The 57671-nt window shown below is 62.7% G+C and carries 50 protein-coding genes and 2 pseudogenes (1 of these 52 running past the window's edge); 33 read left to right on the top strand and 19 right to left on the bottom strand.

Annotated features, from left to right (window positions below):
* The 4 genes in view from NR187_RS07925 to NR187_RS07910 are tightly spaced (at most 23 nt apart) and all read right to left on the bottom strand, a layout consistent with a single transcriptional unit that may run on beyond the window.
* On the bottom strand, positions 1-536 hold the 5' portion of the coding sequence (locus NR187_RS07925) for an ABC transporter permease (protein WP_211383242.1). 280 nt of this gene lie to the left of the window's left edge; only the first 536 of its 816 coding nucleotides appear in the window; it begins with the start codon at positions 534-536; its stop codon lies off the left edge, out of view.
* Positions 533-1549 (bottom strand): ABC transporter substrate-binding protein, encoded by a 1017-nt coding sequence (locus NR187_RS07920; protein WP_211383243.1) that lies wholly within the window; start codon positions 1547-1549, stop codon positions 533-535. The genes NR187_RS07925 and NR187_RS07920 overlap by 4 nt, the downstream gene beginning before the upstream one ends.
* 23 nt (positions 1550-1572) lie before the next feature.
* On the bottom strand, positions 1573-2358 hold the full coding sequence (locus tag NR187_RS07915; protein ID WP_211383244.1) for a class II aldolase/adducin family protein: 786 nt from the start codon (positions 2356-2358) through the stop codon (positions 1573-1575).
* Positions 2355-3212: an ABC transporter ATP-binding protein gene (locus NR187_RS07910; RefSeq protein WP_211383245.1), complete on the bottom strand. Its 858-nt coding sequence runs from the start codon at positions 3210-3212 to the stop codon at positions 2355-2357. Before NR187_RS07910 ends, NR187_RS07915 begins: the two co-directional genes overlap by 4 nt.
* Positions 3213-3439: 227 nt before the next feature.
* On the opposite strand from NR187_RS07910, the gene NR187_RS07905 reads away from it, so the two are divergent.
* The 5 genes from NR187_RS07905 (at position 3440) to NR187_RS07885 (ending at position 8328) form a co-directional block, all read left to right on the top strand.
* The gene (locus NR187_RS07905; RefSeq protein ID WP_256806225.1) at positions 3440-4153 is read left to right on the top strand and encodes a GntR family transcriptional regulator; all 714 of its coding nucleotides are present in this window, start codon (positions 3440-3442) and stop codon (positions 4151-4153) included.
* 67 nt (positions 4154-4220) lie between these two features.
* A complete protein-coding gene (locus NR187_RS07900) occupies positions 4221-5000 on the top strand; it encodes an SDR family oxidoreductase (RefSeq protein ID WP_063708464.1) in 780 nt (259 codons plus the stop codon).
* Positions 5001-5007: 7 nt separating this feature from the next.
* Positions 5008-6153, top strand: a complete 1146-nt coding sequence (locus NR187_RS07895; RefSeq protein ID WP_211383247.1) for a pyridoxal phosphate-dependent aminotransferase — start codon at positions 5008-5010, stop codon at positions 6151-6153.
* Between the two features lie 11 nt (positions 6154-6164).
* Entirely contained in the window at positions 6165-7046 is an 882-nt protein-coding gene (locus NR187_RS07890) for an alpha/beta fold hydrolase (protein WP_211383248.1), read from the top strand.
* 7 nt (positions 7047-7053) lie between these two features.
* Positions 7054-8328 (top strand): Zn-dependent hydrolase, encoded by a 1275-nt coding sequence (locus NR187_RS07885; RefSeq protein WP_211383249.1) that lies wholly within the window; start codon positions 7054-7056, stop codon positions 8326-8328.
* 413 nt (positions 8329-8741) lie between these two features.
* Here the strand turns inward: NR187_RS07885 and NR187_RS07880 are convergent, their stop codons facing one another.
* Positions 8742-9557, bottom strand: a complete 816-nt coding sequence (locus NR187_RS07880; RefSeq protein ID WP_249128959.1) for an HAD-IIA family hydrolase — start codon at positions 9555-9557, stop codon at positions 8742-8744.
* A gap of 323 nt (positions 9558-9880) precedes the next feature.
* Here NR187_RS07880 and NR187_RS07875 point away from each other — a divergent pair, with 323 nt between their 5' ends.
* From NR187_RS07875 to NR187_RS07860, 4 genes are all read left to right on the top strand, one after another.
* Positions 9881-11443 carry an ABC transporter substrate-binding protein gene (locus tag NR187_RS07875; protein WP_211383250.1) on the top strand — a complete coding sequence of 521 codons (1563 nt, stop codon included), beginning with the start codon at positions 9881-9883 and terminating at the stop codon, positions 11441-11443.
* A 156-nt stretch (positions 11444-11599) separates the two neighbouring features.
* On the top strand, positions 11600-12580 hold the full coding sequence (locus tag NR187_RS07870) for an ABC transporter permease (protein ID WP_211383251.1): 981 nt from the start codon (positions 11600-11602) through the stop codon (positions 12578-12580).
* A gap of 2 nt (positions 12581-12582) precedes the next feature.
* Positions 12583-13500, top strand: a complete 918-nt coding sequence (locus NR187_RS07865; protein WP_211383252.1) for an ABC transporter permease — start codon at positions 12583-12585, stop codon at positions 13498-13500.
* A gap of 1 nt (position 13501) precedes the next feature.
* Positions 13502-15322, top strand: coding sequence for an ABC transporter ATP-binding protein (locus tag NR187_RS07860; protein WP_211383253.1), 1821 nt, complete (start codon positions 13502-13504; stop codon positions 15320-15322).
* Positions 15323-15481: 159 nt separating this feature from the next.
* On the opposite strand, the gene NR187_RS07855 is transcribed toward NR187_RS07860, so the two are convergent.
* Both NR187_RS07855 and NR187_RS07850 read right to left on the bottom strand, forming a co-directional pair.
* Positions 15482-16918 carry a DUF1254 domain-containing protein gene (locus tag NR187_RS07855; protein WP_211383549.1) on the bottom strand — a complete coding sequence of 479 codons (1437 nt, stop codon included), beginning with the start codon at positions 16916-16918 and terminating at the stop codon, positions 15482-15484.
* Positions 16919-17322: 404 nt separating this feature from the next.
* A complete protein-coding gene (locus NR187_RS07850; protein ID WP_211383254.1) occupies positions 17323-18888 on the bottom strand; it encodes a winged helix-turn-helix domain-containing protein in 1566 nt (521 codons plus the stop codon).
* A gap of 176 nt (positions 18889-19064) precedes the next feature.
* Here NR187_RS07850 and NR187_RS07845 point away from each other — a divergent pair, with 176 nt between their 5' ends.
* Positions 19065-19454: a DUF1330 domain-containing protein gene (locus NR187_RS07845; protein WP_211383255.1), complete on the top strand. Its 390-nt coding sequence runs from the start codon at positions 19065-19067 to the stop codon at positions 19452-19454.
* A gap of 20 nt (positions 19455-19474) precedes the next feature.
* Here NR187_RS07845 and NR187_RS07840 read toward each other — a convergent pair whose 3' ends face one another.
* Complete coding sequence (locus NR187_RS07840; protein WP_249128960.1) at positions 19475-20869, bottom strand: MFS transporter; 1395 nt, start codon at positions 20867-20869, stop codon at positions 19475-19477.
* A 333-nt stretch (positions 20870-21202) separates the two neighbouring features.
* On the opposite strand from NR187_RS07840, the pseudogene NR187_RS34970 reads away from it, so the two are divergent.
* Positions 21203-21331: pseudogene (locus NR187_RS34970) on the top strand (transposase); the annotation flags it as partial.
* A gap of 181 nt (positions 21332-21512) precedes the next feature.
* Here NR187_RS34970 and NR187_RS07835 read toward each other — a convergent pair.
* Positions 21513-22919: an amidase gene (locus NR187_RS07835; protein WP_211383257.1), complete on the bottom strand. Its 1407-nt coding sequence runs from the start codon at positions 22917-22919 to the stop codon at positions 21513-21515.
* Between the two features lie 141 nt (positions 22920-23060).
* On the opposite strand from NR187_RS07835, the gene NR187_RS07830 reads away from it, so the two are divergent.
* Complete coding sequence (locus NR187_RS07830) at positions 23061-24095, top strand: aminoglycoside phosphotransferase family protein (RefSeq protein WP_249128961.1); 1035 nt, start codon at positions 23061-23063, stop codon at positions 24093-24095.
* Entirely contained in the window at positions 24092-25048 is a 957-nt protein-coding gene (locus NR187_RS07825) for a choline/ethanolamine kinase family protein (protein WP_211383258.1), read from the top strand. Before NR187_RS07830 ends, NR187_RS07825 begins: the two co-directional genes overlap by 4 nt.
* 18 nt (positions 25049-25066) lie before the next feature.
* Here the strand turns inward: NR187_RS07825 and hisN are convergent, their stop codons facing one another.
* The 3 genes from hisN to NR187_RS07810 form a co-directional block, all read right to left on the bottom strand.
* On the bottom strand, positions 25067-25858 hold the full coding sequence (hisN, locus tag NR187_RS07820; protein WP_211383259.1) for a histidinol-phosphatase: 792 nt from the start codon (positions 25856-25858) through the stop codon (positions 25067-25069).
* 65 nt (positions 25859-25923) lie between these two features.
* Positions 25924-26955 carry a helix-turn-helix domain-containing protein gene (locus NR187_RS07815; protein WP_211383260.1) on the bottom strand — a complete coding sequence of 344 codons (1032 nt, stop codon included), beginning with the start codon at positions 26953-26955 and terminating at the stop codon, positions 25924-25926.
* Positions 26956-26968: 13 nt separating this feature from the next.
* Positions 26969-27805 (bottom strand): DeoR/GlpR family DNA-binding transcription regulator, encoded by an 837-nt coding sequence (locus NR187_RS07810; protein ID WP_211383261.1) that lies wholly within the window; start codon positions 27803-27805, stop codon positions 26969-26971.
* 399 nt (positions 27806-28204) lie between these two features.
* Between NR187_RS07810 and NR187_RS07805 the strand changes: the two genes are divergently transcribed.
* Genes NR187_RS07805 through NR187_RS07785 form a run of 5 tightly spaced genes read left to right on the top strand, consistent with a single transcriptional unit; the run spans position 28205 to position 34700 of the window.
* Positions 28205-29488: an aspartate aminotransferase family protein gene (locus tag NR187_RS07805; protein WP_249129048.1), complete on the top strand. Its 1284-nt coding sequence runs from the start codon at positions 28205-28207 to the stop codon at positions 29486-29488.
* Positions 29489-29506: 18 nt separating this feature from the next.
* A complete protein-coding gene (locus NR187_RS07800) occupies positions 29507-30874 on the top strand; it encodes a glutamine synthetase family protein (RefSeq protein WP_211383262.1) in 1368 nt (455 codons plus the stop codon).
* A 35-nt stretch (positions 30875-30909) separates the two neighbouring features.
* Entirely contained in the window at positions 30910-32295 is a 1386-nt protein-coding gene (locus NR187_RS07795; protein WP_211383263.1) for an aldehyde dehydrogenase family protein, read from the top strand.
* Between the two features lie 9 nt (positions 32296-32304).
* A complete protein-coding gene (locus tag NR187_RS07790) occupies positions 32305-33477 on the top strand; it encodes an iron-containing alcohol dehydrogenase (protein WP_211383264.1) in 1173 nt (390 codons plus the stop codon).
* Positions 33474-34700: an allantoate amidohydrolase gene (locus tag NR187_RS07785; protein ID WP_211383265.1), complete on the top strand. Its 1227-nt coding sequence runs from the start codon at positions 33474-33476 to the stop codon at positions 34698-34700. Before NR187_RS07790 ends, NR187_RS07785 begins: the two co-directional genes overlap by 4 nt.
* A 50-nt stretch (positions 34701-34750) precedes the next feature.
* Here the strand turns inward: NR187_RS07785 and NR187_RS07780 are convergent, their stop codons facing one another.
* Positions 34751-35206, bottom strand: a complete 456-nt coding sequence (locus NR187_RS07780; RefSeq protein WP_211383266.1) for a MarR family winged helix-turn-helix transcriptional regulator — start codon at positions 35204-35206, stop codon at positions 34751-34753.
* A 247-nt stretch (positions 35207-35453) separates the two neighbouring features.
* Here NR187_RS07780 and NR187_RS07775 point away from each other — a divergent pair, with 247 nt between their 5' ends.
* The 9 genes from NR187_RS07775 (at position 35454) to dusA (ending at position 44764) form a co-directional block, all read left to right on the top strand.
* Positions 35454-36500 carry a substrate-binding domain-containing protein gene (locus tag NR187_RS07775; protein WP_256806224.1) on the top strand — a complete coding sequence of 349 codons (1047 nt, stop codon included), beginning with the start codon at positions 35454-35456 and terminating at the stop codon, positions 36498-36500.
* Between the two features lie 66 nt (positions 36501-36566).
* Positions 36567-37805 (top strand): ABC transporter substrate-binding protein, encoded by a 1239-nt coding sequence (locus NR187_RS07770; RefSeq protein ID WP_211383268.1) that lies wholly within the window; start codon positions 36567-36569, stop codon positions 37803-37805.
* A 63-nt stretch (positions 37806-37868) separates the two neighbouring features.
* Positions 37869-38735 carry a branched-chain amino acid ABC transporter permease gene (locus tag NR187_RS07765; protein WP_211383269.1) on the top strand — a complete coding sequence of 289 codons (867 nt, stop codon included), beginning with the start codon at positions 37869-37871 and terminating at the stop codon, positions 38733-38735.
* Positions 38735-39799: a branched-chain amino acid ABC transporter permease gene (locus tag NR187_RS07760; RefSeq protein WP_211383270.1), complete on the top strand. Its 1065-nt coding sequence runs from the start codon at positions 38735-38737 to the stop codon at positions 39797-39799. The genes NR187_RS07765 and NR187_RS07760 overlap by 1 nt, the downstream gene beginning before the upstream one ends.
* A 2-nt stretch (positions 39800-39801) precedes the next feature.
* Entirely contained in the window at positions 39802-40530 is a 729-nt protein-coding gene (locus tag NR187_RS07755; RefSeq protein WP_211383271.1) for an ATP-binding cassette domain-containing protein, read from the top strand.
* Positions 40527-41228: an ABC transporter ATP-binding protein gene (locus NR187_RS07750; protein WP_211383272.1), complete on the top strand. Its 702-nt coding sequence runs from the start codon at positions 40527-40529 to the stop codon at positions 41226-41228. The genes NR187_RS07755 and NR187_RS07750 overlap by 4 nt, the downstream gene beginning before the upstream one ends.
* Positions 41229-41314: 86 nt before the next feature.
* Positions 41315-42829, top strand: coding sequence for an amidase (locus tag NR187_RS07745; RefSeq protein WP_211383273.1), 1515 nt, complete (start codon positions 41315-41317; stop codon positions 42827-42829).
* On the top strand, positions 42829-43131 hold the full coding sequence (locus tag NR187_RS07740; RefSeq protein ID WP_211383274.1) for a putative quinol monooxygenase: 303 nt from the start codon (positions 42829-42831) through the stop codon (positions 43129-43131). Before NR187_RS07745 ends, NR187_RS07740 begins: the two co-directional genes overlap by 1 nt.
* Positions 43132-43768: 637 nt before the next feature.
* Positions 43769-44764, top strand: a complete 996-nt coding sequence (dusA, locus tag NR187_RS07735; RefSeq protein ID WP_211383275.1) for a tRNA dihydrouridine(20/20a) synthase DusA — start codon at positions 43769-43771, stop codon at positions 44762-44764.
* 50 nt (positions 44765-44814) lie between these two features.
* Here dusA and NR187_RS07730 read toward each other — a convergent pair whose 3' ends face one another.
* The 6 genes from NR187_RS07730 to NR187_RS07705 form a co-directional block, all read right to left on the bottom strand.
* Positions 44815-45483 carry an outer membrane protein gene (locus NR187_RS07730; protein WP_211383276.1) on the bottom strand — a complete coding sequence of 223 codons (669 nt, stop codon included), beginning with the start codon at positions 45481-45483 and terminating at the stop codon, positions 44815-44817.
* Positions 45484-45662: 179 nt separating this feature from the next.
* Positions 45663-46217 carry a TIGR02281 family clan AA aspartic protease gene (locus tag NR187_RS07725; RefSeq protein ID WP_211383277.1) on the bottom strand — a complete coding sequence of 185 codons (555 nt, stop codon included), beginning with the start codon at positions 46215-46217 and terminating at the stop codon, positions 45663-45665.
* Between the two features lie 28 nt (positions 46218-46245).
* On the bottom strand, positions 46246-46449 hold the full coding sequence (locus tag NR187_RS07720; RefSeq protein ID WP_211383278.1) for a DUF1289 domain-containing protein: 204 nt from the start codon (positions 46447-46449) through the stop codon (positions 46246-46248).
* A gap of 44 nt (positions 46450-46493) precedes the next feature.
* Positions 46494-48089, bottom strand: coding sequence for a HAMP domain-containing sensor histidine kinase (locus tag NR187_RS07715; protein ID WP_211383279.1), 1596 nt, complete (start codon positions 48087-48089; stop codon positions 46494-46496).
* A gap of 137 nt (positions 48090-48226) precedes the next feature.
* Complete coding sequence (nhaD, locus tag NR187_RS07710) at positions 48227-49504, bottom strand: sodium:proton antiporter NhaD (RefSeq protein ID WP_211383280.1); 1278 nt, start codon at positions 49502-49504, stop codon at positions 48227-48229.
* A gap of 22 nt (positions 49505-49526) precedes the next feature.
* Positions 49527-50399, bottom strand: coding sequence for an NAD(P)-dependent oxidoreductase (locus tag NR187_RS07705; protein ID WP_211383281.1), 873 nt, complete (start codon positions 50397-50399; stop codon positions 49527-49529).
* Between the two features lie 195 nt (positions 50400-50594).
* Here NR187_RS07705 and NR187_RS07700 point away from each other — a divergent pair, with 195 nt between their 5' ends.
* The 6 genes and pseudogenes from NR187_RS07700 to NR187_RS07675 all read left to right on the top strand — a co-directional run.
* Entirely contained in the window at positions 50595-51044 is a 450-nt protein-coding gene (locus NR187_RS07700; protein ID WP_249128962.1) for a VOC family protein, read from the top strand.
* Positions 51045-51152: 108 nt separating this feature from the next.
* A complete protein-coding gene (locus tag NR187_RS07695; protein WP_211383282.1) occupies positions 51153-52289 on the top strand; it encodes an Mrp/NBP35 family ATP-binding protein in 1137 nt (378 codons plus the stop codon).
* Between the two features lie 204 nt (positions 52290-52493).
* Positions 52494-53585: a TRAP transporter substrate-binding protein gene (locus NR187_RS07690; protein ID WP_256806223.1), complete on the top strand. Its 1092-nt coding sequence runs from the start codon at positions 52494-52496 to the stop codon at positions 53583-53585.
* Between the two features lie 167 nt (positions 53586-53752).
* Positions 53753-54841 carry a TRAP transporter substrate-binding protein gene (locus NR187_RS07685; protein WP_211383284.1) on the top strand — a complete coding sequence of 363 codons (1089 nt, stop codon included), beginning with the start codon at positions 53753-53755 and terminating at the stop codon, positions 54839-54841.
* 604 nt (positions 54842-55445) lie between these two features.
* The gene (locus NR187_RS07680; protein ID WP_211383285.1) at positions 55446-56120 is read left to right on the top strand and encodes a response regulator transcription factor; all 675 of its coding nucleotides are present in this window, start codon (positions 55446-55448) and stop codon (positions 56118-56120) included.
* 37 nt (positions 56121-56157) lie between these two features.
* Positions 56158-57498, top strand: a pseudogene (locus NR187_RS07675) (sensor histidine kinase); the annotation flags it as partial.
* Positions 57499-57671: the final 173 nt, after the last annotated feature.

Raw genomic sequence — 57671 nt, 5'->3', positions numbered from 1 at the left:
GAGGCGCCGAAGCTGCGCATCAGGTCGACCTGCTTGGGATCGACCGTCTCGAGGCCCAGAAGCGTGTTCACCGTCACCGGAAAGAAGGTCAGGTAGAATGCGATGATCGCCTTGGCGAGCAGCGTATTGCCGAACCACAGCACCACCAGCGCGCCGAAGGCGATGACCGGGATGGTCTGCGACACCACGAAGATCGGAAACACCATCTCGCGCAGCGCACGGAGGCGGAAAAACGCGACACCCATGAGCACGCCGAACGCGCCGCCGGAAGCAAATCCGATCAGCGTCTCGGCCAGGGTGCGCAGGAAGCCGTCGACATAGGCGCGGGGCGTCGCCGCCATCGCCAGCAGAATCGTGCTGAGGCGCGGCAGGTAATAGGGCCGGATACCGAACAGCAGCACCGCGCCTTCCCAGACCACCGCGGCAATGGCGAGGCCGAGCAGGAGCCGGATCAGCTTGCGCAGCGAAACCGGCATTGCCATCGACCGCGCAGCCGCGCGGCCGGAACCAAGCGATGTCGCCGCAGTGCTGCTCACGGCAGCCGGTCCGCCGCCGGGATGCTCTGGATGAAGCTGGCGTCATAGGCGGCAGCGAGATCAACCGGCTTGGAGATCACGCCATATTTCAGGAAGAAGTCGTGCGCGGTCTTGACCGCGTCGGCGTCGATCCAGAACAGGCCGTTCTTGCCGGCCGCGCCGGCCGTCATCAGGCGCTTCACCTCGGTGAGCATGAATTCCTGCTGCGCACGATCGAGCGTCGGGGCTACAGCCATCACAGTGTCGACGGCGCCCTTGGGATCGGAGAAGGCGTCTTTCCAACCCTTGAGCGAAGCCCGCAGGAACGCCTTGACGAGCTCCGGCTTTTCCTTGGCGGTCGCCTCGGCCACGATGAGCGTGTCGCGCGGGAAGGTGATGCCGTAGTCCTCGGCGACGAAGGTCTTCAAGCTGTCCTTCGGCATGCGCGACTGGATAGTGTAGAACTCGTTGTAATAGGTCGCCGTGACCACATCGACGCTGCCGTCGACGAAGGGCGTCACCGAAACCTGCTGCGGCTGGATCTTCAGCTCATCCGGCTTGATGCCTTCCTTGGCCAGCATGCCGGTCAGCACGTGATTGGCGCCGGTGAACCAGGTGGTGACGGTCTTGCCCTTGAAATCCTGGATCGTCTTCACCGGCCCGTCTTTGCGGGCGACGAAGATGAAGGGCGTGATCTGGTGGGACACGCCGATGCAGACGATCGGCAGCCCCTTGTCGCGGGCTGCGAACACGCTGTCGGTGCCGCCGGAGAGGCCGAACGTGTCGGCACCGGTCGCGACCAGGTTTTCGGTCAGCAGGTTGGGCCCGCCGGGATTGATGGTGAGGTCGATGCCCTCGGCCTTGTAGTAGCCCTTGGCGGCTGCGACGTAGAAACCGGCGAACTGCGCCTGTGGCAGCCATTTCAGGCGCAGGCTCGCCTTCTGCAACTCGGCGGCGGGCGCAGCCGTGACGAGCGAGCCCGTTGCCAGTGCGATGGCGGAAAGGACGGAGAAGGCGTGGCGTCGGCTCAACATGGTGATGCTCCCGGCGGTGAAAATCAATTGCGGTAGGACGGATCGGTGCGGTCGAGCTGACGCATCAGCGCCGGCCATTCGCGTTCGCCGGGCACGAGGATGTCGCCCTGCAATTCCCAGAACTGGCGCGCGGCCTTCTCGCAGACCTCGGGCGGCGGCGTCACCAGCGTGGCGCCGGCCGCGGCGGCGGCCTGCATCTGGAGCTGGATCCGCGCGGCGCGCTCGAAATAGTAGAGCAGCATGAAAGCCTCGCCCGGGGTCCGGCCGACGGTGAGGATGCCGTGGTTGCGCATCAGCATCACCTTGTGCGGGCCGAGATCGCGCACCAGGCGAACCTGCTCGTCCAGGTCGATGGCGACGCCTTCATAGTCGTGGAAGGCCTGCCTGTCGTAGAACCGCATCGCGAACTGGCTGAGCGGCAACAGGCCTTTCTCCTGGCCGGAGACCGCAACGCTCGCGTCGGAATGGGTGTGCAGCACGCAGGCCGCGTCGTGGTTCGAGGTGTGGATCGCGGCATGGATCACGAAGGCCGCGACGTTGACGGCCTGTGGCGTGTCGTCGAGCTTGTTACCCTTGGTGTCGATCTTCACCAGGCTCGATGCCGTGATCTCGTCGAACAGCAGGCCGTAGGGATTGATCAGGAACTGGTCGTCGTGGCCGGGCACGCGCAGGGAGATGTGATTGTAGATCAGGTCGTCCATTCCGAGCCTGGCGACCATGCGATAGCAGGCTGCAAGCTTGATGCGCGCGTCCCATTCCGCCGGTTCGATCCCGCGCGGCGCGGGCTCTCTCGCTGACATCGCGTTCATTGCGGCTTCTCCTGCGCGATGGAGGATTGGAACGATTTCATGCTTTCCTCCTCGATTGCGTCGAGCAGCGTGCGCTTGAGGCGCACGAATTCGGGGGAGGTGACGATCTCGGGCCGGCGCGGGCGAGGAAGATCGACGACCTGTTCGAGCTTCACGGAGCCGGGGCGCGCCGTCATGACCAGCACGCGGTCGCCGAGGAAGATCGCCTCGTCGACGTCATGGGTGATGAAGAGAATGGTGCGGCGGTATTTCTGCCAGACATCGAGCAGCCAGCGCTGCATCATGGCCCGCGTCAGCGCATCGAGCGCGCCGAACGGCTCGTCCAGCAGCATCAGGTCGCGCTCGAACAGGAAGGTCCGCATCAAGGCGACGCGCTGGCGCATGCCGCCGGACAATTGATTGGGATATTGCTTCTCGAAGCCGGCCAGCCCGAACTCGGGCAGCATCTTCAGGGCTTTGGCGCGCGCCTGGTCGCGCGGCATGCCCTCGACCTCGAGCGCGAGGATGGCGTTATCCACGACGTTGCGCCAGGGAAACAGCAGGTCGCGCTGCGGCATGAAGGAGACGCGGCCGAGCAGATCGGCGGCATGACAGCTCTTGCCTTCGAAGCGCAGGATGCCGCCGGCGTCCGGCTCCTCGAGCCCTGCGACGATATTGAAAAGAGTGCTCTTGCCGCAGCCGCTGGGACCGACGACGGTGACGAACTCTCCGGGGCCCACGCTCGCCTGAAGTCCCGACAGGGCCGCGACGGGACCGAAGGTTTTGTTGAGCGCGCCAAGATAAAGCAGCGGCTCCGGCCGAGCCTGTGGGGCTTCGGTGGTCGGTCCGGGATTGGGGAGGCGGGCAGCCTGCACCGGGATGTCCTTGTATAATGGCGGCGGCCATTCGCATACGAAAGCGGGCCGCGTCGAAATCTCGTAGCAACTCGTGTGCCAGTGCGATTTTCAGGCAAATCAGGCATAAGACTTGCGAGATCGACAGCGAATAGGTGGGCGCCGCGCGCATCCCTTAGGGAAAACGGGGCGTTTCGCTGGAGAGTGAGTGTCAATATGTATACTTGTATTGGCATTGGAGAAACATGATGGCGGATATTGGTGCACAAGGCGGCGCCAGGCGCGTGAAAAATGGGCAGGAGACCCTCACGGCAGGCTCCGGCATGACGCTCGCCGAGAGTCTGCGCCAGAAGCTCGAAGGCGCGATCGCGGCGGGTCATCTCGAGCCGGGCAGCCGGCTCGACGAGCAGGAGATCGCGCAGCGCTTTGGGGTCTCGCGCACACCGGTGCGGGAGGCGTTCCGCCTGATGGCTGCCAACCATCTGGTCGAGCTGCGCGGGCGGCAGGGGGCAACGGTTCGCAGCATCAAGGCGCAGGCGCTGATTGAGATGTTCCAGGTCATGGCCGAGCTCGAAGGGCTTTGCGCAAGGCTTGCCGCGCGGCGTGTCTCACAGGCCTGGAGGGCCGAAATTGGCGAAATTCACCAGCGGCTTGTAGCGGCGGGCGAAACCGGCGACATCGACGTCTTCTACGACATCAACCAGGAATTCCACGAGGCGATCTACGAGGCCTCGCGCAATACCTTCCTGGCCGACCAGACCCGCAAGTTGCGCAACCAGGTGGCGGCGTATCGCCGCCGGGTGACGCGCATGCCGAACCGGATCGCCGACACCATTCGCGAGCATGAGGCGATCATGCAGGCGATCCTAGCCCACGATCCGGAGCGGGCGCACAGTGCCATGCGCGATCACGTCAACCTGCTCGGCGACAACCTGCTGGACTTCCTCGCCGCCTTCGAATGACCTTGGGGTCGCTTGGTATGCAAATTGCTAGACATTGTATATCTAGCTTGCATCCTGGAGACCCGGAGTGGACCTGAAGCTGACGAACAAGACCGCCCTGATCACCGGCGCGTCGAAAGGAATTGGACTTGCGGTGGCCGAGCTCTTCGCCGCGGAAGGATGTCATTTGCATCTCGCCGCCCGCAACGGCGAGGCGATGCTCGAGGCCAAGAAACAGCTCGAAGCCCGCCATGGCGTGAAGATCACCATCCACGCGCTCGACCTGTCGAGCACGGCTGCGATGGAGAAGCTCGCGGCCGAGGTCGGCGACATCGACATTCTCATCAACAATGCCGGCGACATCCCGGCCGGTTCACTGGAAATTCTCGATGACGCGGCCTGGCGGCGCGGCTTCGATCTCAAGGTGTTCGGCTACATCACGCTGTCGCGTCTCTATTATCCGCGCATGAAGGGCAAGGACGGCGTCATCATCAACATCATCGGCAATTCCGGCGAGAACTGGGACGCGAGCTACATCGCGGGCTCGACCGGCAACGCGGCGCTGATGTCCTTCACCAAGGCGCTCGGTGGCCGCAGCCTCGATCACGGCGTGCGCGTCGTCGCGGTCAATCCGGGACCGGTTGCCACCGACCGCATGCTCAAGATCATGAAGCGCAAGGCGATCGACATGCTCGGCGACGAAAGCCGCTGGGAGGAACTGTTCGACAAATATCCGGGCAAGCGGCCGGCAACGTCGGAGGAGGTCGCCGATCTTGTCGCCTTCCTGTCCTCGCCGCGGTCCGGCTACATCACCGGCACCGTGGTGACGATCGACGGCGGCATCGCCGCACGCGGCTCGGTGATCTGAGGCGTCGATGTCAGGGACTCAATCCGCGGCGCTGGTCCGCAACCGCTATTTCGACGAGCTCTCGGCGACGCCGGGACTCTATTGGCTCGGCCAGAATACCAACCACGTCGAGAGCCATCCCGCCGTGCGCGAGGCGATGCTGCGCTCGATCGAGGCCGGCGAGTTCAATGCCTATGCTCCCCCGCTCGGCTTCGAGGCGCTGCGCGCCGCGATCGTTGCGGATCTCGGCGCACCCGGTGCGGAGGCGCTGGTGACCGAGGGCGGCGTCAACGCGCTGGCCATGATATGCCGTGCGCGCTGCAAGCCCGGCACCACGCTGGTGACGACCGATCCGACCTGGAAATGGCCGTGCCTGTTCGCGCGCCAGCAGGGCGCCGAGGTGATCGAGATTCCGATCTACGATCCGGCCTGCAACTACCGCCTGACGCCCGAGGCGTTGAAGGCGAATGTCGACGAGCGCACGGCGATCATTTATCTGGTCGATCCCAACAATCCGCTCGGCATCCGCTACACCCGCGAGGAGATCGAGAGCTTTGCGGCGATCGCGCGCGATTGCGGCGCGCTGCTGGTGCATGATTGCACCTATCGTGATTTCGCCGACGGCCACACCCCGGCGCTTCACGTGGCTCCGCAAGGCTCGGTCGTCTCGACCAGCTTTTCGAAATGGCTGGGCCTTGCCGGATTGCGGATCGGCGCTCTCGTTGCCGCGCCTGATCTGTTCGAGGAGTTCGCGCAGACGTCCACGAGCGTGCTCGGCGCGAGCGTCATCGCCCAGCGCGCGGCGCAGGCGGGGCTTTCCGTCAAGGCAGAATGGATGAAGAAGGTCCGCAGCACCGACCGGGCCAACAAGGCGATGATCCAGCAGGCGGCGGCCGCGATCGAAGGGCTGGCGCTGCCGATCATGCCTTCGCACGGAAACTTCCTGGTGCTGGAGACCGTTGCGGCGGGCATCCGCCCCGAGGCGCTGGTCGAATGCTATCGCCGCCAGGGCATCATGATCCGCCAGGGCACCTATCACACCCAGCGTTTCGGCGACCGCTTCGTCAAGATCAGCACCTCCGTGCCGCAAGCGTGGGTCGAAAAGCTCTGCACGCTGCTGCCGGAGATGGTCGCGCAGGCGCGCACGCTCAACGACCTGCCGCCGCAATTCTAGGAACGATGCCGATGACGATGATTACAGCGAAGGACGGCGTGAAGCTTCATGTGGAGGAGGCCGGCGAGGGCACGCCGATCCTCTTCATCCATGAATTCGGCGGCAATCACGCTAGCTGGGAGCCGCAGCTCCGCTATTTCAGCAGGCGCCACCGCTGCATCACTTACGCCGCCCGTGGCTATCCGCCGTCGGATGTGCCTGATAGCGTGGAGGCCTATTCCCAGGCGATCGCCGCGGACGATGCGGTCGCCGTGCTCGATGCGCTCCGAATCGAGAAGGCGCACATCGTCGGCCTCTCGATGGGCGGCTTCTGCACGGTGCATTTCGGCCTGCGCACGCCGGAGCGTGCCTTGTCGCTCACGGTGGCCGGCGCCGGCTATGGCTGCGAGAAGGAGTTCGAAGAGTATTTTCGCGGCGTCTCGCTGGAAGTCGCAGACAATTTCGAGACGCAGGGCGCGAAGGAGTTCTCCAAAGTCTATGCGCTCGGCGCGAGCCGCGTGCAGTTCCAGAACAAGGACCCGCGCGGCTGGCAGGAATTTGCCGATCGCCTCGCCACCCATTCGGATCGCGGCGCCGCCAACACCATGCGCGGCGTTCAGGCGCGGCGGCCGTCGTTCTACGACCTCGAGGACGGACTGAAGTCGATGATTGTGCCAACGCTGGTGGTCGTGGGCGATGAGGATGATCACTGCCTCCAGCCCGGCATCTTCCTGAAGAAGACGATTCCGGCCTGCGGGCTCTCGGTCGTCCCCAAGACCGGTCACACCCTCAATCTGGAAGAACCGGCGGCGTTCAACGCGCTGCTTGCAGAGTTCATCGCCCAGGTCGAGGCCGGCCGCTGGCTGCCACGTGATCCGCGCGCGCTGCCGGGCCAGATCATGCGCACGAAGTAGTGGATCGATGACCAGCCAGCCCCTGATCAACGCCGATCGGCTCTGGACCCGCTTGATGGCACTCGCCGAGATCGGCGCGACGCCCGCCGGCGGGGTCAACCGTCAGGCGCTGAGCGACGGCGAGATCGCCGCATGGCGCCGCGTCATCGGCTGGGCGCGCGAGGCGGGCTTGACGCCGTCGACGGATGCGGCGGGAAACCTGTTTCTGACACTCGCCGGGCGCGATGGTGCCGCACCGCCGTTCCTGCTCGGCAGTCATCTCGATAGTCAGCCGACCGGCGGCAAATTCGACGGCGCCGCTGGCGTGATGGCGGCACTCGAGGCGGCGATCTCGCTGGCTGAGCGAGGCGACCGGCCGGTGCGCGACGTCATCGTCGTCGCCTGGATGAACGAGGAGGGCTCGCGCTTCGCGCCGGGCATGATGGGGTCGGAGGCCTTTACGGGCGAGCGTGACATGGCGGCGATCCGCACCGCGCGTGATGCTGACGGCGTCAGCGTCGGCGAAGCGCTAGACCGCCTCCATCAGGCTTTCCCTGATGTGCCGCACAGAATGCTCGGCTTTGCCGTCGGATCCTATCTCGAATTGCATATCGAGCAGGGACCGCTGCTGGAGGCGGCCGCCTGCACGATCGGCGTCGTCACCGGCATCCAGGGCAAGAAGACCTTTCAGGTGGCGATCGAGGGAGAGGAAGGACACGCAGGTACGCTCGCGCAGCAGGAGAGGCGGGATGCGCTCGCGGCCTTTGCGCGCATGGCAGCGGCGCTTCACGCCGAGATCGGCGGAATCGATGCCGACATCAAGTTCACGATCGGCCGGGTTGCTGCCGTGCCGAACGCGCCGTCAGTGGTGCCGTCGCGCGTCGTCTTCAGCATCGATCTGCGCCATCCCGACAATGCGGTACTCGATGCGGCCGGCGCTCGGATTTCGGTCCTTTGCCGCGAATACGCCCCACCTTGCGCCGTTACGTTAACGCCGCTCGTCGATGCGCCGTCGAACGCCTTCGATCCGCGCCTGCGGGCGAGCATCGCGGAAGCGTCGCGTCAGCAGGGGCATACCAGCATGGCCATCCTCTCGGCCGCCGGCCACGACGCCCGCCATCTCGCCAAGATTTGTCCAGCGGCAATGATCTTCATTCCTTGCCGGGATGGTGCAAGCCATGTCGAACATGAGTGGGCCGAGCCTGATCATGTTGCCGCCGGCGCGTCCGTCCTGGCTACGGTGCTGCGAGAGGCCGCATTCGAGACGCAGTCCTTTGCTGCAGGCGGTCATGAGAAGGGATGACGGAGATTTTTCGGGAGGCCTATCGCAACGCGACGGCAGGTCCCGACGCCGCGGTCGGCATCGTCAAGCCTTCGAAGGTCAGGACCGGACCGTCGGAGAGACTGGAACGAAATGAAGACAAGCGACTCTGTCTCGCCACGGGCGACCATCAAAGCGCTTGCAGAAATCGTTCCCCCATCGCGGCGGTTCCATCGGTGCGATCCAGGCGAGCTCGGACCTGATCTCGACGGACGCATGGTAGCCGGTCCGCTGCACGCGCAGCACCAGCCTCCGTCCAGACGCCGGGTCCCGCGCCAGAAACGTCGTGTTCTCGGAATGGCTGAGGAAGGAGACCGTCGATCGTGACGACAGACCCCAGAGCGGCAAGGCCGCGCCGAGCTCGGTCTGCATGCTCTCGATCGAGCTCGGAGTCATCATGAGAGCGGGCCGGCCCTCTCGGAAGTGGCGTCGAGGAGATCGAGAAGGCTCGACACGACACGATCGGGGACGACCCCCGTGGCCGCATTGAACGGGACGTCGCTGGCGAGCAGGACGGAGCGCAGGCCGGCGGCGTTGCCGGCCGCGATATCGGTCGCGAGCTGGTCGCCGATCATGATCGTTTCGTGCTTTGCGGTGCCGAGATGCTCGAGCGCCCGTTCGATCAGGAAGGGCTGCGGCTTGCCGACGACGACCGGCTTCGCACTCGGTACCGCGGCGACCACCGCCGCAGTCATCACGCCGACGCAAGGGTCATATCCATCGTGCCCCGGCGTGAGGACATCGGGATTGGTCGCAACGATCGCCGCTCCCGCGAGGGCGGCTCGTATCGCCGTCCGCAGCTTGGCGTAGTCGAGTGTCGAATCGAATCCGAGCACCACGACCTCCGGGTCCTCGGAGGTCAGATCGTATCCGGCTGCCTCAATGGCTGTGCGCAGCGGCTGCTCGCCGATCGCAAAGACCGGCGTGCCTTGCGGCCAGCGTCTTGCGAGCAGGGACGTCGTCGCCGAGATGGTGTTGAAGACCTGCCGTGCTTCCGCCGGAATGCCGATGCTGGTCAGCTTCGCCGCAAATTGCGCGGCAGATTTCGTCGAGTTATTGGTGACGAACGCATACGGCAGGCCCTGCTCATGCCAGGCGCGAAACGCTCTTACCGAACTCGGGATCGCTGAATCTCCTCGATAGGCCACGCCGTCGAGGTCCGAGATGATGCCGCGAATGATGTGACTGGTCGGAGGCTCCTGTATCTTCAAGGCCGCGATTCCGCTCGTTTCGAAACACGGGAAATATAGGCCCATCGTCTCCGAAACGTTGTTCCGAGCGTCCATCATTCCTGTCCTGCACAGCGGAGAGGCGCGGCTGCCTCGGAGTTGGGCGGCATGCTCTGGCGGTCTGGAGTCGAGCGCGCAATCGGCGCATCCGGGAGTGTCAGCAACGGAATCGTGGAGCAGCAGGAATCGGGCAAGCGTGGCCTTTGGTCTACGCTTTGCAAGTTACGCGAGACGATCGAAACGGCTGAGTGCCCCGCGCCCTCGGCAGCAGTTTCAGCGTTGCCAAAATCATCGAGGGATAGGACATGATCAACCGTAGAGACGTGATGTTAGGGGGGCTTGCCGGTGCCGCAGCGTTCGGCTTCGGACGGGTCAATCCGGACTTCCTGGTAAATTCCGCTTTTGCGGCCGAGGGCAAGGCGCTGCGTTTTCTCGGCGCCGAAGCACTGTCCGGCAATTGGGATCCGACCACGCACACCAATCTGGGTCAGTTGATCGTCGAGGGATTCGTCTTCGGCTATCTGACGCGGGCGCCGATGCGGCCGGACAAGCCGGACGAGCTGATCTTCGAGCTGGCCGAGTCCATGACGCCGATCGATGCTTCCACGATGGAGGTCAAGCTTCGGAAGGGCGTCAAGTTTCATGACGGCACGCCGTTTACGGCAGCCGACGTCAAGGCGACCTACGAGTATGGCTGTCAGCCCGACCGGCCGGCGCAGTGGTATCCGGGTCTCGTCACCATCGACGTCGTCGACGATTTCACCTGCCGCATCAATACCAAGGCGCACGGCTATCCGGCGGCGCTCTACTATTATCTCTCCTCGTTCCTGCCGATCATGTCTGCCAAGGACGTCGCCAACAAGGCGCAGTTGTCGGCTCGCATGAACGGCACCGGGCCGTACAAATACGTCGAGCAGAAGGGCGACACGACCGTTCTCACCGCCAATGCCGACTTCTTCCTCGGCGCGCCGAAGATTCCCGGCGTCGAGTATCATTTCGTCGGCGACACCACGACCCGCACGCTGTCGTTGCTGAATGGTTCGGCGGACATCATCGAGCGGCTGGAGCAGGAGCAGGTCGAGACGATCTCCAAGGATGCTCGCTTCAACATCCACAAGGCGGTCTCGGTCGAGAACAAATATCTGTTCTTTCGCTGCTCCAAGAAGCCGTTCGACGATCCGCGCATCCGGCTGGCGGCCTGCCACTCCATCGACCGCAAGCAGGTGCTGGAGGTGCTTGGCGTCTCGGGGACCTATTCCAAGGCGCATATTTCGCCGGTGAAGTTCGGCTATGCGGAGGTCGCCGAATATCCGGAGTTCGATCCGGCCAGGGCCCAGAAGCTGCTGGCGGAAGCCGGCTTCCCGAAGGGCCAGGGCCTTCCCGAACTCACCTATTACACCTCGGTCGGGTTCTATCCGAAGACCAAGGAATATGCCGAACTGATCACCGGCATGCTCCAGGAGCAGGGCTTCAAGGTCAATCTCCAGACCCTCGAAGTCGCGGCCTGGGGCAACTTGCTCTATGACAAGCCCGGCGGCGGCGAAGGCAACATGATTGACTGCGGCTGGTGCACGGGGTCGCCCGAGCCGGATCTGGTGCTGCGCACCCACTTCCACTCGTCGTCGAAGCGCATTACCGGCATCGTCGACAAGGACATCGACGCGGTGCTCGACAAGGAGCGCAATGCCACCTCCATCGAAGAGCGCAAGAAGATCATCCAGACCGAGACACTGCCGACCATCGCCAAGAAGGCGCCGGCACTCGCGTTGTTCACGTCGGTCTTCATCCACGCCTACAGCAAGAAGCTGGACGGCCTCTACATCTATCCGAACGGCATGCAGGACATGACCAAAGCCACGCTGGCATGATGATTGCTCAAGCAGGTCGGACTTGTCCGATCTGCCTGTTTTCTGAGGTCAGGTGCAGGTCGGACTTGTCCGGCCTGCCGGTCTTCTCGGGTCGGCGGCAGGCCAGACAACCCGGCCTGCCGGAACTCCCGACGAATGCAAGGGTAGCTCTTCCCGATGTTGATTCTGGAATTCCTGGTCAAGCGGATCGCGCAGGGTCTCCTGATCGTCTTCATCACCTCGTTGATCATCTTTACGCTGCTGCGCGTGGTTCCAGGCGATCCTGTCCGTCTGATCGTCGGCGGAATGGCGCCGCCCGATGTGGTCGAAAAAGTGGCGACCAAGATGGGGCTGCGCGACCCCATCATCGTTCAATATGGCCGCTATATGAGCGGTCTGCTCCAGGGCGATCTCGGACAATCCTATCTTCGGCCGCGTAGCGGCATGATTGCGGCCGGTGGGCAATATGTCGATCCGACCAAGTCGGACATGGCGCTGGTGACCGACCTCATTCTCGAACGCTTGCCGTTCACGCTGCAATTGGGCGGTATGGCCTTGTTGTTCGCGCTGCTGATCTCGTTTCCGGTCGGAATTGCCGGCGGTCTGCATCAGCATCGATGGCAGAACGCCCTGGCGTTCGGCATGCAGTCGCTGTTCGTGTCGATCCCGAATTTCTGGCTTGCGATCGTTCTGATCCTGTTTCTGTCGATCAAGCTGAAGCTGCTTCCGGCGCTCGGCTACCAGGGCTTCTCCTATGTCATTCTGCCGGCCCTGGTGCTGGCGGTGGAGATCGCGCCCTTCATCATCAGGACGCTGACGACGTCGCTCGGCGAGGTGATGCAGGCGCCGTTCATCGACGAAGCCCGGGTTCGCGGCCTGTCGCGCCGCCGCATCGTCTATTCCCATGCGCTGCGCAATGCCGCGGTGCCGCTGGTCAATTTGCTCGGCATCCAGCTTTCGACCCTGATCGGCGGCGTGCTGGTGATCGAATACATCTTCGATTATCCGGGCCTCGGCAATCTGACCGTCGTCTCCGTGGTCGGGCGTGATTTCCCGGTCATCCAAGGCATCGCCATCACGACCAGCGCGGTGTTTGTCTTCATCAATATCATCGTGGATCTGGTCGCCTATCTCATCGATCCTCGCGTGGAGATCTGACCATGACGGCGACCACGGTCATCGCTGCTGAGCTTGAACCTCGATTGGCCCGTATCCGGTCGGTCAACCGGCGAATCCTGGCCGCGGCCTGGGGCATGTCGAGCTTCAAGATCGGCTTCTTCGTCTTCATCGCGCTGCTGCTCGCGTCCGCGATCTATCCCGAAGTGTCCTCGGTCAGCGCGACCAAGATGGTGGTGAAGGACAAGTTCCTGGCGCCGGTCTATCTGGGCGACAAGTGGACCTGGGATCACGTGCTGGGCACGGATCAGCTCGGCCGCGACATCCTGATGCGCAGCCTGATCGGGCTGCGGTATTCGCTGCTGGTCGGCATCGTCACGGTGCTCCTGATCTTCGTCATCGGTTGCGGTCTCGGCCTGTTCGCAGGCTTCAAGGGCAAGTGGTGGGACACCATCATCATGCGGATTACCGACGCTCAGCTGTCGATTCCAATGATCATCCTGGCGATCACCATTCTCGGCGTGTCGCGGCCGACCGTCCCGACGATCATCATCGTGCTGGCGCTGTCCGGCTGGCCGCTCTACGCGCGAGTGGCCCGTAGTGCCGCAGTCGCTGAGCGCGGCAAGGAATATGTGCGCGGTCTGCGCGTGCTTGGGGCCGGGGACTGGCGGATCCTGTTGCTGTTCGCGGCGCCCAACATCCTGCCCCCGATCGCGTTCGTCGCGGTGCTCGATGTCGCCCGCATGATGATCTTCGAAGCGATCCTGGGTTTCCTTGGGCTCGGCATTCAGCCGCCGACCCCAAGCTTTGGCAGCATCATCGCCGATTCCCGCAAATATCTGCTCAACGCCTGGTGGATCGGAACCGTCCCGGGAATCTTCCTTGCCGTCGCGCTCACCTCGATCAATCTCATGGGCTCGGCGCTGGAAAAGGCGCGCAACCGCATCTATGGAGGTCTCTGAGATGGATCTCTCGCTCATTCTCGAAATCGACGATCTGACGGTCGGTGCCACGACACCGGGGGCGGCTCCGATTCTCGATCACATCAGCTTCCGCCTCAGCACGTCGGAGATCTTCGGTATCTACGGCGAGAGCGGTGCGGGCAAGACGGTGCTCAGCCGCGCGCTGGCGAACTGGTTGCCGGAAAGCCTGCAGTATCGGGCCGGACGGGTCGCCTTCGCCGGTCATGACATCCTCGGCGCCGGAGCGCGGGAGGTCCGGGTCGGACGCGATATCGCCTATATCGGCTCCAAGCCGCAGAGCGCGCTTGATCCGACCGTGCCGGTTGGCGTCCAGATCGCGGAGAAGCTGCACAGCGTCAGGCCTGAATGGAATGGCCGCGAATGCCGCGACCGAGTCATGCAGCTCCTCGGCGAGGTCCGAATTCCCTCGCCAAAGGAGCGCTACTGGGACTACCCGTCGAAATTTTCCGGCGGCATGATGCAGCGCGCGATGATCGTGGATGCCATTTGCGCCGAGCCCGCCGTGCTGATCGCAGACAATGTGACCCAGCCGCTCGATGTGACCATTGCCGCGCAGATCGTGGCTTTGCTCCATGACCTCTGTACGCGCCACAAGATGGCGACGATCTACCTGTCCTCCTCCTTACCGACACTTGGCCAGTTCGGAGATCGAACGGCCGTGCTGTACCAGGGCCGCTTCGTCGAGCAACAGCCATTCGACGAGCTATTGGCTTCGCCGCAATCCGATTACACGCGCAAGGCGATCGCGAGCGTGCCGCGAATGTGGGAGACGGCGGAGGGGCCGCTTGCCCGCCGTCAGGCTCAAGGCGAGGCCCCTTTGATGAAGGTGGAGAACGTCCATCGCACCTACCGCGCCCGCAAGCGCGGGACGTTCAACAGCCACAGCAACATACAAGCGGTGCGCGGCGTCACGCTCGACATCATGCCGCGCGAGAATTTCGGCATTGTCGGTGAATCCGGCTGCGGCAAGTCGACCCTGACCCGGCTGCTGGCCTGGCTGGAGACCCCCGACAGCGGCAGCATCGTCTTGAACGGGACTTCGCTGGGCGCGCTGTCATCGCGGGAGCTGATCCGCAAACGCAACGAGTTCCAGCTTCTCTTGCAGGATCCCTACAATGCCTTGCCGCCGCGTACCACGGTCGGCCGCATGATCGAGGAGAGCCTCCTGATCCGCGGGAGTATCAAGCGCGCCGATTTGCGAACGCGGGTGATCGCGGAGATGGCCGAAGTCGGTCTCGCCGCCGAGCTTTACGACCAGCTGCCCAACGCGCTTTCGACCGGCGAGCGGCAGCGCATTTCGATCGCGCGAGCGCTGATTCTCGATCCCAAGCTCCTGATCCTCGACGAGACCTTGTCGGCGCTGGACCAGCGCGAGCAGGGCAGGCTGATCGAGCTGTTCTCGAAATTGCAGGAAAAGAACGATCTCACCTACGTCTTCATCTCGCATGATCTGGCGATGGTGCGGAAGGTCTGCACGCGGATCGCCGTGATGTATCTCGGCGAGATGGTGGAGATTGCCGACAACCACGATCTCTTCTTCGATCCGCAGCATCCCTATACCAAGGCGTTGCTGTCGGCGGCCCCGACGCTGGAGCAGAAGCCGTTCGATCCCTCCGATTTCCTGCTGGAGGGCGAGCCGCCCAGTCCGATCGACATCCCGGCCGGTTGCAGCTTTGCGTCGCGCTGTCCGAAGGCGTTCGGCCGTTGCCGGATGGAGACGCCGGCGCTCGTCGAGCATTCGCCCGGACGTTTCGCCGCCTGCCATCTTCTCGATGGCGATCAGGCGCAGGCGGCGGCGTAGAGATGAGGCCGTGAGCTGCATAAACCCACTGGATGGCAGCTTGTCAGTGCCGGCTATGCTCCGATAGCTGACTTATTGTTGCGTGGCAGCGAAACGACGCTATGGGCCAATCGCAGCAGAAGTCGCCATCCTGCAGAGATCCGAGCGTCCGGTATTGTATCAAACTCGCTTCACACCCGGCGGCTGCCAAGTGCCTTCGCCTGCCGGAAGGATAGAAGGCGGCGTTGTTTTCGGCCAGTAGAGTCGCATCACCAGATAGATCGGACCGTTCGGAGCCGGCAGCCAATTGGCTTCCTTGTCGGCCCCCGGTGATTTGTTCTGGACGAATAGCGTCAGCGACCCATCCGGGTTTGCTTTCATGGCCGGCAGCATCGGTGAGTTGACCAAATACCGGTTGATCGGATTTTCGATCAGTAACTGCGTCTTGCCGTCATACATCGTAAGAGACCAGAAGGCATTTACCGGCGGCTGCTGACCCGGCGGGAATGTCAGCGTGTAATTGTGTTTGCTGCCATCGAGCGTTTGACCCTCGCTGTCGGAGCGGGTCAAAGGATACATCGCCTCCACCGGGTCGTTGCCGTATATGCCAGCCTTGGCGGCGGCGGCGCGCTTCAACCAATCGCCGTTGTAATGGGCGCTGTCACCCGGAAGCCCACTCACCCTCCAGCCATTGATCGCCTTGCCGGCATTGGCCACCGCCTCATCGACTTTTCGTTCGCCTTCTTTCATGCCCAAGCCGATCTCCAGCTTGTCCTCGATCGAGAGGTCCTTGAAGTTGAGCGATTTGCCTGGCCCGATGCCGATACGCGCGAGCTGGGCGCGCATCTCTTTCTCGTTTGCTTCCGCGGGTGCGAACTGCAGAGCAAAGTCGAGGAAATCGAAGAAATTCGTCTTCACGAGTTCCTTGTCGATTTTTGGGAAATCGATGGCCGGCGCGGCGGGCGGCGGCGCCTGCTTCAGATAGCCGGAGAGTGTCTGCACGGTGTAGCCGGCCTGAACCTTCTTGACGTTATCGAGGTCGTCGGGGCTGAAAAGTTGGGTACGATATCCCGCCACCGAAAACTGCGTGCCCGATCGGAAGACTTTCTTGATCCCGTGCGGGGTAGCGCCTTTCCAGTCGGGGCCGACGACCATGTAATCGCCGGCCTCGCTGCCCGTTGCCCGAGTACCGATATAGCCATAGTTGTAGGTGTTACCGTCGCAGAGCATGACCGAGTAGTAGCGCTTAGGGTCCACCGCAGGGACGGAAAGGATGATCGGCTCCGCCCGCAAGTCCATCCAGACGAACGAATAGGGCGTGTCGCTGTTCGGCGTAGGAATGGCCGTGTCCTTGTAGGTGAACACGTTGGGTTCGTTCTTGAGCTGATTGAAGGGCGCCTTGAACTGCCCGGAATTGCGATCAACTGCGTACTCGTACATGACGGCGTAGTTCATCACGATAGGCAGGCCATATATGAAGCCCGCCTCGGCAACCTCCTTTGCTTTCAGGAAGCCGGGGCGGTCGGCAGTTGTCTGCGCCCATACCGGGAGCGACGTCGTCGCAATTGAGACGCCGGTAAATGCCGCGCTGCGTAAGATTTCGCGTTTCGTAAACAAGGGTGCACTCCTTACGGCGTTGGTCCCCCGGTCCGGCAGCGTGCTGAGTTCGCGCGGCATCGAGGCCGTTTGGTCCTTAGACGGATACTGAGTACTTACAGAAACAGAGCAGCAGTTCGTCCGGGTTGACCTAAATCAAGGATGGCCGCTTAGGGTCATTCGCGTTGGTTGGCCGGACCTTGGGCGACTTCCGGTCTGCCCGAGTGAACGGACATTCTCAGGATAGTCGCGCATGTCTCAGAGGGGCCCATGAGCGGACATGAAGTGTTATTCGATGACCTTGTCAGCGCGTATGAGTAACGGCGCACGGCCCTCTTGGGGAGTCCCGAAACAAAAAGGCGGAGATTGATTATCCGACCTGGAGCATCTTGAAAGTAAGCTGCAATGAGTTGATCAGGAAGGATCTACTCCTTCCAGCCGGCCTTACGCAGCCCCTCCAGCAAAGGCGAGTATTCTGCGCTGCAGAATTGTGGCGGTCGCTGCCTAACATACATTTCGAACGAGGACGGCGATATCGCCTGCAAGGTTTGCAGTACCTTCTGCGCTTCGCCTGCACTGCCGAGCTGGCCCAAAGATGCCGCCAGCCAGCGATAGGCAAATGGGTGGCTCGGATAGTGCCGTATGACTTGTCGCGCGGTAAGCGCCGCTTCCTCGTAGCCGCCGTCGATATAAAGCGATGATGCGATCTGCGTAAGCCGGATCGGACGCGCGATATCAAAGGGGTTCAGGCTGAAATACCGCTTGATCGCGTCGCGGCCTTGCTGCCGACGCCCGGCATATCCCAGAGCTGCACCCTTGACTCCCCAGGCGTCTGGGCAACTCTCGCGTACGGAGAGTATCATATCCGCCTCCCGGATAGCACCTTCCAGATCGCCCTTTAGCAGGGCGAGTAGCGCCAGGCGCGAGCGCGCATCCGTATCGTTCTCGTCGAGCCCGATGGCCTTGCGGACCAGGGGGGCGGCCAACTCGCAACTCTCGGCAATGGACATTTCGCTGAAGGCCGATGAGGCGGCCGTGTATGTGAAGGCGATGGCGCCATAGCCCCTGCCAAAATTTGGGTCGAGATCGACGGCACGCTGAAAGAGCGACCGGGCCAACGCGTTGTTGGCAGCATCGGATTTTGACATATGCCAGAGGCCACGCTGGTAAGCCTCCCAAACCTCAAGCTGTTCGGATGACTTGTGTTGGGAGCGCTTCAGGTCGGCGTGGCGGATTGCCGGCAAAATCGCTGAGACGACGGCCTCCGCAAGCTCGTCATGGAAAGCCGGATCACGGCCGCGATCGAGGTCGTAATGCTGGCCCCAGATTTGCGCGGCCGTCGTTGTGTCAATCAGCCGCCCGGTGACACGCACGCGAAATCCCGCCGCGCGCACGCTACCATCCAGCACGTAGCGCGCGCCAAGCGCGCGGCCGATCTCCCGCGCATCGCGTGTTTCGGAGGCAGCCGACCGGGGCTCGCTTGCAATCAGGACGAGCTCACGAAACTTCGACAGTTCGGTCAGCACATCCTCGGTGAAGCCTTCGCCGAAAATTTTAAGGCTGGGGTCGCCGGACAGGTTGTCGAAGGGCAAGACGATGATTGAGGGTCGACCGGAAAAGTCTCCCGCCAATGCCGGCGCCTCGTGAGAGATGTCGGGGGTCGGCGCGCCGGAATGTCCACGCTCCTCCCGCACCGAACCTACGAACCGGAAACCCTTGCGCGGGAACGTCTTCAGGAGACGCTGCTCCCTTCCGTTGTCGCCGATTGCATCCCGGACCACGTTCAGACGGGTGGTCACCGCGTTTTCGGAGACGATGCGGCCGCCCCAAATGGCGGCGATCAGATCATCGCTGCTGACGACGCGATCTCGGTTGCGGATCAAGTAGACGAGAAGGTCGAACGCCTGCGGCGCAGTGGGCAGAACGTCAGCCCCGCGCCGTAGCTCGCGGCCGTCCGTATCCAGGCTGTAGTTCTCAAAGAGATAGCGCATAGTGGCGCTCCCCGGATTGGCTTACGGTTGCCCTTGTCCAGTCTAGCAAAAACCAGCCGTTGGTGAGGAAAATGAGAGCCGGATGTGAAGCGAGCCTGCCGGGGCGCTACTAGGCTCGTGTCATTCGACGCTCCGCACACGGCGGTGATCGAGGCAGGCGCTGGCGGGAGGACAATATGAGAACTCGATATACGGTCGTACTGGCGCTGCTCGCCGGTGTCGCAATCGGTGGCTTGTCGGTCCAAGGGCTGCAGGCGCAAGCCAGGCTGAAAGCCTATAGTATTGGTGAGATCGTCCCGATTGGCGGTGCGACAGTGTCGCCGAGCTACCTCGCTGCTGCCAGGAAGGCGCTGGCCGACGCCGGTGGACGCTCCATGGGCACCTTGAAAGGGAGGATCTTCCACGCAGAGGGCGAGCCGCCCCCCGTTAGCGTAGCCATGACTGAGTGGGACAGTGCAGACGCCGCCAGGGCATTTTTCCAATCCAAAGCCTGGAAGGACCTTGCGCCCGAGGGGGAGAAGACTGCGAAAACGATACGGCGGTACATCGTTGAAGTTGAGCCGTAGTCTCGGATCACCAAAGGTGGTCAAAAGCGTAGGCCGCTTCTTTTGTTGAAGATTGCCCCGGCGTCTGCTGGCGGCGCTGCAGCCACCGGCTGCGTGCTTGAAACCGTTGCGGATGTGCTCCGCGCCATACGAGCGAGCACGAGCGCGGCGACGCTCGCCACCAACGCCGGCACCGCCGCCGCGATGAACAGCGATTGCGCGTCCACGCCGCGGGCGAGCATGATACCACCGATTAACGGCCCCACGATCGATCCGATCCGGCCAAAGCCGATTGCCCAGCCGACTCCGGTTGAGCGCGCCATGGTCGGATAATAGGTCGCAGCCAGCGCAATCGCAGCGATATGGCCGCCGACTAAAAAGAACCCTGCACATGAGATCGCGAAGATTGCGAACGCTATCGATTGACCGCAAAAGCCCACTATCGCTATCGCGATGGCCGCGATAAGAAACGCAAGCGAGAGCGCGCGGAACGAGAAGCGGTCGATGAATCGCCCGAGCGTCAAAGTACCAACTATGCCGCCCACTTGCAGCATGGCGCCGACGACCGCGGCCACCGAGACTGAGGCCCCGAGATCGTTCAGCACAGTGGGAAGCCAGTTCAACAATAGATAGAGGTCAAGCAGGCTCATAAAGAAAACTGCCCACAACACGAGCGTCGCCAAGGCGCGCCCCCCGTTGAAGAGATAGGCGATGGGCAGGCCCACGAGCGTCGCCTCACGGACTCTAAAGCGCATCGCGGACGGGAAGCGCACGGATGGCGCGACCTGCGTTAGGAGCTCGGCAACGCGCACGTCTGCTCGGCCGGAGAGCGCGAGGAAACGGACGGACTCGGGCAGGCGGGCGGCAAGGAACGGAACCATGAGAAGCGGCGCAATACCGCCGATCAAAAAGACGGATCGCCAGCCGAAGATCGGGATCAGCGCCGCTGCGATTAGCCCGCTGAGCGCAGAACCAACAGAAAATCCGACGAACATTGCCATGACCATAGTCGCGCGCCGGCGATCTGGGCTGAATTCCGAAACGAGCGCGATCGCGTTTGGTAGGGCGGCGCCAAGGCCAAGACCGGTGAGAAAGCGGATGAGGAGAAGGCCGGCGATGTCCTGAGCGAAGACTGTGGCAAGCGTGCCTAGGCCGAAGACGGCGGTGCTGAGGACGATGATGCGCTTGCGCCCGATGCGGTCGGCGAGTGGACCAAAGAGAAGTGCGCCGACCATATTCCCCACGAGGCCAGCGCTGAAGACTGGGCCTAGTCCGCCGCGCGCGAGGTTCCAGTCGTGGGCAAGCTCCGGTGCGACATAGCCGATCCCCTGTGTGTCGAAGCCGTCGAGTAGAAGCACGGCGGCGCAGGCGAGCAACAGCCGAATTTGAAAGCTGCCAATCGGCTGCTCGTCGACGAATGCGGCAACGTCGGTCATACTGGGCGCACACTGGTAAGCCTCTGTCATGCCTCCACTCACTGCAATGCTTTTAACATGCGCCCGGGCAACTGCCCCACGGTCACATTTTGCCGTGAATTCGGAGCGTTATTCAACAGACAAGAATCGATAACGATGTCCGTTGTGGGTCATTCGCGACCGGGGCGAACCGGAGGCAAGTCTGGCCATGTCCGTTATTGCACGGAAAGCGGATATGAATTCAGAGCGCTAGAGACGCCGCCGCGCACCACCAAAAGTTTGTAGATGCTGCAGAAGCCGTGATTCAATCTCTGAAACAGCAGCCTCAAATCGTGCGCGACGGCCATACGGCCGATGCTGCCGAACAAGCCTCGTGGCGTCGGCGGGTCAATGATCGCCGCGTGTGAATGGCATCGTTCGGGCGCTCCGGTCGATGCGCCATGGCGTGACCTCCCGGCAGCCTATGGTCACCGCACTACTTGCTCGCCAGCAAGGAGCATGGGTGAACATTCCCACCAAACGAAATTTAAAACTGTGATGATGGTACTCTACTAGTGTTTTGCCCGACGCGTCAAATCGATTTCGTAAAATCCGTAGGGCGCGTTGAGATTTCTACTGTGCATGGGGTTGTTTTCGATGTTTTTGTTGTCCGGCCGTGGAAGCCTCAGGGCCTTGGCTTGAACGGCCAGTCCATCTTGACGGCCCGCAGATCTTCCAGCGCCTTGGTCACCTGCAGCACGCCGAGATCGTCGAAGCGATGGCCGATGACCTGGACGCCGATCGGCAGACGCCGGGAATCGAAAGCCATGTTGACCGTTGAGGCGGGCTGGCAGGTCTGGTTGAACATGGCGGTGAACAGCGTGTGCTCGAGTGGCATCTCACGGGAGACACCCGGTTCTTCCGCCGGAAAGTTCACCACCGGCAACACCGGTGAGATGACATAGTCCCAGCCTTCGAATGCTCCCAGCAGCGCCGCTTTCATCTTGGCGATCCGGCCCAGGGCCCGATAGAGGTCGGCGCCTGAGTGCCTGGCTCCCCCCAGGCTCCACGCGCGAACATAGGGATTGATGTCGCTTGGAGCGTCGCTGTGTTGCGGCAGGGACGTGTATTCGAGATAGCCGCGGACCTGCAGGAACAGGTCGATCGCTTCGTAGGCGTCGTGGTCGAGCGGCGAGACGAACGGTTCGACAATGGCGCCGGCTCCGGCGAGCAGCTTTCCGGCGGCCTCGACGGTCTCGCGCACGACCGCCTCGGGCTTCATGCCAAAGCCCATGTCGGTGAGGACGCCGATCTTCAATCCCTTCATATCCCGCTGGAGGCGCTCGTGATAGCGCACGCCGTCGGCGGGCAGGCTCCAGGTGTCGCGCTCGTCCTGCCGCGTCAGCACGGTCAGCAGGCGGGCGATGTCATCGACGCTGCGGCCCATGGGGCCGGCCATGCGCATGGTATCGGCAGGCAGATGCGGCACGCGTCCGTGGGTGGGCTTCAGTCCGGCGAGGCCGCAATGTGCGGCCGGAAGGCGGACGGAGCCCGCGATGTCCGTGCCGACCGAGACATATCCGGCGCCGGCCGCAACGGAAGCGCCGGCGCCGGCCGAGGAGCCGCCGGTGTTCCAGGCGAGCCCCCACGGGTTGCGGGTAATGCCGTGCAGCGAGCTGATGCCTGACGCCATCAGGCCGCAATCCGGCATCGTGGTTTTTGCAAAGATCACCGCACCGGCTTCCCGCAGCGCGATTGCCGGCGGTGAGTCGTAATTTGACGGCGGCAGGCCGCGGTTGGCCCCGATGCCGTGAAGGTAAGGCCAGCCGACCATGGCGACGCTGTCCTTGACGGTCATCGGCACGCCGTCGAGCGGACCCAGCGCAGCTCCGGCCTTCCATCGCGCTTCCGAGCGTTGCGCGCCAGCCATGGCCTGCTCCGGACGGAAGCAGAACAGGGCGTTGATGGCGCCATTGACGCTCTCGGAATGGCTGAGCGTGGCTCGCAGCACGTCCACCGGCGATAGCGCGCGCGAGGCGTAGGCCTCCGTCAACTCGGCAAGGCTCATCCCGATCGATTCTGCAGCTGACATGGTGGGCCTCGATGGGTGGCGTCCCGGATCACTGTCCGGATAGCGAAAATAGCCAGCGTTGGGGTAGAGCCGCTGCTCCAACGGCATGATTTGGTGGAGCGCGAGGCATCCCTTTTGCATCTGTCCTGATCAAAATCTGTCTTGATCAAATTTGGCGGACATGAAGGTCGGCTGAACGGCAACCGCAAGAGATCAGAAGTCGCCATGAGTCAATCTGGAACGCGTCAATCTGGAACGGAACTGGCCACCATCCGCAATTGCGTTGCCGAGCTCCCCGGATGGGGGTCCGGCGACATCGTGATCGAACCTGCTATCCCGATCCTGGCGTCGCCAAGCTGGCGCGGCGTCGACGGCTTTCCCTGGCGCGCCACCAGGAAGGGCGGTGGCGAGAGCATCTTCATCAAGAATATGGATCGCGATGCGGAGCTCTATATCGACGTGGCGTGTGCCTTCGAGGCGGCGCAGCGTGCATCTGATCTCGGCATCGGCCCGAAGGTGCTCAAGGCCGACCCGCAGGCAGGCCTGCTGGTGATGAAGGATCTCAACCAGGGCTGGCGGGTCGGCACATTGGAGCGGATGCTCGAACCCGACATCGTCGATGCCGTCATTGCGGCGATGCGCCTGTTTCAATCCGGACCACCGTTGCCACGCCGCAAAAGTGTCTTCGATGAGATCGAGCATTTCTATGCCGCGGCGGCGGCCGCGAAAGCCCAGTTGCCGCAGGATGCCGAATGGCTGGTCAAGGAGCTGCGCTTTGCAGCCGACGCCTTTCGGCAGCTGGATATCAAAGCGGTGCCGATCCACGGTGACGGCAATGTCTCGAACATCCTGATCAGCGACGCAGGCGAGGTTCGTCTGATCGACTGGGATCGCGCGACGACGGCCGACCCGTTGGAGGACATTGGCAGCTTCCTCGTCGAGGCCTTTGCGCAGGAGCCTGAGGCGCGCGACGCTTTCACCCGCAGCACGGGGACGTTCGAGGAGGGTGCATTCAACCGGGCGCGCATCTATGGCGTGGCGGATGATCTGCGCTGGGGATTGATCGGCGCGCTGCTCGCCGCCAAATCGGCGCGCAATACGCTGGAGTTCTACAAATTTGCCAGTTGGCGCTTCGTGCGTTGCCGCATGGCGGTCCGGGAGCCCCGCTTTGGCGAGATGCTTCGGAGGATCGCATGACCGTTCGCAGAAAAGTTGGTGAGGCGACCACGCTTCACGAACGCAACGTCGAAGCTGCGATCGCTCGCGTCCCGCAATGGCGCGGCAAGGAGGGCGCCTATGCGCCGTTGGTCGGCGGCTTGTCGAACCAGAACTGGCTGGTCGAGATTTCCGGCGACGGGCGCCGCTATTTCGTCAAGGTGCCGGGCGAGGGCTCGGAAATGTTCATCAACCGCGTCACCGCCAACGAGGCCGCGCGCAATGCCCATGCCATGGGTGTCGGGCCGGAGGTCATCTTCTTCGACGCGGCGGACGGGCTGGAGATCAGTGAATTTCTGGAGGGCTATCGCGCCTGCACCAACGCGGATTTCGGCGATTCCGCCATCCAGTCCGACGTTCTCGATCTCTATCGCCGTCTGCATGGCGGCCCCAAGCTCGGCCAGACCAAGACGATCTTCGACATGATCGAGGAACATATCGCGCAGGGCAAGGAACTGGGGGCGCATTTCCCGCAGGACATGCCCTGGCTGATGCACCGCTACAATCAGGCCAAGTCAGCCTTCCTGGCGTCGGGCCTCGATCTCGTGCCGTGTTTCAACGACCCCATGCCAGGAAATTTCCTCATTCCGGCCGAGACCGGCGCCCCCAGGCCGATGAAGCTGATCGACTACGAATTTGCGTCCAACAATGAGCGCAGCTACGAACTCGGCGTGCTGTTTGCCGAGATGTTCTTTGATGAAAAACTGACAGAAACTCTCATCGAGCAATATCTGGGCGAGGTTCGTCCGCAGATGACCGCACGCGTCATTCTCAACCGTGCGCTCGCGGATATGAAATGGGCCTCATGGGCGGTCGTCAACCGCAAGCTCAATAGCTGGGATTTCGACTACCAGAAGTATGGTGTCTGGAAGTACATGCGTGCGCACGACGTGATGTACGACCCACGCTGGGATAGCTGGTTGCGGCTGGTGTGAGCCGGCTGCCTCTCGCGACTACTGTTTCAGGATGGCCAGGGCCTGCTCGAGCAGGCTTTCGTTCGCCGCGGCGATCACGCGTCCGTCGGAGTCCGGTGTGAGCGGCTGCCCGTCCCAGTCGCGAATAATTCCGCCGGCGCCCTCGACCACGGGAATCAATGCCATGAAGTCGAACGACTTGAGCGACGTCTCTACGACGAGATCGCAGTGGCCGGATGCCAGCAGCCCATACTGATAGCAATCGCCTCCAAATCGTCGGAACATGGCCTTCCTGCTCAACACGTCGTAGCGAGCCCAATCCTGCGATGTAAAGAAGTCCGGCGAGGATGTATAGATCTGTGCGTCTTCCAATTTTGCCGTGCGGCTCACCCTGGCGGGCTCTCCGTTGAACGTGACTCCGCGCGGCGTCCCGTACCATCGTTCAGCCAGGGCCGGCATGTCGATCATGCCGGCGACCACCGTATTTTTCCGCTCGTCGGTGAGTGCGACAAGCGTGCCGAACAACGGCATTCCGGAAATGAAGCTCTTCGTTCCGTCGATCGGATCGAGATACCAGGTGTAACGATCGCCGAGGGTTGATCCCATCTCCTCTCCGAGGATGCCGTGATCGGGGAAACGCGCGCTGATCAAGCGCCGCAATTCGACCTCGATAGTGCGATCAGCAATCGTTACCGGCGTCAGATCCTGCTTGCGTTCGAAATCGGTGCTTGAACGGAAGTACGTCAACGCGATCCGGCCGGCCACGTCGGCGAGCTCATGGAAGAAAGAAGCGAGTTCGTTCGCAGAAATCTTGTCTTGAATGTCGTCCAATGCTTGCTCCAGGGGAAAGCACGTCGTGCATGAACGGCGCAACGACCGGCCTTGGGAATTCGGCTCTAAACCGTCTCGCGAAGCTCTTGCTTGTGGACGTCCCAATAGGGCGAACCAAAGGCTTTGCGCGAGGGGGCCAGTCGGGGCGAGGGCGATCCCTTCACCTGCGTAGGGCGGACGCCTGTGCCTGGTTGCGCTGCGGCTGCCCGGGCCTGACGAACGTCGCGCGGTGCCACCTTGAAATGGCGGCTGAAGCAGCGCGAGAAATGCGAGACGTTCTTGAAACCGACTTCGTAGGCAACCTCGGACACGGTACGATGGCCTTTCGGGTCGGCAACCAGAATTTCGTAGGCCCGCTGCAACCGCTTCGTCTGGACGAACTGGCTGACCGTCGTCTCGTTGTCGGTGAAGAGACTGTAGAGATAGCTCAGCGAGATCCTGCTGCTGGCCGCAATCTTCTTCGGTGACAGGGACTGGTCGCCGAGATGGCTTTCAATGAAATCAACGATCCGGCGGCGCAGATGATAGCGCGAATTGCGGACATCCGTGGCGGCGCCCCGGTCTTCCGAGCCGATCGTGAGCACCACGAAGCTGACGACTTCGGTCGCGAGCGCCTCTGGATTCGGCGGCGGGGACTCAATGAACAGCTCAGCCACGTTTCCGATCATTCCGGCCAGCAGGCGGGTCATCTGCTCGTTCGGCTTGAAACGTCGGCTGACGTGATCTTCGATCGAGACGAGACGTCCACGCAACTCCGCGGCCGGGATCCGAAGCACCAGAAAGCGCGCGGTCTTGTCGGACGACAATTCGTAGAAGGCGAGTTCGCTGAGCAGGACATATTCGCCGGCTCGGGCAGTACCAACGCGGCCGTCCTGGCTGAACGCCACACATCCCCCAAGAGGAAATACAAGCACGTAGGAAGCGTCGTGGATGCTGGAGATACGTTTGCAACTGCAGCTGAACGCTCGATGCGGCTCGACAAGTTCGAGGTCCAGGCGTCCGATCCTGGTTCGGTGATGCAGTGCAGGACCCTTGTCTCCATCACCATCAAGGCCGGTAAACTCCTCGCGAGACGCAAGAGATGTGAGGCTTGCCATGGTTGGGTCTTTCTCAGGGTTGGGCAACAATCAACTCCGTACCGGCTTCGCGGAGTGCCGTCGCGAGAGATCCTTCCGGTTGCCGGTCGGTAACCAGACGGTCGATATCGGTCCATTGCGCAAACACGGTCAGAGCGCGCTGGTCGAACTTGCTGTGATCGGCGACAAGGATCGCTTCCGCAGCGCGCTTCACCATCGCGCCATAGATCGCGCCGGCTTCGTCATCCGCATCGTTCGCGCCCCGGGCGCTGATGCCTGTCGCACTCACGATGGCGCGATTGGCCTCGTAGCTGTTGATGCTGGCGATTGTCTGCGTACCGAACACGTAGCCTTCGGTCGGGTGATAGCGGCCCGGGCAGCACAGAACCCTGATGGATGAGTTGACCGCGAGCGCCTCCGCAATCGCATAGTCGTGCGTGATGACAGTGATGTCGCGCGCGCGCGAAGCCAATCGTCTCGCGATGTGAAACGTCGTGGCGCCGGCGGCCAGCATCAGAACTTCGTTTGGTAGAACGAGGTCGGCGATCACGGCGGCGATCGCCTCGCGTTCGGCGATCATGAGCGCCTTGCGATCAGTGAGAGCCGGTTCGAGCGCAAACGGGCGGGAAGCGCCCCCATAGGTTCGGTTGATGAGCTTCTGTTCCTGAAGCTCGACGAGGTCTCGGCGTATGGTCTCACCGGATACACCAAGTGCTGCCGCAATCTCGGAGGCTCGCAGGGTAGGAGCGGCGGTGAGTTGTGCGATGATGTGCTTGTGCCGCGCCAGCTTCGAGAAGCGATCGCCATCGGTCTTTCGTGGCCGCTTGTCGGCCACGGAGGCGTCGCTGGTGTGTAGCGGCTTGCTCGTCATTGACGTGTCCTCACCTGCGTCAGCCGTCGGGACAAGGAAGTCTTTCTCACGGAGACGTGGAAAGATACACTAATTATGTGGCAAGTCCCTCAAATTTTGGGCAGCCTGGTGCCCAGTATCTCTGCAAGTGACGATCCTCATTTATCTAAACCATTGATATTAGTATAGTAATTTCTGGAATGCGGCGTTGTGTGTCTCAGGCTCTGATCTCTTTTGCCTCCTGCCAGCTTGTCGTTGTGGGAATTCGCACATTTCTCCAAGCTGATCGTGGAATGGCTGCGGCGCGATCGCCTCGGCGATCGCTTTGATTTGTGCAAGGCGCGGTCAGAGAGGCGTGTGGTGCAGCGGGAAAGAGAAATTCTGGCGTTGAACGCCTTCGACCAGAGCCGTGCGTCCGCGATGGACGCCGAACTCGGGGAGTCGGTGCAACGACGCCTGCGGTCCTTCGGCAAGGCTTCGGTCCTGTTTTACCAGGAGCCGATCCGAATGGAGCGGGCCGAAGGCGTCTACATGTTCGACGTCGAGGGCCGCCGATATCTCGATCTCTATAACAACGTCCCGTCGATCGGGCATTCACACCCTCGCGTCGTCGAGGCCGTCCGTAGCCAGGTCGGCGTGCTCAACACCCACACGCGCTACCTCAACGACGTGGTGGATGCCTATGCCGAGCGCCTTCTGGAGACATTCCCGCCCGAGATCGATCATCTGGTGCTGACGTGCACCGGTAGCGAGGCTAACGATCTGGCGCTGCGGATCGCGAAGGTCGCGACCGGCCGGGCCGGCTTCATCGTCACGGAGGCGGCGTATCACGGCAACACTGCGGCCGTGACCGACGTATCGCCGTCGTCACGTCCCGGTCAACCATTGCCATCCCATGTGCGGGTGGTGCCGGCACCCGAGATGTTCCGCAATCCTGTCGGCGATCCCGGTCGGCGTTTCGCCGACGGTGTTGCTGCGGCAATTGCCGATCTCGAGCGAAGTGGTGTCGGGTTTGCAGGGCTGCTGGTGGACACGATCTTTTCGAGCGACGGCGTCTTTGCCGAACCGGCCGGCTTTCTGGCACCGACCATAAGGCTCGTCCGCGAACGCCGGGGGTTGTTCATCGCCGACGAGGTGCAGCCCGGTTTCGGACGCACCGGTGCAGCCATGTGGGGCTTCGCGCGCCATGGTGTTGTCCCTGACATCGTGACCATGGGCAAGCCCATGGGCAATGGGTTTCCTATGGGAGGCGTCGCTCTGCGTGCGCCGCTGCTCGACAGTTTTGCGGCGGAAGTGAAGTACTTCAACACGTTCGGCGGCAATCCAGTCGCGGCCGCAGCTGGGCTTGCGGTGCTTGACGTGATCAAGGATGAGGGCCTGTTGCAGAATGCGCGCGAGGTCGGACGTCATCTGATGGACGGATTGCGCGAGATCGGCAATCGCCACATCCAGATCGGGGACGTTCGTGGCGCCGGTCTGTTCATCGGCCTCGAGCTTGTGCTTGATCGCGACAGCAAGGAGCCGGCACCGGAGCACGCAATCATGCTGATCAACCGCCTGCGCCAGCGCGGCTTCCTGATCGGTGCTGCCGGGCCATTCGGCAGCACGCTCAAGATTCGTCCACCGCTGTGTTTCGGCACGGATCACGCGGATATGTTCATCACCGCCTGCGACGAAGAGTTGCGCGCGATCTCGCTGGCCTGAGGGGCTCGTTCAAAGTTCATGGATGCAAGAAACGTAAAAACCGCCGCCGATGCCAAAGCTCTGGTCGAAGAACGGGGTCTGTCCCACATCAAGCTCGGGGTCGTCGATCTCGATGGTGTCATTCGTGGAAAATATCTCGCGCGTGACAAGTTCTTTGGCGCACTGGAGAGCGGCCTCAGCTTCTGCGACATCGTCTTCGGTTGGGACTCCAACGACCAGATGTACGATGCCGGCAAGTTTACCGGGTGGCACACGGCCTTTCCGGACGCCATTGCTCGCATCGATCCTGCGACCTGTCGCGATATCCCGATGGAAGGGAACATGCTGTTCTTCCTCGGCGAGTTCGAGGGCGAGGCGGAAAAGCTGTGCCCGCGGCGGTTACTTCGCAGGGTGATCGATCGCGCTGAAAATATGGGCTTTGCCCCATCAGTCGCTGCCGAGTTCGAATTCTTCGTGTTCGACGAAACCCCTCACAGCGTGCGGGAAAAGGGTTATCGCGAGCTGAAGAATCTCACGCCGGGCTGGTTCGGCTATTCCATGCTGCGCGCCTCCGTGGAATCGGACTTCCATCGCTCGCTCCTCAAGCTGTGCAGCGAGATGGATATGCCGATCGAGGGCCTGCATACCGAGACGGGCCCCGGCGTCCTGGAGGCGGCGATCCAGTACACCGATGCGCTCGCAGCTGCCGATCGCGCGGTGCTGTTCAAGACGTTTTCAAAGGTCTGGGCCGAGCGTCAGGGCAAGATGCTCACCTTCATGGCCAAATGGTCGAACGCGTATCCCGGCCAATCCGGGCATCTGCATCTTTCGCTGCGAGACGAGGACGGCAAGCCGGTATTTTACGAGGCCGGGCGTCCTGGCGACATGTCCGACACCATGCGCTGGTTTGTCGGCGGCCAGCAGGCATTGCTGCCGGAGCTGCTCGCGATGGTCGCGTCAACCGTGAACAGCTATTCGCGTCTGGTGCCGGGCTTCTGGGCGCCGACCGATGCGACTTGGGGAATCGAGAATCGCACCTGTGCGCTGCGGGTCATCCCCGGCAAGCCAGCGAGCCAGCGTGTGGAATACCGGGTCGCTGCCGCCGATATCAATCCGTACCTTGCGATCGCGGCAGCACTGGGATCGGGGCTGTGGGGAATCGAGAACAAGATCGAACCGAGCGAACCGATCACCGGAAATGCCTATGAGCGAACGCACGCACCCGAGCGTGCGTTTCCGCGCACGCTATCGGAAGCTGCCGAGCGGTTGATTGCTTCGCAGGCGGCCCGCAACCTGTTTGGCGACGCCTTCGTCGATCACTACGCCATGACGCGGCAGTGGGAGGAGCGCGAGTTCCGCAAGGCCATCACCGATTGGGAACTTGCTCGCTATTTCGAGATCATCTGATCCCGTTGTTCCTTCTCTCAAATGAGTGACATCCCGTGAACGACATTGTGTGCATTTCACCGGTTGACGGCAGCGAGGTTGCCCGGCGCCCCATCGCAACTGACGCGGAGATTGTGACGGTCCTCGAACAGGCGCGACAGGCCCAGCAGGAATGGTCGACGGTCCCGCTCGCGGAGCGTAAGGCCAAGATGCTTGCCTTCCTTGACGTGATGCGACTGCAGAACGGCGAGGTCGTCCCGGAACTCGCCATGCAGATGGGGCGCCCTGTACGCTACGGCGGCGAGCTGCGCAGCCTTGAGGAGCGCGTTCGCGGGCTGGTAGAACTCAGCGACGACGCGCTAGCGCCGGTCGTGCCGACCGAGCGCTCCGGCTTTCGTCGCATGGTCAAGCGGGTGCCCGCGGGCATTGTGCTGGTGATCGCACCCTGGAACTATCCTTACCTGACGGCTGTCAACGCGATCGTCCCGGCGCTGCTGGCCGGCAACGCTGTGATCTTGAAGCATGCCGCGCAGACCTTGCTCGTCGGCGAACGCTTCCAGTCGGCCATGGATCGGATCGGCTTGCCGACCGGACTGTTCAGGACATTGACTCTCGACCATGCTGCGACCGAAAGGCTGATTTCATCCCGTTCGGTCAATCATGTGAACTTCACGGGATCGGTTGGCGGCGGGCGGGCGGTCGAACGGGCGGCGGCGGGGACCTTTGTCAGTCTCGGGCTGGAATTGGGCGGGAAGGACCCCGCCTATGTGCGCCCCGACGCCGACTTTGATTTTTCGGTCGAGCAACTCGTGGACGGCGCCTTTTACAATTCCGGCCAATGCTGTTGCGGCATCGAGCGCGTTTATGTGCACGAACAGATCTACGGTCGCTTCGTCGACGCCTTTGCGGATCTGACCTCCCGCTATCAGCTCGGCAATCCGCTGTCGCAGGAGACGACACTCGGTCCCATGGCGGCAATACGTTTCGCCGACACAGTTCGCGCGCACATCGACGAGGCCATCTCCAGGAATGCCCGCCCGCTGATCGATCCGAAGCAATTCTCCGCCGACAGGACAGGGACGGCGTATCTGATGCCCCAAGTTCTCATCGATGTCGATCATTCCATGCGGGTGATGATGGAAGAGAGCTTCGGGCCTGTGGTCGGCATCATGAGGGTTTCGTCCGACCAGGAGGCCGTCTCGCTCATGAACGACAGCCCCTACGGGCTGACAGCGTCGATTTGGACCGAAGATGCCGTCGCAACCGAACTCATCGGCGATGCCATCGCCACGGGCACCGTGTTCATGAACCGCTGCGACTATGTCGATCCCTCGCTCGCTTGGACCGGCGTCAAGGACACCGGACGCGGCGCCGGCATGTCGCGCTTCGGCTTCGAGGCGCTGACCCGGCCGAAATCATTCCACCTTCGCATCGAGCATTGAAAGCTGCACATGGACGTTAAAATCACCGGAGCCTGGAACTTTCCGACGCGCGTCATCACCGGTCCGGGCCGCATCGCCGAACTTCCCGAGGCCTGCCGAACCTACGGTCTTGTCCGGCCTTTGCTGGTCACTGACCACGGTCTCGCCAAGACCGATCTCATCGCCGGCATCATCAATCGCGTTCGCGAGGCGGGCATACCACTCGGCGTATTTTCCGACGTGAAGACAAATCCGACCGAAGCGAACCTCACCGCAGGGGTGAGCGCGTTCAAGGCCGGCGGCCACGACAGCGTGATTGCGGTCGGAGGAGGCTCGGCGCTGGACGTCGGAAAATGTGTGGCGCTCATGGTTGCGCAAACTCGGCCGGTGTGGGATTTCGAGGATGTCGGCGATTGGTGGACCCGCGCCAACACGGACGGCATTGCGCCGATCATCGCGGTGCCGACGACCGCCGGCACGGGGTCCGAAGTTGGCCGCGCCGGCGTGATCACGCGCGAAGACACCCATGAGAAGAAGATCATCTTCCATCCCATGATGATGCCGAAGATGGCGATCGAGGATCCCGAGCTTGCGGTTGGCCTCCCGCCATTTCTCACGATGGCGACCGGCATGGATGCGCTGTCCCACTGCTTCGAGGCCTATTGTGTCAGGGCATTTCATCCGCTCGCCGACGGCATTGCCCTTGAGGGGATGAAGATCGTCGACGTCTACCTGCCGCGCGCGGTCGAGAATGGTCGGGATCTCGAAGCCCGATCCTACATGTTCGCGGCGGCGTCGATGGGAGCTACCGCGTTCCAGAAGGGACTGGGCGCGATCCATTCCGTGTCCCATCCGGTCGGTGCGCGCTACGACACTCATCATGGGCTGACGAATGGCGTGGTCTTTCCCTACGTCGTCGTTTGCAACAAGGATGCGATCGCCGACAAGATTCCGCAAATTGCTCGCGCGCTAAATCTGCCAAGCCATGATTTCGACGCGGTGCTGTCCTGGATCCTGGGCTTGCGAAAGAAGCTTGGCGTGCCGCATACCTTGGCCGAGCTCGGTGTGAAGGAGAGCGACGCCCGGACAATTGCCTCCGATGCGGTGAAGGATCCGACCGCGGGCGCCAATCCCCGGCAGTTGACCGAAGCGGACTTCGAGCGACTGACACTTGCAGCCATTCGCGGCGATCTCGGAACATGACCGTCTTGCACGATCTCATCGCAAGTTTCGCGGCGATTGGCGCCACTGACGACGGCGGCGTTTGCAGGCTTGCGGCAACGGTGCTCGACAAGGAGGCGCGAGACCTCTTTTTGCGCGAGATAGGTAACCGCGCCCTCGTCCCGAGGATCGATGCGATCGGTAACATGTTCGGCGTCGCAATTCTTGCACCTGCGTCGGACGACGTTGTGATCACCGGCTCGCACCTCGATTCTCAGCCGACGGGCGGCCGATACGATGGGGCCTATGGGGTGTTGGCGGGACTCCTTGCGGTTGAAGCGGTTCGCGAGCGCTGTCTTGCCAACCCCGGTACTGCACGACGCAACCTGGCGGTCGCGAACTGGACCAACGAGGAAGGAGCCCGTTTTCAGCCCAGCCTGAGCGGCAGCTCCGTTTTCGCCGGTAGCTTGAGCTTGCAGGATGCCTATGCCTGCGCGGACGGCGACGGCGTTACGCTCGGCGCGGCGCTGGCCGCGATCGGCTATTGCGGTGTGACGCCGCTGGAATACCGCCCAGCACGTTATGTGGAACTGCACGTCGAGCAGGGCGATCGGCTCGAGCAGGTCGCAGGGGACATTGCCGCAGTTTCCGGTGCCTGGATGACTCGCAAGATATCGGTCGTCTTCGAGGGAGATTACTCGCATACGGGACCGATGCCGATGCCTCTGCGCCGCGACGCGTTGCGCGCGGCGGCTCGCGCGATCGAAGCCCTCTACGTCGAAGTCGCGCGCGAAAACGCCGGCGCGCACGCGTCCGCGGCGCGCATCAGTGTTTACCCGAATTCACCGAATGTGGTGGCAGGCCGTGTCAGAGTCTGGTTCGAGATCCGACATGAAGACGAAGCCATGGTTGTCGCCATCACCGACCGCTTTCTGAAGCGGATCGACCGCGAGGCTCGCGAGATCGGAGTCGGCATCTCGATCGCCGCCGACGAGAAGAGATCCGCGCCTTCGCTGGATCCGCACGGAGCCGAATTGGTCCGTTCCGCGGCGAGGGATCTCGGCCTCAAAGTCACGACCTTCAAAACCATCACCGGCCACGACGCACTGGCGATCCAAAAGCGTATTCCGGCTTCGCTTATATTTGTGCCGAGCCAGGGAGGTCTCAGCCACAATCCGCGTGAATTCACGGCACCAGATGCGCTCGACAAGGGCTATGCCGTGCTGGCGGAGACGTTGTGGCGCATGGTCACGGCGCAAGATTGATGTAGTTGCGGCCTTGCGGTGTCGTACCGCTCATTCCAAAGCCGCCGCTGTCATTTGCAATTCAGGGTTTCCCGACGGTGAGACGAAAGTGGATGCGAAGAGGTGGGGTCACCGAGCAATTCCGAGAGCAGGGTTGTCAAAGCTGCAGCATCTGATGCGCCCAGCCTGTCCAGGATGTCCCGCTCGATGGACGAGATCAGGGGAGCAATGTCATCGAAATGTGCTGCTCCTCTGCGCGAGACGAAGATCAGAACCCTGCGTCGGTCATTCGGATCAGGGCCACGATAGACCTCGGCCGATTCAACCATCCTGTCGATAATCTTTGTGAGTGTTGGGCCGTCGACAAAGAGGCGAATGGCCAGTTCGCCCATCGGCAATCCGTTCCGTTCAGTCAGGGCCTCGAGCACACGATACTGGTGAAGAGACATGCCCCTGGGCTTGAGCTGCGCGTCGAGCGTCTGCTCGAGTCGGCGGTTCACGCCTCGGATGAGGTCGGGCAGATGCACCTTGTTGGCCCCCCGGCGAGATTACTTGATATTTCAACCTTTGCCTTGGAATATAAAATGGAGCAAGGAGAAAACGAATTCGTTCCAAATTGCCCAATGAAGGGGCTGATCGGGCGACCGGCGCCAGAAAAAACGGCAACCTGCCGGCCGGACTGAGCGGTTTTGCCGCAAACGGACCTTGCCGGGACCGGGATCGCCGTTGGCACGATTCGTGAGTGGTCCGTCTGGAAGTGCGGAGACACCACCGTTGCGTAGTATTCGAATATGCCTGCTCATCCCGCAGAGTGGCGCGGCGGGACTATGGGCCCCCTCAGCTGAGGCCTGCGGCCGCTTGGCTGTCGAGGAAATCAATCGGATTTACGGCATCCTGCGCCGTCCGGTTGAACTGTGCATCGTGAACGCCGGAGAAACAGGCGCGACCGCCGGCCGGGCGGCGCGTGACGCGATCGAAATTGACGGCGTCGACGGCATCGTCGGGATGTTACCCAGTTTTGCGCGCGACTTCGTGGCGCGCGCCGCCCGCGGCCGCGTTCCATTCATATACACCCCGCAGTTCGAGGGCCGCTCGACCCCCGACGTCATCGCGACTGGCGAAACCGCCGAAGAGCTTCTGGTTCCGGCGATCCAATGGCTTTCGGAATCAAGGCGGGCGCGCCGCTATTTCCTCTGCGGCAATGACTACATATGGCCGCGCTCATCCCTTCAGATTGCACGAGCATTGATCACCCGCTTTGGCGGAACCGTGACTGGCGAGAGCTATCTACCTGTCGGCCAGCATGACTTCGACGAGATGCTGGACCGGATCAAAGTCTCGCGTTCGGACGTCGTCCTTCCCTATTTCCTCGGGGGCGACTGCATCGCATTCAATCGGGCCTTCTGCGCTGCGGGATTGAGTTCGCGCGTGCTGCGTTTTTCCTCGGCGATCGACGAGACCGTCGCGTACGGACTTGATGTGAACGAGACCGAAAACCTCTACGCCGCCTCAAGCTATTATGCGTCGATCCGCTCGCGCAACAATGGCGCCTTCCTGGAGCGTTACCATACGGCGTTCGGCGATAGTCCGCCGCCCGTGAATGCCTTTGGTCAATCCTGCTACGAGGGCATCTATTCGCTCGCAGCCCTTATTGAGGAAGCCGCGAGCCTCGATGCGCGCAAGTTGACGCGCCTTTACGGCCGAACATTCCAGCGGCGTACCGCGCGAGGCGATCAAGCCCAATCCGTGGTGGGAGGCCGGCACCCCATCTATCTCGCCCAAGTCGACGGCTACGACTTCTCGATCATCGAGCGTCGATAAATAGCTTGCTTTTTCAAATATTGTATTCTTAATATTTTCCGTATCAATAAACCTATGGGGACGTCTATGTCTTTCTCCCGTCGCCGCTTCCTGCGGCACTCGGCCCTAGCTACGACGACGCTGATCGCAGCGCCGGCTGTCTTCCGCTCCGGTGCGTTCGGCGCTGAAAACCCGATTGTCGTCGGCAGCCTGCACGACCAGTCCGGTCCGATCGCGGCCTCCGGCACGCCCATGGTCTACGCGCTGCAACTTGCCGTGGATGAGATCAACGCCGGCGGCGGACTTCTCGGCCGTCCGCTGAAGGTCATCCACTATGACACCCAGTCCAACATCCAGATGTATTCGCAGTTCGCTCAGCAGCTCGCGGTGAAGGACAAGGTCGACGTCGTTCACGGCGGCATCACCTCGGCCTCGCGCGAGGCGGTGCGTCCAACCTTCGATCGCTTCAAGGTGCTGTACTTCTACAACGTGCTTTACGAAGGCGGCGTCTGCGATCGCAATACTTTCTGCACCGGCACCACGCCCGCGCAGACCGTGGAGAAGCTGGTGCCGAGCGCGATGAAGAAGGCAGGCAAGAAGGCCTACATCATCGCCGCCGATTACAATTACGGTCAGATCACCGCGAAGTGGATGACGAAATACGTCAAGGACAATGGCGGCGAGGTGCTGTCGACCGACTTCTTCCCGCTCGACGTCACCAATTTTGGCACGACCATCTCGAAGATCCAGGCGGCGAAGCCCGACCTTATTCTTTCGGCGCTCGTTGGCGGCAATCATACCGCCTTCTACCGTCAGTGGACCGCGGCCGGCATGAAGGGAAAGATTCCGATCGCGTCGACGACCTTCGGCCTCGTCAACGAACCGAGCACGCTGGATGCCGCGGAGAGCGACGCCATTCTCGGCGCATACGGCTATTTCGAGGAGCTGACCACGCCGGCTTCGAAGAGCTTTGTCGAGAAGATCAAGAAGGCGCATCCGGACTCGCCCTACATCAGTGAGCTCGCCGCCTGCACCTACGAGGGCGTCATGCTCTGGGCCGCGGGCGTCAAGAAAGCTGCCAGCATTGACCGCATGAAAGTGGTTGCAGCGCTGGAAGACTCCATCGCGTTCGACGGGCCGAGCGGCAAGGTCTCGCTCGACAAGGCGACGCATCACACGACCCGCAACGCGTTCCTTGCGGAAGTGAAGGACCGCAAATGGTCGGTGCTGGAGAGCTACTCCGACGTCAAGCCGGCCGATACGGCCAGTGTGTGCGATCTCGTCAAGAATCCGGCCGATACCAAGCAGTACATCATCAATCTCTGACGTAGACCGGGCTCCGCCTACGGGCGGGGCCCACTGCATCGACGGCCTGAGAGAATCTGAAGAATGGCGATCTACCTAATCGTCGCGCTGGACGTCCTGAACGGAATAGCGTCGCTGTTTCTGTTGTGCCTCGGACTTGCGATCATCTTCGGCATGATGAAGATCATCAATCTCGCCCATGGCGAGTTCATCATGCTCGGCGCCTACGCGACTGTCATATCGGCCAATGCCGGCGTCAATATCTGGATCGCGATGCTGGTCGTCGCGCCGCTTTTCGTCGGTATCGTCGGGCTGGTCATCGAGCGCTGCCTCATCCGCTTTCTCTACGGGCGTCTGGTGGATTCGATGCTGGCGACCTGGGGGTTGAGCCTCCTGATCATCGGCATCGTCACAACGATCTACGGCAATACCCAACAAGGCGTTCCGACGCCACTCGGCGGCTTCTCGATCGGCTCCTATCAGTCGAGCTACTATACGCTGTTCCTGGCCGGCATGGCCATCGTGACGATGGCGCTGGTCTACGGCGTTATGAGCTACACGCGCCTCGGCCTGATCGCCCGCGCCACGATGCAGAATCCGGCGATGGCTGCCACGCTCGGCGTAAATCCGGCGCGAGTCTATATGAGCACGTTCGCGGTGGGCGCCGCGGTCACCGGTCTCGCCGGTGGCCTGCTGGCGCCGGTTTCCGGCATCACGCCCGGCATGGGCGGTGCCTACGTCGCGAAAGCCTTCATGACTGTCGTCGGCGGCGGCGCCGCCATCCTGTCGGGCACGATGTCGGCAGCGAGCCTGTTCGGCGCCGTCAATCAGGTCGGCGCTTATTTCACGACGCCGGTCTACGGCGAGGTTCTCGTGTTCACGGCGGCGATCGTCTTGATCCGGCTCCTTCCGCAAGGCATCTCGGGCCGCTTCTTCAAGGGGAATTTGTAATGCCGATCCGCTTTCGCCTCGCGGCTCAGGCGGTTGCCGTCGTTCTCGCGATCGTTGCGATCGCGCTGATTCCCAGCACGATCGAGCTGTTCGCGATGATGCAGCTGACGCTGTTTGCCGCGATGGCGGTGCTGGCGCTCAGCCTTGCTTTTATCTGGGGCTTTGGCGGAATTCTATCGTTCGGCCAGACCGCTTTCTTCGGCCTCGGCGGCTATGCCTACGCGATCGCCGCGGTCAATTTCCAGGACTCGACGCCGTCGATCCTGCTCGCCATCGTCGTTCCGTCGGTGTTCGCCGCGATCCTCGGCTATTTCATCTTCTTCGGCCGCATCTCCGACGTCTATCTCGGCGTGATCACACTGACCGTGACGCTGATCCTGTTCAATTGCGTCAACTCGACCTCCGGCGACGAGTACAGGATCGGCAAGGCGCTGCTCGGCGGCTTCAACGGCATGCCGGCGGTGCCGACTTTCAACGTGCCGTTCTATCCGGACCAGGTGCTGTCGCCGGAACAATCCTGGTGGGTGACGGGCGGGGCATTGCTTGGGGTCTTCCTGCTGCTGCGCCTTCTGCTGTCTCTCCCGGCCGGCCGCATCGTGGTGGCCGTGCGCGAGAACGAGGTTCGTGCATCGTTGCTCGGCTATGACCCGCGCAAGGTCAAGCTGCTCACCTTCATTCTGAGCGGTGCGATTGCCGGACTCGCCGGCGCGCTCTACGTCAACTGGGGCGCGTTTGTCGGACCGACCATCTTCAGCCTGTCGCTGTCGGCCGAGATCATCATCTGGATCACGGTAGGCGGGCTCGGCACCTTGCTCGGGCCTGTCGTCGGCTGTGTTCTGATCGAATACATCGTCGCTTATATCGGTTCGCAGCAAGCCATGAATTCGAACCTCGTGCTCGGCGCCGTGTTGATCGTGTTCGTGCTGCTGCTGCCCAAGGGCCTGGTGCCGACGGCGCGCGATCTTCTGATGCGGCTTGTGCCCGCGCCAGGACCGAAGGCGCAGCTTGCAGAGGAGCGTGTGCCGCCATCGGCGGCGGCGTCGCACATGGCAGGAGCGGAATGACCATGGCGGACCTTGTCCCTCTGCTCAAGGCCGAGCACCTCACCATGCGTTTTGGTGGCGTGGTCGCCAATGATGACATCACCTTCACGTTGGAGGAGATGGAGCTGCGTTGCCTGATTGGCCCGAACGGCGCCGGCAAGAGCACCTTCTTCAAGACTCTGACCGGACAGCTCGTTCCGACTTCGGGCGCGATTGCGTTCCGTGGGCATCCGATCGCCGGCAAGCTGCCGCACGAGATCGCCCGCATGGGGATCGGTATCAAGACACAGGTGCCCAATGTCTTTAACGGTCTCTCGGTTCGAGAGAACATCTGGCTTGCCGTCCGTCGCAAGGCGACGCCGCGCGCCCAAGGGCCCGCGGTCGATGCCGTACTGGAGATGATACGACTGACCGATCATGCCGACCGCATCGCTGCGACGCTGTCGCATGGCCAGCGTCAGTGGGTGGAGATCGGCATGGTGCTTGCGGCCGAGCCGGAATTGATCCTGCTCGATGAACCTGCCGCCGGCATGACCGACGAAGAGACCGGCCACACTGCCGCAATCATTCGCGAGATCAATCAGACGCGGGCAATCATCGTTGTCGAGCACGACATGGAGTTCATCAGGCAGATCGCCAAGAAGGTGACGGTGTTTCATCAAGGGCGTGTGCTGGTCGAAGACACCGTGGACAAGGTTATGGCGGATCAGCGCGTGCGCGACGTCTATCTCGGCAAGAAGGTGGCGGCATGAGCCCGCTCCTCGAGGTCAAGGACTTGCGATCCGGGTACGGCCGTATTCCGATCCTGTTCGGCATCGACATGACGGTGCGGGACGGCGAGTATCTCGGTATTCTCGGCCACAATGGCATGGGCAAGACCACGACCTTGCGTGCGCTGATGGGGCATCTGCCGACGACCGGCGGCTCGGTCGTCTTCGCCGGCAAGACAATCACCCATCTCAAGCCGCACGAGCGTTCCCGGCTTGGAATCGGACTTGTGCCACAGGGCAGGGAGATCTTTCCAGACCTGAGCGTCCACGAGAACCTTCGGATGGGCCTCGCGGCGGCTCCGAAGGAGGACCGCTCGGTGATCGATACCGTGCTGCAAGACTTTCCGCGCCTGGTGCGGCTGCTCGACCGGCGCGGCGGCGCCCTGTCGGGCGGTGAGCAGCAATTGCTGGCGTTGGCACGCTGCCTGTGCACGAAGCCCCGGCTGATCCTTCTGGACGAACCGACCGAGGGCATCCAGCCATCGATCATCGAAGAGATTATCGAGACCCTGCTCGCGCTGAAGAAGCGCTGGAACATGTCGCTGATCGTGGTCGAGCAGAATCTCGAATTCATCACGTCGCTGTCTGACCGTGTCCTCAATATCCAGAAGGGACGCATCACAGAAGAGCTCGACCGGGAAAGCCTTTTGGCACGGGACGCCGCCATGCATCCAACCTAGGTTCAAATTCCGACGCGGTTACGCCGCGCCGTCGCGATCGCTGATTTCTGTTGCCACCAGCTTGTCCTCACAAGAAAGGATGACTCATGTCCATCAAACGCCCGAATGCCGAAGACGTCGCCGAGCTCGCTGCGAGCCTGCACATGAACATGTCGGTCGAGGAGGCCGGAGAATATCTGTCACTGATGGGTGGAATGTTCGACGCCTATGACGTCGTCGACGAGCTGCCTAACCCGCTGCCGCCGGTCAAATATCCGCGCACGCCGGGCGCCAAGCCGATGCCGAAGGACAACAAGTACAACGCCTGGGCGATCAAGACCGAGGTCAAGGGCGCGTCGAGCGGCAAGCTCGCTGGCCGAACCGTCGTGCTGAAGGACAACGTCGCGCTGGCCGGCGTCCCCATGATGAACGGTTCGACGACATTGGAAGGCTTCATTCCCGTCGCCGACGCGACCATCGTCACCCGCATTCTCGACGCCGGCGGCACCATCGTCGGCAAGGCCGTATGTGAGCATTTCTGCCTGTCGGGCGGCAGCCATACCTCCCATCCTGCACCGGTCCACAACCCACTCAAGATGGGTTATTCGGCGGGCGGTTCGTCCTCGGGAAGCGCTGCACTGGTTGCGGCCGGCGAGGTCGACATGTCGATCGGCGGCGACCAGGGCGGCTCGATCCGCATCCCCGCGTCCTATTGCGGCATTTACGGTATGAAGGCGACGCACGGACTCGTGCCCTATACGGGCGTGATGCCGATCGAGTCCACCATCGACCACACTGGTCCGATGACGGCCAACGTCGCCGACAATGCGCTGCTGCTGGAGGTGCTCGCCGGGCCCGACGGATTTGACCCGCGCCAGTATGCGCCGAAAGTCACGAGCTACACGGAAATGCTCCGCAAGGGCGTCAAGGGCATGAAGATCGGTATCCTCAAGGAGGGCTTCGCCGTGTCGAACATGCAGGAGGGCGTCGTCGAGAAGGTCAAGGCGGGCGCAGAACGATTCGCCAAGCTCGGCGCGAGCGTGTCGGAGGTTTCGATACCGGAGCATTTGCACGCGCTCGCCGCCTGGAACCCGATCACGCTGGAAGGTTTCCTGGTCCAGATGATGATCGGCAACGGCATGGGCTTCAATTGGAAGGGGCTCTATGACGTCGGTCTGCTCGACGCCCATTCCAGCTGGCGCAACCGCGCCGACGATCTGTCGGAGACGCTCAAGCTCACCATGCTGGTCGGGCAGTGGGGCGTCAGCCATTATCGCGGCCGCTATTACGCCAAGTCGCGCAACATCGCGATCGCCGCCAAGGCTGCCTATGACGCCGTGTTCGGATCCTACGATCTGTTGCTGATGCCGACCCTGCCGTGTGTTGCGACACCGATTCCGGCCAAGGGCGCGCCGCTCGCCGAGATCGTCCAGCGCGCCTTCGAGATGACGGCCACGACCAGTCCGTTCGATGTCACCGGCCATCCGGCGATGAGCATCCCCTGCGGCCTTTCGGATGGCCTGCCGGTCGGCTTGATGCTGATTGCGAAGGATTACGACGAGGCAACCATCTATCAGGCGGCGAGCGCGTTTGAAGCCGATGGCGACTGGAAGAAATTCTGATGATCACGATCACTGCCGTCATCAGGGCAAAGTCCGGACATGACGTCGTGATGCGCGATGCGCTTGTCGCCGTCGCGACGCATGTCGCCGCCAACGAGCCGGAGACGATCGGTTTCTTTATCTCGCAGAGCGAGGAAGACCCGTGCGTTTTCACGACCTATGAACGCTTCGCCGACAAGGCCGCGATGGATCGCCACAACGGCTCGGCCGTCGTCGCGACCTTCTTCGGGATCGCCAAGCCCATCCTGGATGGCGAGGTCATACTTGTGACGTCGAAGGAGGTGTCGGCGACGGTCCGGTAGGCGAGCGCCAGGTCAATTGCGGGCGAACATCGTGAACGTTACGGCTTCACGGCATCATCGGCAGTTACAACGACGCGGACTAGGCGCGCCGTCTCCACCACATCGAGCATCGTGGCGGGATCGAATTGCTGTTCGTGCCCGTCCGACGTCGGTCGCAAGCGGTTCCGCCTCACCACCGATCGCGGAACCGACTGCGCATCTGCTGGCCGGCGTGGGAGGAGAGGGCTGGCTGGAAGGTGATGCGAATAATGAACCGTTGCGCGATCTGTTTTGTGGCCCGATCACCAATGTGAGCGGAGGCACGGTTGAATTGGACCAGACACGGGAGCTCGGAATAATGCCTGATCTTTCATGTATCGAGTATTATCGCAGCATCTAGGCTTGCGGAGGAACTGTTGGCTTCTCACCACGTCCCATCCCCAGGCGGCTTCGAGCGGCCCGACGTCTTCGCCGTCAGCAGAAAAAGCTGGGCGTTCGTAGGGAGGGGCGTCCACGATCTCGGCATGCAGGTCCGCACAAAGGCTGGCGAGGCTGACGAACTTGTTCTGAAACACGAAGTACTAAACGTGTGCAATTTCGGCTAGTTTGGAGTGCACATGTTTCGGGTTGATCCTATTGAGGATATAAGGTTAAATAATTGAAATCAAAAGACTATCTCTTTTCCGTGGCGCCCATGATGGATTGGACCGACCGGCATTGTCGGGTGTTCCATCGTCATCTGACGCGGCGGGCGCTGCTCTATACGGAGATGCTGACGACGGGCGCCATTCTCCACGGCGACCGGGAGCGGCTGCTTGGCTTCGACGCGACGGAGCATCCGGTCGCGCTGCAGCTCGGCGGCTCGGATCCACGCGATCTCGCTGAGGCCTCGCGGATCGGCGAGGCCTGTGGCTATGACGAGATCAATCTCAATGTCGGCTGCCCCTCCGATCGTGTGAAGGATGGCCGCTTCGGCGCTTGTCTCATGGCGGAGCCTGATCTCGTGGCGAGGTGCGTCGAGGCGATGAAACGTACGGTTGCCGTGCCCGTCACCGTGAAGTGCCGCATTGGCATCGACGACCAGGATCCGGAAGTCGCGCTCGATACGCTTGCGCGCGCGGTGGTCGCCTCCGGCTGCGACGCGCTGATCGTCCATGCACGGAAAGCGTGGCTCAACGGCCTGTCGCCGAAGGAGAACCGCGACATCCCGCCGCTGGACTACGATCGCGTGTATCGCCTCAAGCGCACGATGCCCGGGGTTCCTGTCATCATCAACGGTGGTATCCCGGGCATCGACGAGGCCAAAGCGCATCTCGAGCATGTCGACGGCGTGATGCTCGGCCGCGCCGCCTATCAGGAGCCATGGCGTCTTCTCTCCGTGGATCAAGACATCTTCGGCGAGGCGGCACCGCATGCGAGCATGCAAGACGCGCTCGAGGCGATGATGCCCTATATCGAGCAACAGCTCGCCCGCGGCACGCGGCTGCACTCCGTGACGCGCCATTTCGTCGGCGCATTCCACGCCGTGCCGGGCGCGCGCGCCTTTCGCCGCCATCTTGCCGAGCAGGGGGTGAAGCCGGGCGCCGGCCTCGAGGTGCTTCGCGATGCGATCTCGCGTGTCGGTGCGCGTGCGCCGGCTGAGGCCGCGGCCTAGCCGCAATCACGTGAAGAGTCGGATAGAAATCCGGCTCTTCGCGATCCGTCTCAGCGGAACAGGTCGAAGTGATAGTTCACTCCGACGCGGAAGCTGTGGAATTTGGCGGCGTTCCAGTCCGGCAAATCGTCGTGCTTGAACGCGGTGTAGAGATACTCGGCCTTGGCCGACCATTTCGGCAGGAACGCCCATTCGACGCCGCCGCCCGCGGTCCAGCCCATCTTCATCTTGTTGATCGGGCCGTCCTTCAATTCACCGGTGGCAAGACCCGCGGTCCCGAACAACAACAGGCGTGAATCCATCGTCGCAATGCCGGCGCGGGCGCGGCCGGTCATGTACCAGGGCAGGCTGACCGCGGCGCTGTTGAGCGCGTCGTGGTTCTTGATGTCTCCGCCCTCGAAGTCGTTCTCGATGCCGACCACAAACATCGGCGAGAACTGGTAGTTGTAGCCGATCTGCACGCCGCCCACGGCGCCCTTGACCTTGCCGCCGCTGGTGCCGACGAGATTGTTGAAGGCGTCGTCGCCGCTCTCGGCATAGCCGGCGTTGAGGCCCGCATAGAGACCTGTCCAGGAATAGACCGGCTGCGGCGCAGTGTAGGAGGCGGATGGCGCTGCATAGCGCGGTGACAGGTCCGCAGCGCAGGCGCTGCCTGCGGCGAACGCCGTCGCAAACGGCAGGGCGCAGATCGTGCGGCGTAAGGCGGCTCTCGCAATCATATTTCTCGATCTCCCACTCGGCCGCATCCTCAAGGGAGCAGCACTCATCCAACCCTGATCCGGGAATACGCCCGTTATAAACCGACTAGACGGTTTGTAAATAGCGCGAATGCCACACTTGCTTGCTTTCGCAGCGCACTGCCCGATGCCTGGAGGCAGGATCGAGTCCTCGTGACGGATTAGTCGACCGCGATGCGCGAGCGGCGGCGGCTGCCTTGGAGTTCCGGATAGCCTGTGAGCATCAGCTTGTCGGCGCGCACGCCCCAGCTCTCGAGGCGGTCGAGAAAGCTCATGCCGAGCAGATTGGTCTTCATCTGCCCGCGCTGCACGACAAGGGCCGGCACGGATTTCTCGACGAGATGGCCGACGGAGAGACGGTCGAGCGTCAGGCGGGCCGCCTTGGTGTGGCCGCCCGCCGTTTCGAGATCGACGTCGTATTCGAGCATCTCGAGCGGCAGTCCGATCGCTTTCGCGGTCTCCCAGGTCAGCACCACGGAGGTCGCACCGGTGTCGATCACCATCGGTGCGGCGACGCCGTTGATTTTCGCACGCAGCGCGAACTCGCCGCCTTGGCCGCGCTGGATCTGCACGGCTGGGGCCGGGGAAGCGATTTGCGCGCGAAACAGGTGCGAGACCTTGTTGCTCGCGCGCGCGATCTGATCGGGATCGCCATAGGCGACGACGGCACCTGCCGTGCAGGCGAGCATGATGAGAACGAGCAGGAAGCGGATCATCGAACGCCTCCGAAGTCACGCAGGTCGGTCAGGCGCGCTTCGGCAATCCCACGATCGGCGCAAGTCCGGCGTCCGTCATGCGCGCCGGCAACAGCGCCATGAGCGCCAGCCGTTCCGCGCTTTCCATGGCGTGCCAGCGCGCGATCTCCGGCAAGGTCCGGCCGCAACCGAAGCACAGCCTGGTCTTGGGATCGATCATGCAGACGGCGACGCACGGCGTTTCTTTGCTCATTTGGACATAGTGAAGGATCGTCGGGCATGTCTGCAAGCATGTGTTTAAGAGCCCGTACCTGCGCTCATGATCGGCCGATGGCGCGGCCGTCGCTTCTCGTCGGCTACCGCGGAACTCTCCGGCTGGAGCGGTGGAGAATCATCCGACATCGGCGCCAGCGCGCTCATCACGCGCTCCGGCGGGAAGGTGACGATCACTTCGGTGCCGATGCGCAGCTTCGATTTCAGCGTGAACGTGCCGCCATGCAGGTCGATCAGGTTCTTTGCGATCGGCAGACCCAGGCCTGCGCCCTGTTCGGCCGATTTGATCGAGTTGGAGCCCTGGCCGAACGAGGCGAGCACGACCGGGATTTCATCCTCGGGGATGCCGGAGCCGGAATCCTTCACCGACAGATATTGTCCGCCTGAGGCGGTCCAGCCGGCCTTGAGCCAGATCTCGCCGCCCTGCGGGGTGAACTTGATCGAGTTGGAGAGGAGGTTGAGCACGACCTGTCGGATCGCGCGCTCGTCGGCCCAGAGCCGCGGCATGGCCTGCTCGAACACCTCGTGGATGGTGATGCCGCGGCTCGATGCGCGCAGCTTCATCAAATGATGGCAGTCAGCGACGATGCCGACCAGCGACACCGCTTCCTCGTTGAGTTCGTAACGGCCGGCCTCGATCCTTGAAAGATCGAGGATCTCGTTGATGAGGTTGAGCAGGTGCACGCCGGAATTGTGGATGTCCGCCGAGTACTCCTTGTAGACCGGCACTGCATGTGCGCCAAAAATCTCGCTTTTCATCACCTCGGAGAAACCGAGGATCGCGTTCAGCGGCGTGCGCAACTCGTGGCTCATCTGCGCGAGGAAGCGCGATTTGGCGACGTTGGCGGATTCGGCACGGTGACGCGCTTCGTCCGAGATCGCCTTGGCCTGTTCGAGTTCGCCGATCAATGCGTCCTTCTCGGCGCGCGCCTCGAGCGTGGCGAAGGTCGAGGAATGCAGGCGGTGCGCCAGCAGCACGAAATAGCCTTCAGCCGCGAGCGCGAGCGCCGCCAGGATGTAATTGTCCAGCGAACCGGTCATCAGGAAGCTGAGGGCCATCGCGACCGCCACCGGCGCAGTGGCGGCGAGGGCCGCGATCGGAAGATTGGCGGCCAGCATGCTCGATACCGCGATCACCAGCAGCATCAGGAACATCATCAGCGTTTCCGTGACCATGTCGAGCACGGGATGGATCAGGATGGCCATCCAGCACAGGCCATAGAGCAGGTCGAGCACGACGAAGCGCGTCCGCCATGCGCGCGTTGCCGCGGGCGAGGCGGGCTCGGCCAGAAAGCGGTGGCAGCTGCGGATCATCGCGGCGTGGATGCAGAGCATGCCGGCGGTCCAGGCCGCGGCCGGGATCGGCTGCATCCACAGCCCGAACAGCACGCCGGTGGCAACCACCAGCAGCATCACGACGTAGGAGGCCGACAGCCGCGTCTGGGCGTATTGGCGCAGCATATCGGCGTCGAAGGCCGGCCGGGTTCCGCTGGTCGACGTTAACTTGTCGCGGGCCTCGCGCACCCGTTGCGCCGCAGCCCTTCGGCTGCTCGCCGATGGAGCGCTTATCGGCTCGGCCGGAAGCTGCACTACCTCAGGCTTTTCAGCGGGGTTACTCATCAAGCAACACGATTCCTGCCCACGCCGGACGCGGGCCTTCTGCATTGTCTATCTCTGGCAAGAAATCCTTAAGAGGTGACTTAAGGAGCTAAAGAATTACGTTAACCCGGCGTTAATTTGGGGCCGGCCAGCGCCGTTCAATGCAGCGCCGCGTGCTGCGCGATGTACACCACGGCTCCCGCCAGATAGCCGGCGAGCGCGGGAACGGCGATGCGGCGGGCGTACCAGAGGAACTCGATGCGCTCGAGTCCCATGGCGGCGACGCCGGCGGCCGAGCCGATGATCAGGATCGAACCACCGGTGCCGGCGCAATAGGCGATGAACTCCCAGATGAAGCTGTCGGGCGGATAATGCGCGAGGTCGTACATGCCCATGGTCGCGGCGACCAGTGGCACGTTGTCGATGATAGCGCTGAGCAGGCCGAGCACGATGACGATGATGTCCTGGCGGCCGAGCGTGGCGTCGAGCCATTTGGCCAGCATGGACAGCAGGCCGGCATGCTCGAGGCAGGCGACCGCGAGCAGGATGCCGACGAAGAACACGACCGAGCTCATGTCGATCCGTGCCAGCGCGTGCACGAGCGTGAGGGGCTGGCGCACATGCTCCTCCTTGTGCCGGTGCACGATCTCGCCGACCAGCCAGAGCACGCCGAGCCCGAACAGGATACCCATGAACGGCGCCAGATGCGTGACCGCCTTGAACGCCGGCACCGCGATCAGCGTGCCGAGCCCGAGATAGAACATCAAATTGCGCTCGAACCGATCGACGGCGAGCAGTCCGGTGTCCTTCGTCGGCGGCGCGATGGTCTTGCCCCTGAGCGAAAAACTGACGAACACGAGCGGCACGAGCAGGTTGAGAAGCGAGGGCAGGAATACCGCGCCCATGATCTTCACCGGCGAGATCTGCCCGCCGATCCACAGCATGGTCGTGGTGACGTCGCCGATCACGGTCCACGCGCCGCCCGCATTGGCGGCGATGACGATGAGGGAGGCGAACAGCAGGCGGTCGTCGCGGCGGGCGATCAGCTTCTGGATCAGCGAGATCATGACGATGGTGGTCGTCAGATTGTCCAGGATCGCGCTCAGGAAGAACGTCACGAAGCCGATCAGCCAGATCAGCGCCACCTGGCTGGTGGTGCGAATCAGCGAGGTGATGACCTCGAAACCGTCATGGGCGTCGATCACCTCGACGATGGTCATGGCGCCGATCAGGAAGAACACGATCTGCGCGGTGGAGCCGACGGACTCGTCGAGTTGGCGGCCGACCAGGGCGTGGTCGCCGGTCGCGATCGCGTAGACACTCCAGAGCAGGCCCGCACCGAGCAGTGCGGACGCGCTCTTGTTGACCCCGATCGGGTGCTCGAGCGCGATCGCCGCATAGGCGAGGACGAAAATGGCGGCGATCGCGATCAACAAGGCAGGGCCAAATCGTCAGGGGTCAGCGATTAAGGCGCGCGAGCAGGCTCGACGTATCCCAGCGCTTGCCGCCCATCTTTTCGACCTCGGCGTAGAACTGGTCGACCAGCGCGGTCACCGGCAGATTGGCGCCGTTGCGACGGGCTTCGGCCAGCGAGATCGAGAGATCCTTGCGCATCCATTCGACGGCGAAGCCGAAATCGTACTTGTCCTCGTTCATGGTCTTGTAGCGGTTCTCCATCTGCCAGGACTGCGCGGCGCCCTTTGAGATGGTTTCGATCACGGCCGCGACGTCGAGGCCACTCCTCTTGGCGAAGTGAATACCCTCGGACAGGCCCTGCACGAGGCCGGCGATGCAGATCTGGTTGACCATCTTGGTCAGCTGGCCGGAGCCCGCGGGTCCGAGCAATTTGCACATCCGCGCATAGGCGCCTGTGATGATCGGCTCGGCGCCGGCATAGGCGTCCTGCGCACCGCCGCACATCACCGTCAGCACGCCGTTCTCGGCGCCGGCCTGGCCGCCGGAGACCGGGGCGTCTATGAACTTGAAGCCGGCCTTGGCCGCGGCTGCATCGAGTTCGCGAGCGACCTCGGCGGACGCGGTGGTGTGGTCGACGAAGGTCGCACCCTTCTTCATGCCGGCGAACGCACCGTCGGCGCCGATCGTGACGGCGCGCAGATCGTTGTCGTTGCCGACGCAGCACATCACGAAATCCTGGCCCTCGGCGGCGGCCTTCGGGGTCGCCGCGGTCTTGCCGCCGAACTTGTCCGCCCATTCCTTCGCCTTGGCCGCGGTGCGGTTGTAGACGGTGACCTCATGGCCCCCTTTTTTCACGAGGTGTCCGGCCATGGGGAAGCCCATCACGCCGAGACCGAGGAAAGCGACTTTAGCCATGTGTGGTACCTTGTCCGTAGTTTGGGTTTTACGGTTTTGGCCGGGCGAGAGGCGCCAGGCGGTATCTTTTGGGGTTCCGCCACGGGGCGGATCGGGCGCACCATAAACGCTTGAGCCCGGAGGGCAACGGCTTCGTTGAAGGGCCCCCTGTGCTAGGATGACGGACCCAAGGACTTCAAAAAAGGGAGCGAAAGCATGGGCAAGGGTTTGGGCGGCGTGAGCGTCGGCGTGCTCGATCATTTCAACATCCGGACCCGGAATCTGGCCGAGACCGTCCGCTTCTACGAGGACGTGCTGGGGCTGGAAAAAGGCGCCCGGCCGAATTTCGCCTTCCCGGGCGCCTGGATGTACAGCGAGGGCAAGCCGGTGGTGCACCTCGTCGATATTTCGCCGACCGCCGAGCCACAAAAGCCGGATTCCGGCGTTGTCCACCATGTCGCCTTCGTCAGCCGCGGCTTCGACGGGATGAAGCAGCGTCTGGCCTCCAAGGGCATGAAGTTCGACTCGCGCCAGGTGCCCGGCGGCGACCTCTGGCAGATCTTCGTCCACGACCCCAACGGGGTCATGATCGAGCTCAACTATGAGGCAGCCCGGGAGCAGGGCGGGGCGCCCGCCGAGATGGCTGACGATATCGGCAGGCAGTAGCCTTTTGGCCGTTTCCGCTCTAATGGGGCATCCTAAAGCCTTGAGCATGATCTGGTCGGAAAACCGCTCCACACTTTTCCGGATCATGCTCTGTTCAGGAGATGCGCTTTGAGCGTGACGCAGCAACAGGTTCTCGACAGCCTCGCCAGGATCAAGTCGCCCCGCGGGGTCGCGCTCGCCAACGCCAATGTGCTGAGCGCGATCAGCGCCGCCGACGGCAAGGTGTTCTTCTCGATCAATGTCGATGCCGCCGAGGCGCGGGCCTGGGAATCGGTCCGGGCCGAAGCCGAGGCCGCGGTGCGCGCCATTCCCGGCGTCACCACCGTGATGGTGGCGCTGACCGCCGAGCGTAAGGTCGGCGCCGCGCCACTACCGCCGCCAACGCCAAGCCGGGGCACGCCGGGCGTGCAGCCGGTCCATGCCCACAAACCGCCGCAGGGCGGCGGGTCGCCGATGGCGCGCCAGTCCGAGATTCCGGGCGTCGCCGCGGTCATCGCGGTCGCCTCGGGCAAGGGTGGCGTCGGCAAGTCGACCACCGCGCTCAATCTGGCGCTGGGCCTGCGCGACCTCGGCCTCAAGGTCGGGCTGCTCGATGCCGACATCTACGGCCCGTCGGTGCCGCGGCTGACCGGCCTGCACGCCAAGCCGGAGCTGAACGCCGAGCGCAAGATGATTCCGCTCCGCCGTTTCGGCCTCGCCATCATGTCGATCGGCTTCCTGGTGGAGGAAGAGACCGCGATGATCTGGCGCGGTCCGATGGTGATGTCGGCGGTGACGCAGATGCTGCGCGACGTCGAATGGGGCCAGCTCGATGTGCTGGTGGTGGACATGCCGCCGGGCACCGGCGATGCCCAGCTCACGCTGGCGCAGAACGTGCCCCTGAAGGGCGCCGTGATCGTCTCGACCCCGCAGGACCTGTCCCTGATCGATGCAAGGCGGGGGCTTGCCATGTTCAAGAAGGTCAACGTCCCCGTGCTCGGCATCGTCGAGAACATGAGCTACTTCCAGTGCCCGCATTGCGGCACGAAATCGGATATTTTCGGCCATGGCGGCGCGCACCACGAGGCCGAAAAGCTTGGGGTACCTTTCCTCGGCGAGATCCCCCTGCATATGGCGATTCGCGCCACCTCGGATGCCGGCACCCCCGTCGTCGACAGCGAGCCGGACGGTCCCCATGCGGCGATCTATCGCGCCATTGCGGGACAGGTCCGGGACCAGCTCAAGGGCGTCATCGCCGCGGCCTGAGCCGGCGGCTCCGGCCATCCGTTGGAGACATGCGACTTTCGTAGAGCCCCGTCATGCCAATGTCGCGTTTCGAAAGCGGGGCGTCCGTGTTAAAGGCCCACCGCAGTCAAGCCCCTTCGGTTCGACGCGGCCCAAACGCGTCGCCGGAATGAGCGGCGGCAAAGAGGAAGTTAGGGGAACGCCCCAACAAGGAGAGACCTGAAGATGAAGCGTCGTGATTTCCTGAAAGTGTCGGCAGCAGGCGCGGCGGCGACCGCCGCGGTGGCCTCGCCGGCGATCGCGCAGTCCTCGCCCGAGGTGAAGTGGCGCCTGACGTCGAGCTTCCCGAAGTCGCTCGACACGATCTATGGCGGCGCCGAGCAATTGGCGAAGTACGTCGCCGAGATGACCGACAACAAGTTCCAGATCCAGGTCTTCCAGGCGGGTGAAATCGTTCCCGGTTTGCAGGCGCTGGATGCGACGCAGAAGGGCACGGTCGAGATGTGCCACACCGTGTCATACTACTACGTCGGCAAGGACCCGACGTTCGCGATCTTCGCGTCGGTGCCCTTCGGCCTCAACGCGCGTCAGCAGAATTCCTGGCTTTATCAGGGCGGCGGCAACGAGCTCGCCAACGAGTTCTTCAAGAAATCGAACGTCGTCGGCTTCCCCTGCGGCAACACCGGCACCCAGATGGGCGGCTGGTTTCGCAAGGAGATCAAGACCGTTGCCGATCTCTCCGGCCTCAAGATGCGCATCGGCGGCATTGCCGGCCAGGTCCTCCAGAAGGTCGGCGTGGTGCCGCAGCAGCTCGCGGGCGGCGACATTTATCCCTCGCTCGAGAAGGGCACCATCGACGCCGCCGAATGGGTCGGCCCCTACGATGACGAGAAGCTCGGCTTCGCCAAGGTCGCCAAGTACTACTATTATCCCGGTTTCTGGGAGGGCGGTCCGACCGTCCACGCCTTCGCCAACATCGACAAGTGGAACGAGCTGCCGAAGAACTACCAGGCGATTCTCACCAACGCGACCGTCAACACCAACACCTGGATGGCCGCGCGCTACGACATGGTGAACCCCGCGGCGCTCAAGCGTCTGGTGGCTGGCGGCACCCAGCTTCGTCCCTTCACCAACGAAGTGCTCGAAGCCTGCCTCAAGGCGACCAACGAATTGTGGGGCGAGATCTCGGCCAAGAACCCCGACTTCAAGAAGTCGATCGACGCCATGCAGGCCTACCGCTCCGACGAGTATCTGTGGTGGCAGGTCGCCGAATACACCTACGACAGCTTCATGATCCGCTCGCGCACCCGCGGCTGATCGCCTTTAGACGAAAGTCGAGAATGGCAAAGCCCGACCTCCTCAGGAGGCCGGGCTTTTTCTTTGCCGCAGTGCGATCACGATGGAAATCGGCAACGCAATGTTCCATGCTGGACCCCAGGCCTCGACAAGAAGGCCCAAATCGCAATCCATCAGGGTAGGACATCATGAAAAGAAGAGACTTCATTAAAGTCACGGGACTTGGTGCGGCTGGCGCCGCGACGTTTGCCGCGCCGGCAATCGCGCAGTCGATGCCGGAGATCAAATGGCGCATGCCGACGAGCTGGCCGAAATCGCTCGACACGCTCTATGGCGGTGCCGAGATGATGGCCAAGATGGTGGCGGAAGCGACCGACAACAAATTTCAAATTCAGACCTTCGCCGGCGGTGAAATCGTGCCGGGCCTCCAGGTGCTCGATGCCGTGCAGAACGGCACCTGCGAAATCGGTCACACCGCGTCCTATTATTATTTCGGCAAGGATCCGACTTTTACTTTCGGCTCGGCCGTGCCGTTCGGACCGAACATGCGCATCAATCAGGCCTGGTACATGTTGGGAGGCGGCAGGGAAATCCTCAACGAGTTCTACAAGAAGTACAACGTCGTCTCGCTGCTCGCCGGCAACACCGGCTGTCAGATGGGCGGCTGGTTTCGCAAGGAAGTCAAAGTACCTCAGGACTTCAACGGCCTGAAGTTTCGCATCGGCGGCTTTGCGGGGCGCGTGCTGCAGAAGCTCGGCGCGGTGCCGCAGCAGATCGCCGGCGGCGACATCTACCCGGCGCTCGAGAAGGGCACCATCGACGCTGCCGAATGGGTCGGACCGTACGACGACGAGAAGCTCGGTTTCGTCAAGGTGGCGCCGCAGTACTACTTCCCGGGCTGGTGGGAAGGCGGGCCGATGCTGCTCGCGTTCGTCAACCAGGACAAATGGAATGCTCTGCCAAAGCACTATCAGAGCGTCCTCGAGCAGGCGGGGCACTTTGCCAACAACTGGATGATGGCGAAGTACGATCAGTCCAACCCGCCCGCGCTGCGCCGCTTGCTCGCCGCCGGCGCCAAGCTGCATCCGTTCTCGCCCGAGATCATGCAGGCCTGCTTCAAGGCGGCAAAGGAGTTGCACACCGAGGTCTCGTCGACCAACGCGGACTTCAAGAAGGTGTATGATTCGCTGACGTCCTTCTCGAACAACGGCTACCAGTGGTTCCAGGTCGCCGAGGTCGGCTACGACAATTTCATGGCGCGCAACTCGCAGAGCTGATCGCCTCACATCGCACATGCAAGGCCCCGGAGCGAAAGCCCGGGGCCTTTGATTTTGCGGCCGCGCTCGGGCGCTCACAAAAAAATCTGGAAAACAACCCCATGCACAGTAGACGGGGGTGAGGGCACCAGGCGTCGTGAGGGCTGCTAACGGCTTGATGCGTCGGGGATAGTCGGCGGAAAGGCATGATCGACGCGCAATCGTGGTCAACTCCGCATTTTGGGGCCGGATCAAGCGCACGAAATCCGTCGTGGTCGGAAACCGGCCGAGCGAAGGGTTTCGCCTTCGGCGGACATGCCGTTCTTCCATCCCGCGAGTAAAGAAGCCGTTTGACTCGTCGGGCAAAACAGTGGCAAATAGCGATAATCGCATAATCCGAAATTCTTGTCCTTTGCGTGGGTCCCGGGGGGGCGATGAGCTTCGACCCTGACGAAGCAAGACCCTCCATTCCTCGAGCGCGGTTCTGCTTACACAAAGCTGACAGGAACAGGTCGACCGGGCCGACTGGTGCTTTTTCGCTGGCCGAGGCGGCCGGAATGGTGGAAGAGATCCGACAAGCGGCGCGAGCCGCGCGGCGAGACCCGCAAAATCCGGCGGACATGCGATGCGGCTTCTGATCGTCGAAGACAATGCCGAGCTGTCGCGGCTCGTTGCCGGCGGGCTGGCGGCGGCCGGCTACGAGAGCGACATCGTCGGCAGCGCGGCCGAAGCGCGCGAGGCGGTGAGCAGCGTCAGCTATGCGGCGATGATCCTCGACCTCGGCCTTCCCGACGGCGACGGCCTGTCGGTGCTGCGCGAGCTGCGCCGGCAGATGGAGCCGCTGCCGGTGCTGGTGCTGACTGCGCGCGGCGGCCTGCAGGACCGCGTCAACGGCCTGCGCAGCGGTGCCGACGACTATCTCGCAAAGCCGTTTGCGATGGAGGAACTGGTGGCGCGGCTGGAGGCGATCCTGCGCCGGCCGGGCCAGCTGCTCGGCCGCTCGCTCAGTCTCGCCAACCTCGTCTACGACACCGAAAGCCGCCAGATCTTCGTCGACGACCAGCCGCGGATCATCTCCGCGCGCGAGACCTCGGTGCTCGAGATCCTGCTGCGCCGGCAGGGGCGGGTGGTACCGAAGAAGAACGTCGAGGACCACATCTTCGGGCTCGAAGGCGAGGTCGCCTCCAACGCGGTTGAGGTCTACGTCTCGCGGCTGCGCAAGCAGCTCACCGAGCACGGCGCCAAGGTCGTGATCCACACCATCCGCGGCGTCGGCTATCTCATGGCCGAGGAGAAATAGCGTGGTCCAGATCGGATCCCTCGCCGGATTCCGCGCCATGATCTCTGCCAGATCGCCGACGTTCAAATCGCTTATCTGGCGCATCGTGTTCCTGCACATCGTGGCGGTTGCGGTGGTCGCGATCTTCCTGCCGCTGCTGCTGTTCTGGCTGCTCAATTCGGAGATCGACCAGCTGCACCGTGATGCAATGCGCGCGCAGGCCGAGGTGCTGGCCGAGCGCATCGTCGCCCAGCCGGACGGCCTGCTGACGTTCAATCTCCCGGACAGCCTCAGGGGGCTCTATTCCGAAGCCTATGGCCGCTACCAGTACGACATTCGCGATGCCGAGGGTCATTTGCTGTTCTCCTCGCGCCGCAAGGCCGGCGCCGCGCCGCCGCGTCTGTCGGATACGATCTCCGGCGCCGGCGTCACCCGGACCATCGACGGCAAGACCGTGCGCATCCGGGTTGCCGAGGACCTCGCGCATCGCGACGTCATCATCGACGACATCGTCTCGAATTTCTTCAGGCGCGTCGGGTGGACCACCATTCCGATCCTGCTGATCCTGCTCGCCACCGACATCATCATCTTCCGCCGCGCGGTCGCCCCGCTGTGGAAGGCCTCCGAGGAGGCCAGCAATATCGGCCCGTCGCGAACCCACGTTCGCCTGCCGACCGAGCAGATCCCGCGCGAGATCATGCCGCTGGTCACTGCCGTCAACCAGGCGCTCGACCGCCTCGAGGACGGCTTTCGGGTGCAGCGGCAGTTCACGGCGGACGCCGCGCATCAGTTGCGCACGCCGCTCGCGATCCTGCGCACGCGGATCGAGACGCTCGGCGACGGCGCGGCAAGAGAGGCGCTGCATGCCGACATCGAAGCCATGAGCCGCATCGTCGCCCAGCTGCTGGAGATCGCCGAGCTCGACACGCTGGTGCTCGATCCCGGCGAGACCGCCGACCTGCGCGCGGTCTGCACCGAGGTGGTCGGTTCGATCGCGCCGTTTGCGATCGCGCAGCACAAGGACATCGCACTGAGGGGCACCGACGCGCCGGTGCTGATCCACGGCAATTCCGTGATGCTCCAGCGCGCGATCTTCAACCTCGCGGAAAACGCCATCAAGTTCACGGCAAAGGAGACCTCCGTCGACGTCGAGGTGTGCGAAGACGGTGCTGTGCGCGTGCGCGATTGCGGCCCCGGGATCGCGGAGGCCGAGCGCGATCTGATCTTCCAGCGTTTCTGGCGCGCCGACCGCCAGCGCAGCGACGGCGCGGGCCTAGGGCTCTCGATCGTGCGCGGCGTGGCGGACGATCACGCGGCGACGGTTACAGTGGAGAATCTTCCCGGCGGCGGCGCGGAGTTCACGCTGCGGTTCAGGCTGGCGGAGGCAGCAAAGGTCGCTGGAAAGGACTGGCGCAGCACTGACGCTGCACCCTCTCCCCTTGTGGGGGTAGGGCTATCGCATATGAAGAAAGGCGTGGCGGGCAGCTTGCCTGCGGCCCATCCTTCGAGACGCCCGCCTACGGCGGGCCCTCAGGATGAGGTCGCGTTTTGCGGTGAGATATCAGACCCTCA

The organism is Bradyrhizobium sp. Bra64, assembly GCF_024519875.1.
Classification (GTDB): Bacteria; Pseudomonadota; Alphaproteobacteria; order Rhizobiales; family Xanthobacteraceae; genus Bradyrhizobium; species Bradyrhizobium japonicum_G.
This window is presented reverse-complemented; position numbering and strand designations above follow the sequence as displayed.

Excerpts from the sequence above, each read along its gene's own strand:
- NR187_RS07730 (WP_211383276.1), bottom strand. The coding sequence starts at position 45,483 with ATGATTGCGAGAGCCGCCTTACGCCGCACGATCTGCGCCCTGCCGTTT.
- NR187_RS07905 (WP_256806225.1), top strand. The coding sequence starts at position 3,440 with ATGGCGGATATTGGTGCACAAGGCGGCGCCAGGCGCGTGAAAAATGGG.
- NR187_RS07685 (WP_211383284.1), top strand. The coding sequence starts at position 53,753 with ATGAAAAGAAGAGACTTCATTAAAGTCACGGGACTTGGTGCGGCTGGC.
- NR187_RS07755 (WP_211383271.1), top strand. The coding sequence starts at position 39,802 with ATGGCGGACCTTGTCCCTCTGCTCAAGGCCGAGCACCTCACCATGCGT.
- NR187_RS07750 (WP_211383272.1), top strand. The coding sequence starts at position 40,527 with ATGAGCCCGCTCCTCGAGGTCAAGGACTTGCGATCCGGGTACGGCCGT.
- NR187_RS07705 (WP_211383281.1), bottom strand. The coding sequence starts at position 50,399 with ATGGCTAAAGTCGCTTTCCTCGGTCTCGGCGTGATGGGCTTCCCCATG.
- NR187_RS07835 (WP_211383257.1), bottom strand. The coding sequence starts at position 22,919 with ATGTCAGCTGCAGAATCGATCGGGATGAGCCTTGCCGAGTTGACGGAG.
- NR187_RS07865 (WP_211383252.1), top strand. The coding sequence starts at position 12,583 with ATGACGGCGACCACGGTCATCGCTGCTGAGCTTGAACCTCGATTGGCC.
- NR187_RS07765 (WP_211383269.1), top strand. The coding sequence starts at position 37,869 with ATGGCGATCTACCTAATCGTCGCGCTGGACGTCCTGAACGGAATAGCG.
- NR187_RS07810 (WP_211383261.1), bottom strand. The coding sequence starts at position 27,805 with ATGACGAGCAAGCCGCTACACACCAGCGACGCCTCCGTGGCCGACAAG.
- NR187_RS07890 (WP_211383248.1), top strand. The coding sequence starts at position 6,165 with ATGACGATGATTACAGCGAAGGACGGCGTGAAGCTTCATGTGGAGGAG.
- NR187_RS07825 (WP_211383258.1), top strand. The coding sequence starts at position 24,092 with ATGACCGTTCGCAGAAAAGTTGGTGAGGCGACCACGCTTCACGAACGC.
- NR187_RS07870 (WP_211383251.1), top strand. The coding sequence starts at position 11,600 with ATGTTGATTCTGGAATTCCTGGTCAAGCGGATCGCGCAGGGTCTCCTG.
- NR187_RS07690 (WP_256806223.1), top strand. The coding sequence starts at position 52,494 with ATGAAGCGTCGTGATTTCCTGAAAGTGTCGGCAGCAGGCGCGGCGGCG.
- NR187_RS07840 (WP_249128960.1), bottom strand. The coding sequence starts at position 20,869 with ATGACCGACGTTGCCGCATTCGTCGACGAGCAGCCGATTGGCAGCTTT.
- NR187_RS07700 (WP_249128962.1), top strand. The coding sequence starts at position 50,595 with ATGGGCAAGGGTTTGGGCGGCGTGAGCGTCGGCGTGCTCGATCATTTC.
- NR187_RS07885 (WP_211383249.1), top strand. The coding sequence starts at position 7,054 with ATGACCAGCCAGCCCCTGATCAACGCCGATCGGCTCTGGACCCGCTTG.
- NR187_RS07715 (WP_211383279.1), bottom strand. The coding sequence starts at position 48,089 with ATGAGTAACCCCGCTGAAAAGCCTGAGGTAGTGCAGCTTCCGGCCGAG.
- NR187_RS07815 (WP_211383260.1), bottom strand. The coding sequence starts at position 26,955 with ATGGCAAGCCTCACATCTCTTGCGTCTCGCGAGGAGTTTACCGGCCTT.
- NR187_RS07740 (WP_211383274.1), top strand. The coding sequence starts at position 42,829 with ATGATCACGATCACTGCCGTCATCAGGGCAAAGTCCGGACATGACGTC.
- NR187_RS07800 (WP_211383262.1), top strand. The coding sequence starts at position 29,507 with ATGGATGCAAGAAACGTAAAAACCGCCGCCGATGCCAAAGCTCTGGTC.
- NR187_RS07760 (WP_211383270.1), top strand. The coding sequence starts at position 38,735 with ATGCCGATCCGCTTTCGCCTCGCGGCTCAGGCGGTTGCCGTCGTTCTC.
- NR187_RS07920 (WP_211383243.1), bottom strand. The coding sequence starts at position 1,549 with ATGTTGAGCCGACGCCACGCCTTCTCCGTCCTTTCCGCCATCGCACTG.
- NR187_RS07680 (WP_211383285.1), top strand. The coding sequence starts at position 55,446 with ATGCGGCTTCTGATCGTCGAAGACAATGCCGAGCTGTCGCGGCTCGTT.
- NR187_RS07790 (WP_211383264.1), top strand. The coding sequence starts at position 32,305 with ATGGACGTTAAAATCACCGGAGCCTGGAACTTTCCGACGCGCGTCATC.
- NR187_RS07725 (WP_211383277.1), bottom strand. The coding sequence starts at position 46,217 with ATGATCCGCTTCCTGCTCGTTCTCATCATGCTCGCCTGCACGGCAGGT.
- NR187_RS07875 (WP_211383250.1), top strand. The coding sequence starts at position 9,881 with ATGATCAACCGTAGAGACGTGATGTTAGGGGGGCTTGCCGGTGCCGCA.
- NR187_RS07850 (WP_211383254.1), bottom strand. The coding sequence starts at position 18,888 with ATGCGCTATCTCTTTGAGAACTACAGCCTGGATACGGACGGCCGCGAG.
- NR187_RS07845 (WP_211383255.1), top strand. The coding sequence starts at position 19,065 with ATGAGAACTCGATATACGGTCGTACTGGCGCTGCTCGCCGGTGTCGCA.
- NR187_RS07860 (WP_211383253.1), top strand. The coding sequence starts at position 13,502 with ATGGATCTCTCGCTCATTCTCGAAATCGACGATCTGACGGTCGGTGCC.
- NR187_RS07805 (WP_249129048.1), top strand. The coding sequence starts at position 28,205 with ATGGACGCCGAACTCGGGGAGTCGGTGCAACGACGCCTGCGGTCCTTC.
- NR187_RS07770 (WP_211383268.1), top strand. The coding sequence starts at position 36,567 with ATGTCTTTCTCCCGTCGCCGCTTCCTGCGGCACTCGGCCCTAGCTACG.
- NR187_RS07895 (WP_211383247.1), top strand. The coding sequence starts at position 5,008 with ATGTCAGGGACTCAATCCGCGGCGCTGGTCCGCAACCGCTATTTCGAC.
- NR187_RS07745 (WP_211383273.1), top strand. The coding sequence starts at position 41,315 with ATGTCCATCAAACGCCCGAATGCCGAAGACGTCGCCGAGCTCGCTGCG.
- NR187_RS07915 (WP_211383244.1), bottom strand. The coding sequence starts at position 2,358 with ATGAACGCGATGTCAGCGAGAGAGCCCGCGCCGCGCGGGATCGAACCG.
- NR187_RS07720 (WP_211383278.1), bottom strand. The coding sequence starts at position 46,449 with ATGAGCAAAGAAACGCCGTGCGTCGCCGTCTGCATGATCGATCCCAAG.
- NR187_RS07785 (WP_211383265.1), top strand. The coding sequence starts at position 33,474 with ATGACCGTCTTGCACGATCTCATCGCAAGTTTCGCGGCGATTGGCGCC.